The organism is Oricola indica (assembly GCF_019966595.1).
In the GTDB taxonomy this organism is placed as follows: Bacteria; Pseudomonadota; Alphaproteobacteria; order Rhizobiales; family Rhizobiaceae; genus Oricola; species Oricola indica.
In genome coordinates this window covers 625349-681541 of the sequence record NZ_JAINFJ010000001.1, presented here as the reverse complement: position 1 = coordinate 681541, position 56193 = coordinate 625349, and the positions used below count along the sequence as shown (strand labels likewise).

General features: G+C 63.2%; 55 protein-coding genes, 1 other RNA gene and 1 pseudogene (2 of these 57 only partly in view). 36 read left to right on the top strand and 21 right to left on the bottom strand.

Annotated elements, in window-relative coordinates:
• Nucleotides 1–2360, top strand: the 3' portion of a protein-coding gene (locus tag LC343_RS03220; protein WP_223476100.1) for an AsmA family protein. It extends 1345 nt beyond the left edge of the window; only the last 2360 of its 3705 coding nucleotides appear in the window; its start codon lies off the left edge, out of view; its stop codon occupies nt 2358–2360.
• A gap of 253 nt (nt 2361–2613) precedes the next feature.
• Here LC343_RS03220 and LC343_RS03215 read toward each other — a convergent pair whose 3' ends face one another.
• The gene (locus tag LC343_RS03215) at nt 2614–3528 is read right to left on the bottom strand and encodes a LysR family transcriptional regulator (RefSeq protein WP_223475648.1); all 915 of its coding nucleotides are present in this window, start codon (nt 3526–3528) and stop codon (nt 2614–2616) included.
• A 121-nt stretch (nt 3529–3649) separates the two neighbouring features.
• On the opposite strand from LC343_RS03215, the gene LC343_RS03210 reads away from it, so the two are divergent.
• A complete protein-coding gene (locus tag LC343_RS03210; protein WP_223475647.1) occupies nt 3650–3922 on the top strand; it encodes a hypothetical protein in 273 nt (90 codons plus the stop codon).
• A gap of 573 nt (nt 3923–4495) precedes the next feature.
• On the opposite strand, the gene LC343_RS03205 is transcribed toward LC343_RS03210, so the two are convergent.
• Nucleotides 4496–5269, bottom strand: a complete 774-nt coding sequence (locus LC343_RS03205) for a DeoR/GlpR family DNA-binding transcription regulator (RefSeq protein ID WP_223475646.1) — start codon at nt 5267–5269, stop codon at nt 4496–4498.
• A 233-nt stretch (nt 5270–5502) separates the two neighbouring features.
• On the opposite strand from LC343_RS03205, the gene LC343_RS03200 reads away from it, so the two are divergent.
• The 8 genes and pseudogenes from LC343_RS03200 (at nt 5503) to LC343_RS03170 (ending at nt 16260) form a co-directional block, all read left to right on the top strand.
• Nucleotides 5503–6477 (top strand): ABC transporter substrate-binding protein, encoded by a 975-nt coding sequence (locus LC343_RS03200; protein WP_223475645.1) that lies wholly within the window; start codon nt 5503–5505, stop codon nt 6475–6477.
• Nucleotides 6478–6566: 89 nt separating this feature from the next.
• Complete coding sequence (locus tag LC343_RS03195) at nt 6567–7586, top strand: quaternary amine ABC transporter ATP-binding protein (protein WP_223475644.1); 1020 nt, start codon at nt 6567–6569, stop codon at nt 7584–7586.
• Nucleotides 7587–7589: 3 nt separating this feature from the next.
• Nucleotides 7590–8612 (top strand): annotated as a pseudogene (locus LC343_RS25295) (ABC transporter permease); the annotation flags it as partial.
• Nucleotides 8613–9020: 408 nt separating this feature from the next.
• Entirely contained in the window at nt 9021–9614 is a 594-nt protein-coding gene (locus LC343_RS25290; RefSeq protein WP_428982506.1) for an ABC transporter permease, read from the top strand.
• Nucleotides 9611–10498 (top strand): phosphotransferase, encoded by an 888-nt coding sequence (locus LC343_RS03185; RefSeq protein WP_223475642.1) that lies wholly within the window; start codon nt 9611–9613, stop codon nt 10496–10498. The genes LC343_RS25290 and LC343_RS03185 overlap by 4 nt, the downstream gene beginning before the upstream one ends.
• Nucleotides 10495–12936, top strand: coding sequence for a GcvT family protein (locus tag LC343_RS03180; RefSeq protein WP_223475641.1), 2442 nt, complete (start codon nt 10495–10497; stop codon nt 12934–12936). The genes LC343_RS03185 and LC343_RS03180 overlap by 4 nt, the downstream gene beginning before the upstream one ends.
• Nucleotides 12937–12940: 4 nt before the next feature.
• Nucleotides 12941–15361 (top strand): GcvT family protein, encoded by a 2421-nt coding sequence (locus LC343_RS03175; RefSeq protein ID WP_223475640.1) that lies wholly within the window; start codon nt 12941–12943, stop codon nt 15359–15361.
• Nucleotides 15358–16260, top strand: a complete 903-nt coding sequence (locus tag LC343_RS03170) for a phosphotransferase family protein (protein ID WP_223475639.1) — start codon at nt 15358–15360, stop codon at nt 16258–16260. Before LC343_RS03175 ends, LC343_RS03170 begins: the two co-directional genes overlap by 4 nt.
• Here the strand turns inward: LC343_RS03170 and LC343_RS03165 are convergent.
• The 3 genes from LC343_RS03165 to ssrA all read right to left on the bottom strand — a co-directional run bounded on the left by LC343_RS03165 (nt 16250) and on the right by ssrA (nt 17474).
• A complete protein-coding gene (locus LC343_RS03165; protein ID WP_223475638.1) occupies nt 16250–16474 on the bottom strand; it encodes a ribbon-helix-helix domain-containing protein in 225 nt (74 codons plus the stop codon). The two genes, LC343_RS03170 and LC343_RS03165, sit on opposite strands and share 11 nt — an antisense overlap.
• Nucleotides 16475–16489: 15 nt before the next feature.
• Nucleotides 16490–17011 carry an SspB family protein gene (locus LC343_RS03160; protein WP_223475637.1) on the bottom strand — a complete coding sequence of 174 codons (522 nt, stop codon included), beginning with the start codon at nt 17009–17011 and terminating at the stop codon, nt 16490–16492.
• Nucleotides 17012–17117: 106 nt separating this feature from the next.
• Nucleotides 17118–17474: a transfer-messenger RNA gene (gene ssrA, locus LC343_RS03155) on the bottom strand.
• A gap of 119 nt (nt 17475–17593) precedes the next feature.
• On the opposite strand from ssrA, the gene LC343_RS03150 reads away from it, so the two are divergent.
• The 4 genes from LC343_RS03150 (at nt 17594) to LC343_RS03135 (ending at nt 20361) form a co-directional block, all read left to right on the top strand.
• Entirely contained in the window at nt 17594–17905 is a 312-nt protein-coding gene (locus LC343_RS03150; RefSeq protein WP_223475636.1) for a DUF2853 family protein, read from the top strand.
• Between the two features lie 115 nt (nt 17906–18020).
• A complete protein-coding gene (locus LC343_RS03145) occupies nt 18021–18815 on the top strand; it encodes a thymidylate synthase (RefSeq protein ID WP_223475635.1) in 795 nt (264 codons plus the stop codon).
• The gene (locus tag LC343_RS03140) at nt 18812–19810 is read left to right on the top strand and encodes a DUF4424 domain-containing protein (protein ID WP_223475634.1); all 999 of its coding nucleotides are present in this window, start codon (nt 18812–18814) and stop codon (nt 19808–19810) included. Before LC343_RS03145 ends, LC343_RS03140 begins: the two co-directional genes overlap by 4 nt.
• On the top strand, nt 19807–20361 hold the full coding sequence (locus LC343_RS03135) for a dihydrofolate reductase (RefSeq protein ID WP_223475633.1): 555 nt from the start codon (nt 19807–19809) through the stop codon (nt 20359–20361). Before LC343_RS03140 ends, LC343_RS03135 begins: the two co-directional genes overlap by 4 nt.
• A 101-nt stretch (nt 20362–20462) precedes the next feature.
• On the opposite strand, the gene LC343_RS03130 is transcribed toward LC343_RS03135, so the two are convergent.
• The 4 genes from LC343_RS03130 to LC343_RS03115 all read right to left on the bottom strand — a co-directional run bounded on the left by LC343_RS03130 (nt 20463) and on the right by LC343_RS03115 (nt 23406).
• Nucleotides 20463–20774 carry a P-II family nitrogen regulator gene (locus LC343_RS03130; RefSeq protein ID WP_223475632.1) on the bottom strand — a complete coding sequence of 104 codons (312 nt, stop codon included), beginning with the start codon at nt 20772–20774 and terminating at the stop codon, nt 20463–20465.
• 15 nt (nt 20775–20789) lie between these two features.
• Nucleotides 20790–21782, bottom strand: a complete 993-nt coding sequence (locus LC343_RS03125; RefSeq protein ID WP_223475631.1) for a sodium-dependent bicarbonate transport family permease — start codon at nt 21780–21782, stop codon at nt 20790–20792.
• A gap of 237 nt (nt 21783–22019) precedes the next feature.
• Nucleotides 22020–22310 carry an ATPase inhibitor subunit zeta gene (locus LC343_RS03120; protein WP_223475630.1) on the bottom strand — a complete coding sequence of 97 codons (291 nt, stop codon included), beginning with the start codon at nt 22308–22310 and terminating at the stop codon, nt 22020–22022.
• A gap of 175 nt (nt 22311–22485) precedes the next feature.
• The gene (locus LC343_RS03115) at nt 22486–23406 is read right to left on the bottom strand and encodes a hydrogen peroxide-inducible genes activator (protein WP_223475629.1); all 921 of its coding nucleotides are present in this window, start codon (nt 23404–23406) and stop codon (nt 22486–22488) included.
• 175 nt (nt 23407–23581) lie between these two features.
• Here LC343_RS03115 and LC343_RS03110 point away from each other — a divergent pair, with 175 nt between their 5' ends.
• From LC343_RS03110 to LC343_RS03100, 3 genes are all read left to right on the top strand, one after another.
• Nucleotides 23582–24307, top strand: coding sequence for a tellurite resistance TerB family protein (locus tag LC343_RS03110; protein ID WP_223475628.1), 726 nt, complete (start codon nt 23582–23584; stop codon nt 24305–24307).
• A gap of 109 nt (nt 24308–24416) precedes the next feature.
• A complete protein-coding gene (locus tag LC343_RS03105) occupies nt 24417–24641 on the top strand; it encodes a DUF465 domain-containing protein (RefSeq protein WP_223475627.1) in 225 nt (74 codons plus the stop codon).
• Nucleotides 24642–24700: 59 nt separating this feature from the next.
• Complete coding sequence (locus LC343_RS03100; RefSeq protein ID WP_223475626.1) at nt 24701–24895, top strand: hypothetical protein; 195 nt, start codon at nt 24701–24703, stop codon at nt 24893–24895.
• Between the two features lie 274 nt (nt 24896–25169).
• Here the strand turns inward: LC343_RS03100 and LC343_RS03095 are convergent, their stop codons facing one another.
• The gene (locus LC343_RS03095) at nt 25170–25727 is read right to left on the bottom strand and encodes a TetR/AcrR family transcriptional regulator (RefSeq protein WP_338018563.1); all 558 of its coding nucleotides are present in this window, start codon (nt 25725–25727) and stop codon (nt 25170–25172) included.
• Between the two features lie 171 nt (nt 25728–25898).
• On the opposite strand from LC343_RS03095, the gene LC343_RS03090 reads away from it, so the two are divergent.
• The 3 genes from LC343_RS03090 (at nt 25899) to LC343_RS03080 (ending at nt 28687) form a co-directional block, all read left to right on the top strand.
• Entirely contained in the window at nt 25899–27017 is a 1119-nt protein-coding gene (locus tag LC343_RS03090; RefSeq protein ID WP_223475624.1) for a zinc-binding alcohol dehydrogenase family protein, read from the top strand.
• Between the two features lie 429 nt (nt 27018–27446).
• Nucleotides 27447–27839: a protocatechuate 4,5-dioxygenase subunit alpha gene (gene ligA, locus LC343_RS03085; protein WP_223475623.1), complete on the top strand. Its 393-nt coding sequence runs from the start codon at nt 27447–27449 to the stop codon at nt 27837–27839.
• On the top strand, nt 27839–28687 hold the full coding sequence (locus LC343_RS03080) for a class III extradiol dioxygenase subunit beta (RefSeq protein ID WP_223475622.1): 849 nt from the start codon (nt 27839–27841) through the stop codon (nt 28685–28687). The genes ligA and LC343_RS03080 overlap by 1 nt, the downstream gene beginning before the upstream one ends.
• A gap of 55 nt (nt 28688–28742) precedes the next feature.
• Here the strand turns inward: LC343_RS03080 and LC343_RS03075 are convergent, their stop codons facing one another.
• Complete coding sequence (locus LC343_RS03075; RefSeq protein ID WP_223475621.1) at nt 28743–28958, bottom strand: hypothetical protein; 216 nt, start codon at nt 28956–28958, stop codon at nt 28743–28745.
• 127 nt (nt 28959–29085) lie between these two features.
• On the opposite strand from LC343_RS03075, the gene LC343_RS03070 reads away from it, so the two are divergent.
• The gene (locus LC343_RS03070) at nt 29086–30723 is read left to right on the top strand and encodes a winged helix-turn-helix domain-containing protein (protein ID WP_223475620.1); all 1638 of its coding nucleotides are present in this window, start codon (nt 29086–29088) and stop codon (nt 30721–30723) included.
• A 12-nt stretch (nt 30724–30735) separates the two neighbouring features.
• On the opposite strand, the gene LC343_RS03065 is transcribed toward LC343_RS03070, so the two are convergent.
• The 4 genes from LC343_RS03065 to LC343_RS03050 form a co-directional block, all read right to left on the bottom strand.
• Nucleotides 30736–32841 carry a TRAP transporter permease gene (locus LC343_RS03065; protein WP_223475619.1) on the bottom strand — a complete coding sequence of 702 codons (2106 nt, stop codon included), beginning with the start codon at nt 32839–32841 and terminating at the stop codon, nt 30736–30738.
• A 73-nt stretch (nt 32842–32914) separates the two neighbouring features.
• Nucleotides 32915–33937 (bottom strand): TAXI family TRAP transporter solute-binding subunit, encoded by a 1023-nt coding sequence (locus LC343_RS03060; RefSeq protein WP_223475618.1) that lies wholly within the window; start codon nt 33935–33937, stop codon nt 32915–32917.
• Nucleotides 33938–34134: 197 nt separating this feature from the next.
• A complete protein-coding gene (locus LC343_RS03055; protein ID WP_223475617.1) occupies nt 34135–35475 on the bottom strand; it encodes a sigma-54-dependent transcriptional regulator in 1341 nt (446 codons plus the stop codon).
• On the bottom strand, nt 35472–37274 hold the full coding sequence (locus LC343_RS03050) for a sensor histidine kinase (RefSeq protein ID WP_223475616.1): 1803 nt from the start codon (nt 37272–37274) through the stop codon (nt 35472–35474). Before LC343_RS03050 ends, LC343_RS03055 begins: the two co-directional genes overlap by 4 nt.
• Nucleotides 37275–37491: 217 nt before the next feature.
• Here LC343_RS03050 and hflK point away from each other — a divergent pair, with 217 nt between their 5' ends.
• The 5 genes from hflK to LC343_RS03025 all read left to right on the top strand — a co-directional run bounded on the left by hflK (nt 37492) and on the right by LC343_RS03025 (nt 42137).
• Nucleotides 37492–38619 carry an FtsH protease activity modulator HflK gene (hflK, locus tag LC343_RS03045; RefSeq protein WP_223475615.1) on the top strand — a complete coding sequence of 376 codons (1128 nt, stop codon included), beginning with the start codon at nt 37492–37494 and terminating at the stop codon, nt 38617–38619.
• On the top strand, nt 38619–39545 hold the full coding sequence (gene hflC, locus LC343_RS03040) for a protease modulator HflC (RefSeq protein WP_223475614.1): 927 nt from the start codon (nt 38619–38621) through the stop codon (nt 39543–39545). Before hflK ends, hflC begins: the two co-directional genes overlap by 1 nt.
• Nucleotides 39546–39557: 12 nt before the next feature.
• Nucleotides 39558–39746 (top strand): DUF2065 domain-containing protein, encoded by a 189-nt coding sequence (locus LC343_RS03035; protein WP_223475613.1) that lies wholly within the window; start codon nt 39558–39560, stop codon nt 39744–39746.
• 142 nt (nt 39747–39888) lie between these two features.
• On the top strand, nt 39889–41400 hold the full coding sequence (locus LC343_RS03030; protein WP_223475612.1) for a Do family serine endopeptidase: 1512 nt from the start codon (nt 39889–39891) through the stop codon (nt 41398–41400).
• 32 nt (nt 41401–41432) lie between these two features.
• Nucleotides 41433–42137, top strand: a complete 705-nt coding sequence (locus LC343_RS03025) for an SDR family oxidoreductase (protein ID WP_223475611.1) — start codon at nt 41433–41435, stop codon at nt 42135–42137.
• On the opposite strand, the gene LC343_RS03020 is transcribed toward LC343_RS03025, so the two are convergent.
• Nucleotides 42134–42688 carry a GNAT family N-acetyltransferase gene (locus tag LC343_RS03020; RefSeq protein ID WP_223475610.1) on the bottom strand — a complete coding sequence of 185 codons (555 nt, stop codon included), beginning with the start codon at nt 42686–42688 and terminating at the stop codon, nt 42134–42136. The two genes, LC343_RS03025 and LC343_RS03020, sit on opposite strands and share 4 nt — an antisense overlap.
• On the bottom strand, nt 42685–43587 hold the full coding sequence (gene serB / locus LC343_RS03015) for a phosphoserine phosphatase SerB (RefSeq protein WP_223475609.1): 903 nt from the start codon (nt 43585–43587) through the stop codon (nt 42685–42687). Before serB ends, LC343_RS03020 begins: the two co-directional genes overlap by 4 nt.
• A 35-nt stretch (nt 43588–43622) precedes the next feature.
• On the opposite strand from serB, the gene miaA reads away from it, so the two are divergent.
• Together miaA and LC343_RS03005 are read left to right on the top strand one after the other, a co-directional pair.
• Complete coding sequence (gene miaA / locus LC343_RS03010; RefSeq protein ID WP_223475608.1) at nt 43623–44519, top strand: tRNA (adenosine(37)-N6)-dimethylallyltransferase MiaA; 897 nt, start codon at nt 43623–43625, stop codon at nt 44517–44519.
• 144 nt (nt 44520–44663) lie between these two features.
• On the top strand, nt 44664–45416 hold the full coding sequence (locus LC343_RS03005; RefSeq protein ID WP_223475607.1) for a GGDEF domain-containing protein: 753 nt from the start codon (nt 44664–44666) through the stop codon (nt 45414–45416).
• An 85-nt stretch (nt 45417–45501) separates the two neighbouring features.
• Here the strand turns inward: LC343_RS03005 and LC343_RS03000 are convergent, their stop codons facing one another.
• Nucleotides 45502–47484, bottom strand: coding sequence for an ATP-binding protein (locus LC343_RS03000; RefSeq protein ID WP_223475606.1), 1983 nt, complete (start codon nt 47482–47484; stop codon nt 45502–45504).
• Nucleotides 47485–47782: 298 nt separating this feature from the next.
• On the opposite strand from LC343_RS03000, the gene LC343_RS02995 reads away from it, so the two are divergent.
• Genes LC343_RS02995 through LC343_RS02980 form a run of 4 tightly spaced genes read left to right on the top strand, consistent with a single transcriptional unit; the run spans nt 47783 to nt 51395 of the window.
• Nucleotides 47783–49582 carry an acetolactate synthase 3 large subunit gene (locus LC343_RS02995; protein WP_223475605.1) on the top strand — a complete coding sequence of 600 codons (1800 nt, stop codon included), beginning with the start codon at nt 47783–47785 and terminating at the stop codon, nt 49580–49582.
• 16 nt (nt 49583–49598) lie between these two features.
• The gene (locus LC343_RS02990; protein WP_223475604.1) at nt 49599–50516 is read left to right on the top strand and encodes a DMT family transporter; all 918 of its coding nucleotides are present in this window, start codon (nt 49599–49601) and stop codon (nt 50514–50516) included.
• Nucleotides 50513–51085: an acetolactate synthase small subunit gene (gene ilvN / locus LC343_RS02985; RefSeq protein ID WP_223475603.1), complete on the top strand. Its 573-nt coding sequence runs from the start codon at nt 50513–50515 to the stop codon at nt 51083–51085. Before LC343_RS02990 ends, ilvN begins: the two co-directional genes overlap by 4 nt.
• A gap of 7 nt (nt 51086–51092) precedes the next feature.
• Nucleotides 51093–51395, top strand: coding sequence for a putative quinol monooxygenase (locus tag LC343_RS02980; RefSeq protein WP_223475602.1), 303 nt, complete (start codon nt 51093–51095; stop codon nt 51393–51395).
• Nucleotides 51396–51449: 54 nt separating this feature from the next.
• Here the strand turns inward: LC343_RS02980 and LC343_RS02975 are convergent, their stop codons facing one another.
• Entirely contained in the window at nt 51450–52193 is a 744-nt protein-coding gene (locus LC343_RS02975; protein ID WP_223475601.1) for a class I SAM-dependent methyltransferase, read from the bottom strand.
• Nucleotides 52194–52351: 158 nt separating this feature from the next.
• Here LC343_RS02975 and LC343_RS02970 point away from each other — a divergent pair, with 158 nt between their 5' ends.
• Together LC343_RS02970 and LC343_RS02965 are read left to right on the top strand one after the other, a co-directional pair.
• Entirely contained in the window at nt 52352–53479 is a 1128-nt protein-coding gene (locus LC343_RS02970) for an ATP-dependent DNA helicase (RefSeq protein ID WP_223476099.1), read from the top strand.
• A gap of 61 nt (nt 53480–53540) precedes the next feature.
• Nucleotides 53541–53807 (top strand): hypothetical protein, encoded by a 267-nt coding sequence (locus LC343_RS02965; RefSeq protein WP_223475600.1) that lies wholly within the window; start codon nt 53541–53543, stop codon nt 53805–53807.
• 9 nt (nt 53808–53816) lie between these two features.
• Here the strand turns inward: LC343_RS02965 and LC343_RS02960 are convergent, their stop codons facing one another.
• Nucleotides 53817–54764, bottom strand: a complete 948-nt coding sequence (locus tag LC343_RS02960; protein ID WP_223475599.1) for a hypothetical protein — start codon at nt 54762–54764, stop codon at nt 53817–53819.
• An 85-nt stretch (nt 54765–54849) separates the two neighbouring features.
• Here LC343_RS02960 and LC343_RS02955 point away from each other — a divergent pair, with 85 nt between their 5' ends.
• Nucleotides 54850–55014 (top strand): DUF1328 domain-containing protein, encoded by a 165-nt coding sequence (locus LC343_RS02955; RefSeq protein WP_223475598.1) that lies wholly within the window; start codon nt 54850–54852, stop codon nt 55012–55014.
• Between the two features lie 113 nt (nt 55015–55127).
• On the top strand, nt 55128–55874 hold the full coding sequence (locus LC343_RS02950) for a pyridoxine 5'-phosphate synthase (RefSeq protein WP_223475597.1): 747 nt from the start codon (nt 55128–55130) through the stop codon (nt 55872–55874).
• 1 nt (nt 55875) lies between these two features.
• Here the strand turns inward: LC343_RS02950 and LC343_RS02945 are convergent, their stop codons facing one another.
• On the bottom strand, nt 55876–56193 hold the 3' portion of the coding sequence (locus LC343_RS02945; RefSeq protein ID WP_223475596.1) for a potassium channel family protein. 114 nt of this gene lie beyond the right edge of the window; 318 of the gene's 432 nt are visible here — the last part of the coding sequence; its start codon lies beyond the right edge, outside the window; the stop codon is at nt 55876–55878.

Genomic DNA, 56193 nt, shown 5'->3' with positions numbered 1-56193 from the left:
GCTTCGCGGCCGATGTCTCCTTCGAGCCCAACCGCCAGACGGTGGACAATCTCGAGGTGATCCTCGGACCGGCACGGCTCGGAGGGCGGCTCGAACGCATCTCGGACCCGTCGCGGCGGGCGACGCTGGACCTCTCGCTGCGGGGCGAGGAGCTGGACTTCGATGCGCTGGAAGCCCTGTCGGCGATGTTCGTCGGCGGCGACGGCGCGGCACGCTATGCCGACCACGACCTCGACATCTCGCTCAACCTCGTCGCCCCGGACATTCGCGGCATCAAGCTGGATACGCTCGACGCGTCGATCCGGTCGCGCGATTTGAAGACGGAAATCGACCGCCTGTCCGTGACCGGGCTTTTCGGCGCGTCGATCTCCGCGACGGCGAGCCTCGACCGGCGCAACGAGGCGCTCGGGTCGGGCGTCGATGCGACCATCGTCGCGCCGGACGGCAACCGGCTGATCGAGGGATTGGCCGAACGCTTCCCCGATATCGATGCGCTTGCCCGGCTGCGCGAGATCGCGGCGGGGGACGCTCGCGCCTTTGCGGATACGCGGCTCGATATCGTCGGCACGGTGGCGCGACAGGCCTCGCTCGTCGGAGAAGCGAGCCTGTCCGTTTCGGGTTCGACCGGCGGAACCGAACTCTCGGTGACCAGCACGGCCAAGGGCGACATGCGCGATCCCGAAAAGGCTTCGGTTTTCCTCAACGCCTCGCTGGAAAACGAGGCGGCGGAGCGGTTGTTCGCGCAGGCCGGGCTGACGACGCACACGGTCGAGAGCCCCGGGCCGCTCGCCGTTTCGGCGCGGATCGACGGCAGCCTGTTCGACGGGATGAAATCGGCGTTCACGCTGACCAGCGGCGACATGGTGGCGGATCTCGACGGCGTTTTGACGACCGACATCCTGTCGAGCGGGTTCACGGGCCAGCTGCAAATCGAGGCGAACGATATCGAACCTTGGCTGCTGACGCTCGGCTATGCCTTTCCCGGGACCGGGCTCGGCACGACGGCGGACATTTCCGCCGCGATCTCGCAGCGCAGCGGCAAGACGGTGCTGCGCGAGATCGATGCGGTGCTCAATGCAAGCCGGATCACCGGCGACCTGACATTATCCATGCCGGACGAGATCCCCGTCGTGCGCGGGGATCTGGCGCTGGAATTCGTCGATGCCGGTCCGTTCTTCGCCATCATTACGGGCGACCCGGCCGCCGCGATCCGTGTCGCGGACCCGGAGGATGCGCTGGAGCGTGAATTCGGGCCGCCGATCCTGCCGCGCCACGATATCGAGGTCGGGCTGGCCGCCGGCGAGGTGACCTTCCCGACCAGCGAGGCGACCGTGAAGGCCGTGTCCGGCACCTTCGTCTATCGCGACAACGAGATGGCCTTCAGGGACGTCACGGCGAGTTATGGCGGCGGCACGTTTGGCGGGTTGATCTCGCTGCGCAACGATGGCGGGCTGACCTTGCTCAACGCGCAATTGACGGCGGGCGACCTGTCGGTTGCGCAGCTCGCGCCGGAAGTCGGCCGGGTGATGGCCGGGACGACCGGCCTGGCGCTGCAACTGACCGGAACCGGCCGCAGCAATTCCGCGCTGCTCGACTCGCTGACCGGCTCGGGCGTTCTGTCGACCGGGCAATTGACGGTCGGAGGGGTCAATGCGGACGGTTTCGCGGACCTGATCGCGGAGGCCGACATGGTCGGCTACGACATGACCGTGGAGCAGATGCGCGGAGTTGCCCGCGAAACGCTCCTGACCGGCGAAACGGTGCTGCCGCCGGCCGATTATGCGGTCTCGGTTTCGGGCGGTGAAATCCGCCTGTCGAATGCGAGCGCGCGGGTCGGGGATTTTTCCGTCAACCTCAATGCCGCGATGGATATCGTCGCCGGCACGATCGCGGGCGATGCGCGGCTGAGCTTCGATCCCGGAGAGGAGGCCGCCGCCGGGCCGCAGCCGGAAATCGCGCTGGCCTTCTCGTCGGCGGAGGAGGGCGGTTTCGACGTCACGCGCGATTTCGACCCGCTGACCGGTTATCTGACGCAACGCGCGCTGGAGCGCGAGCAGGCGCGGGTCGAGGCGCTGCAGGCGCGGCTGCTGGAAAAGCAGAGGCTTCGGCGCGAGGTCCTGCTGCTCGATTATCTCGCGAAGCTGCGGGAAGAGAAGGCCAAAGAGGCGGCGGAGGACGGGCAGGACGACGCACGCATGCATCCCGTCGATGCGGGCGAACCGCTGCGCGTGGTGCTCGATCCGGCCACCATGCGCACGCAGGCGGCCGAGGAGGCTGCGAGACGGCTCGCTCGAGGCGGTTTCACGCGATCAAGCGCGCGGCGCGGCAATGGCTCCCCCGAACCCGGCGCAGACAACTAGGGTATTTCCGGTCGTAACAGAATCCGAATGCGCCGCCTTTCGCCTGTGGCCCGAACGCGCCTTTTGATGCAGAGGTTTCGATCTAGACCTGAATTGCACCGGGAAGTGTACTCATAAATGGACGAATGCCGATGACCGCTTTCGGCAGAACCACTGAAACCAATCAATCGACCGCGTAAGTCAGCAATGCGGGCAAAGCCGCCTCTCAGCCTGGCGGTTTGAATGGCGGCTTTCGTTGTTCGGCCCGGATCGATCACCTGACGCCGAAACCGTGTTCTATGGTCCATGACTGATCCATCATGAAATCGACAAACAGATGAGCAAGCCCATTCTTGGGGCTATTGGCCGGGTAGATCGCGTAAGCGTCGATGGGGCGCAACTTGACCCGAGGCACCAGTTGCACGAGACGTCCGGCGCGGAAATCATCGGCAACGAGCGGATAGGTTTCGATCATAAACCCAAGTCCCTCATCGACGAATTTCCGAGCCATTGAGAAATTGTTGCAGGTCACCACGATCCGAGGGGACCGTTCGGGAACCTTGCCATCAGCCAGGGTTGCGTAGGCGGTCCACGATATCGGAAGACTTTGTATCCAGTCCCAGTCGGCCAAGTCCTCCATGGATTGCGGCGTCGAGCGCCCGGCTACATAGGATGGCGCAGCAAAGACACAGAACTGGACATTGCCGAGCTTGCGCGCCTTGTAGCTGCTGTCGTCAAGGTCGTGAGTGCGCCCCCGAATGGCGACGTCGATATTGGATCCCTCCAACTGGACCGGCTTGTCTTCGAGCTGCACTGACAAATGTACGCCGGGATAGGCCTGCGAAAATCGTGTGAACGCCTCGACGTAGGGGCTGTGCGCGAACGGCGTCGGGGCTGCGATTGTCAGTGTTCCGGTTGGCTGGGATGCGCGCCGCTCGACGGCTGAAAGACCATCTATGGCAGCAGCGGTCATGCGCTGGCTGGCCGCCAACAGTTCGGCCCCCGCGTCGGTCAGCGACATGCGCCGCGTTGAGCGATACAGCAGCGGCACACCCAGTGTTTCTTCGAGTTTGGACACATGATGGCTGATGACTGACGGCGACAGATGCAGTTGTTTTGCGGCCTGTCGAAACGATCCATGTTCGGCAACCGTCTGAAAGATCGCCATGGTTCTGAGTTGGTCAATCATTGTTCGATCTCATAAAACTATAAAACGCATAATGCATATATATTCACATAAACCCGGGGCATGCCAACCTGCAGTAAGCCCAGCAAGGGGCCGGTAAATCTGACGATTGATAGGACAAATCATGACACTGCTCGTATCCGTAACCCGAGTCTCCCACATTCCTGTCGGAGCTGAGCTCGAAGAATTCCACGTTGCTCACAAAGAGCTCTTCGGCAGCGCCACTGGCAAATTGAGATTTCTGCGCGACCCGCAAAATGCCAATCAGGCCGCTGTCGTCGGCGAAGTGCATGACCTCGAAAAGATGCGCGAGATCAGCCGCACGCCAGAAGGTGATGCAATGATGCGCAAGTTTGGTTTCCTGGAACAGCTCAGTTACTTTCTGGAGGACGCGTAAGACATTTGGTTCCAGTTGCCCAAACTTCAGTTCGGGAACACACAATCTCTGATGCGCAAATATCGATGTATGATCGGTTCGATCCATGGCTTCTGGGACTGATCGCGGCGCAGAAGCATTGCGGGCTATTCCCGGCCATCCGTCCCGGAACCAGTTTCAAGACGGCTTCTTACCCACCGCAGATCTTGCGCTTACTCAGGAACAAGCTCGCCGCTGCCACACCAGTCGGAGGGCATATCTTTCAGGTTCGGTAGCCCGTGGTTTATGGGAACGCTGCGTTTTCGTAGTCGATGGCAATTGCCGGTTTGGAATTCAGGTCTGACAAGAGACCTGGGAAGATATCAAAAAGCCCCGCTTCGGCTGAATACACCCCGACCAGTCCATTGCTGTCATCGCAGGAAAAGACGCCTCCCTCCGGGTGTCTGTTTTTTAGTAGCGCCTCAGTTTGTTTTCGCCCGAAGCGAAACGCACCTTCGGTCCGTGCCGCAATACAGGCGCATTTTCCGGACTACGGGTTTGGCTGCGACAGCTGGTGCAGTGACAATTGCACTGCATCAATAATGAGCCCCGACCCTAGCTCTTCTGGCTGGAGGCGCCTGCGACCGTGAGGGTCGTGCCGGCGGCTTCGAGCGCGTCGGCGATCTCTTCCGGTGGATCGCGGTCGGTGATCAGTTCGCTGACCGCGTCGAACCGGCAGACGGAGACGAGGCCCCTGCGGCCGAATTTGGAGCCGTCGGAGACGACGACCTTGCGCTCGCCGCAGGCCAGAACGCGCCGGGCGAATTCGGATTCCTCGAGATCGAAATCCATCACGCCGCCGGCATCGAGCGCGCCAGCGGAGATGACGGCGTGGGCGACCGTGAAGCGGGTGATGAAGTCGATGGCGGAATTGCCGAAGGCGGCGCCGGAATCGCTGCGCAACTCGCCGCCGGCCATGTAGACGCGATTGCCGTTTACCGTCGCCAGCGTGCGGGCGATGTCCGAGGAATTGGTGACCACGGTGAGGCGGCGGTGGCCGGTCAGTTCGCGGGCGACAAAGCTCGTCGTCGTGCCGGTGTCGAGCATGACGGATTCGCCATTGTGGATGGTCGAGGCCAGATGGCGGGCGATCGTTTGCTTGGCGACGGCGTTTTCGCGCATGCGGCGCTCAAAGGGGGCCTCGCCGATCTGGCCGGCAAGGCCGACCGCGCCATGGATCTTGAGGACGGAGCCGTTCTCGGTCAGCGGCTTGACGTCACGGCGGACCGTTTCGAGCGAGACGTCGAGACGCGCCGCGAGGGAGGAGATCGTGACCGTTCCCTCCTCGTTGAGGATGCGCAGGATTTGCTGGTGGCGCTTGGAAAGCATGGCTTTCAACTCCGATTCCTGCCCACGGCTTGGGCATGTCTCGCCGATTTTACAGGCATTTCCACAAAACCGGGCATAAAAATCACAAAATACCACACAACGCGATTGACAGAACCCGAAATCTCACGCGTAATTTTGGTCAGGACTAGGGTGTGCTGCAATCGCCGACATCGTTCGGCCTGCCAATTGCGATCATCACGGGTCCCGGAAACAGGGTGAACAGGGAGCTCGACATGAAAGCAACTCAACGCAAGACGAAGACGGTACTGGCCGGCCTCGCGGTCTCGGCCTTTGCGCTGACGGCGGCGGCTTTTCCCGCATCGGCGCAGGAATCCTCCGATCCGATCAAGCTGACGCTGCATGACTGGACAGGCCAGCTGATCACGACCCAGCTGATGGGCGAGGTGCTGCAGAAGGCCGGCTACAATGTCGAATATGTCCAGGCCGACTACCTGGCCCAGTTCGCGGGACTGGAAACCGGCGACCTGCATGTCGCCATGGAAATGTGGGAAACCACCGGTCGCGAGGCGATGGACGCCGCGACGGCTACCGGCAAGGTCGAGAATTTCGGCCCGACCGGCATGAAGGCCAAGGAAGAGTGGTGGTACCCGATCTACATGAAGGAAAAGTGCCCCGGTCTTCCCAACTGGGAAGCGCTGAAGACCGAGGAATGCGCCGAGGCCTTCTCGACGGCCGAAACCGCGCCGAAGGGCCGTTATCTCGGCGGTCCGGTGACTTGGGGCGGCTTTGACGACGAGCGCGTCGAAGCGCTGGACCTGCCCTTCGAGGTGATCCATGCCGGCACCGACGCCGCGCTGTTCGCGGAACTGGAAAGCGCCTATCAGCGCGAGGCTCCGGTGCTGCTCTGGGTCTATGCACCGCACTGGGCTCCGGCGAAGTACGAAGGCGAGTGGGTGGAGTTTCCCGAATACACCGCCGATTGCTACAACGACCCGGCCTGGGGCTCCAATCCCGACATGGCCTATGACTGCGGCAAGCCGTTCGGCGAGATCTGGAAGGTCGGCTGGGCCGGCGTGAAGGACAAATGGCCCGGCGCCTATGAGGCGATCAAGGCATTCACGATCGACAATGACGAGATGGGCGCGATGATTACCGACGTCGATCTCGACGGCGAGTCCATCGACGATGTCGTCGACAGCTGGATGGCGGACAACGAAGACCGCTGGAAAGGCTGGATCGGCCAGTAAGGGCCCGTATCCGACCGTACACCGAAGGCCGCCGCCCGAAAGGGCGGTGGCTTCTCATCCGCAATTCCTTCGATCTGCCGAGGCCTTGAATGTCGCCGCCGGAAGCCAAACTGGTATGCCGCAATATCTGGAAACTTTTCGGGCAGGGCGCCCATGAGTTCCTGGAAAAAACCGGCGGCAACCCGACGCTGGAACAAATCTCCACCGAGGGGCTGGTCAGCGCGGCGCGCAATGTCAGCCTGAGCGTCAACGAGGGCGAAATCTTCGTCATCATGGGGCTTTCGGGCTCCGGCAAGTCGACGCTGGTGCGCTGTCTCTCGCGCCTCGTCGAGCCAACCGCCGGGGAAATCCTCTTTCACGGCGAGAACCTGCTGGCGGCCGACGAAAAGCGGATGATTGAAATCCGCCGCCACAAGATGGGCATGGTGTTCCAGCATTTCGCGCTGCTGCCGCACATGACGGTGCTCGCCAATGTCGCCTTCCCGCTGGAAGTGCAGGGGGTCGACCGCGCGACGCGCGAGGACCGCGCCCGAAAGATGATTTCGCTGGTCGGGCTGACCGGCCGCGAGGATTCCTATCCCCGGCAATTGTCCGGCGGCCAGCAACAGCGCGTCGGTATCGCCCGTTCGCTCGCCGTCGAGCCGGAACTGTGGTTCCTGGACGAGCCGTTCTCGGCGCTCGACCCGCTGATCCGCCGCGAGATGCAGGACGAATTCATCCGCCTGCAATCGGTGCTCAGGAAGACCATTGTTTTCATCACGCATGATTTCGACGAGGCCATCCGCCTGGCGGACCGGATCGCGATCATGAAGGACGGCGAGATCGTCCAGGCCGGGACGCCGGAGGATATCGTGCTCAACCCGGCGACCGAGTATGTCGAGGAGTTCACCCGCGCCGTGCCGCGGGCCAAGGTGGTGCGCGCCGGATCCGTCATGACCCGGGACGACGGCGATGCGCCCGAGGCCGCGGTTTCCGCCCGGGCGACGATCGCCGAGGCGGCGCCCCTTTTCCTCCAGGGGGCGGAACGGCTGCGGGTGACCGGCGAGAGCGGCGAGACGATCGGCGTCCTGCGGCGCGACGACGTTATCGAGCTGATGATGCGGGGCTGACCGATGGCGGATGTGGCGGCAACCCGGTCGGGCAGCGTGACGACGACCACGGCGTGGCGAGGCCTCGTTGTCTTCGTGCTGGCGCTCGCCGCCTTCATCCTCTTCTGGAAGTTCGGCGAGGATATCGCGCCCTGGGCGTTCGAGTATCCCAAGAAGCAGATTATCCCGGCGGCGCGCTGGATCAGCGATTTCACCAAGTGGCTGCTCAATGACGCGACATTCGGCCTGTTCACCTTCACCGACCTGACGCGCTTCATCGCGGCGGTCATCGACTTCCCCTACAAGGTGGCGCTGAGCCTTCTCGCCTCGGGCCTGATGAGCGGACCTGGCTCCAGCGCCGTGCAACTGCTGCCGCCGATTTCGTGGATCGCGGTGACGGCGATCGTGACGCTGATGGGGCTTTATGCGGGCGGACGCCGGCTCGCGCTGATCGTCGCGCTGTGCTTCCTGTTCATCGCCGTGTTCGGACAGTGGACGAGCGCCATGGTGACGCTTGCCTCGATCCTCGTCGCGGTGCCGCTCGGCGTCGTCGGCGGATTGCTGCTCGGCATCGCCGCCTATCGCTGGCGCTGGCTGGAGCGGGCGCTGCTGCCGATCCTCGACCTGATGCAGACGATCCCGGTCTTCGCCTATCTCGTGCCGATCCTGTTCCTGTTCGGCTTCGGCGCGACGGCGGCGGTGGTCGCGACCCTGATCTACGCCATGCCGCCGATGACGCGCGTGACCATGCTGGCGCTGCGCCAGGTGCCTTCCGAAGTGCGCGATCTCGGCAACATGATCGGATGCACGCGCCGCCAGATGACATGGCGGGTGCTGGTGCCGACTGCCAAGGAAAGCCTGATGGTTGGCGTCAACCAGGTGATCATGCTGTCGCTGAACATGGTGATCATCGCCTCGATGATCGGCGCGGGCGGGCTCGGTTATGACGTGCTGGCGGCGTTGCGGCGGCTGGATTTCGGCGCGGGACTGGAGGCGGGGCTGGCCATCGTGGCGCTGGCGATCGCGCTCGACCGGCTGAGCCAGGCCTTTGCCAACCGCAATGCGGCGACCGATGAAACGCAGGCGCGCGGTTTCATGGCGCGTCATCCCTATTTGCTGGCGGCGCTCGGTTTCGTGGTCCTTACGGGCGTCGCCGGCCTTTTTGTTCCCGCCATCCAGGCCTATCCGGAAGCGCTGCAGGTTTCGACCGGGACCTTCTGGTCGCGCGTCGTGGAATGGATCAACGTCAATTTCTTCGACACGCTGGAAGCGATCAAGAACACGCTGCTGATCCAGTTGCTGGTGCCGTTCAAACGGTTCCTCTTAAGCCTGCCCTGGGCCGGCGTCGTGGCGCTGCTGGCGTTTGCCGGTTTCCTGTTGCGCGGGCCGAAGCTGGCGCTGCTCGTCGCTGCGCTCGCCGCGCTGATCGCCGCGACCGGCCAGTGGGAAAAGGCGATGATCACGGTCTATCTGTGCGGGATTTCCGTGATGTTCGCCGGGCTGATCGGCATTCCGGTGGGAATTCTCTCCGCCGAGCGCGACCGGTTGTGGCGCTGGGTGAAGCTTGCGATCGACACGCTGCAGACGCTGCCGTCCTTCGTCTACCTGATGCCGGCGGTGATGCTGTTTCGCGTCGGCGACTTCACGGCGATGATCGCGGTCGTCGCCTATGCGGTCGCGCCGGCGATCCGCTACACGGTGCTCGGCATCAATCGGGTCGATCCGCGCCTCGTCGAGGCCGGCAAGGCGATGGGCTGCACCGAGTGGCAATTGCTCACGCGCATCAAGCTGAAGCTCGCGCTGCCGGAGATCATGCTGGGCGTGAACCAGACGATCATGTTCGCGCTCTCGATGCTTGTGATCACCGCGCTGGTCGGCACGCGCGATCTCGGACAGGAGGTCTATATCGCGCTGACCAAGGCCGATCCGGGACGCGGTCTCGTCGCCGGCCTGGCGGTTGCCTTTATCGCGATCATCGCGGACCGGCTGATCTCGGCGGGCGCGGCGCGGGCGCGGGCGCGGCTCGGGATTGCGGAGGAGCCTTCATGAGCGTGTCAGACCGCGTGGCCGCGCTGCCGTGCTGGACCGGCAGCGTCGAGATGGAACCGCTGACGGGCGGATTGTCGAACGAGAGCTGGCTGGTGACGGACGGCGCGGGCCGGCATGTCGTGCGGTTCGGCAAGGATTACATCTTCCACCATGTCATCCGCGAGCGCGAGATCGCCTGTGCGCGGGCGGCGCATGCGGCCGGTTTCGCGCCGAAGGTGGAATATGCCGCGCCGGGCGTGATGGTTTCGCAATTCCTCGACGCGCGGACATGGACGGAAGCCGACATGCGCGCCCAGCCCGAGCGGATCGCGCGGCTGCTGCATGATTTCCACACCAAGATGCCGGCCGAAATCACCGGGCCGGGCTTCATGTTCTGGGCGTTCCACGTGATCCGCGACTATGCCCGCACGATCGAGGCGGGCGGCAGTGCGTTCACGCCGGAGCTTCCGGGATATCTGGAGCTGGCCGCCGAACTGGAAGCCGCACAGGCGCCGCTGCCGATCGTCTTCGGACATAACGACCTGCTGCCGGGGAATTTTCTCGATGACGGCGAGAGGCTGTGGCTGATCGATTTCGAATATGCCGGCTTCTCGACGGCGATGTTCGATCTTGCCGGCGCTGCGTCCAATTCCGGCATGGACGAGGACGCCGCTGCCGCATTGCTCACGACCTATTTCGGCCACGCGCCGGACAGTGCGCTGATGCGCTCCTTCGACGCCATGCAATGCGCCTCGCTTCTGCGCGAGGCGATGTGGGCCATGGTGTCCCATCTTCATCTCAGCGCGCCCGGCGCAAACTATGCCGACTATGCGCGCGAAAACCTCGACCGGCTCTCCGCCGCGCTCGACCGCTATCGCTCCAAACACGGAAAGACCGGATCATGACGCTACCCCAGCACGCGCAGATCGTCGTCATTGGCGGCGGCATCATCGGCTGCTCCACCGCCTATCACCTGGCGAAAGACCACAAGGCCGAAGTCGTGCTTCTGGAGCAGGGGGCGCTGACCTCCGGCTCGACGTGGCATGCGGCAGGTCTCGTCGGCCAGTTGCGCTCGTCCGCCTCGATCACGCGGGTGCTGAAATATTCGGTCGACCTCTACAAGCGCCTCGATGCGGAGACGGGTCTCGCCACGGGCTGGAAGATGAGCGGCTGCCTGCGGCTCGCCACTAATGAGGACCGCTGGACGGAATACCGGCGGCTGGCGACGACGGCGCGCTCCTTCGACATGGAGATGCATTTGCTTTCGCCCGACGAGGTCAAGGCGATGTGGCCGCTGATGGACACGTCCGATCTCGTCGGTGCCAGCTGGCTGCCGACCGACGGGCAGGCGAGCCCGTCCGACATCACCCAGTCGCTCGCCAAGGGCGCGCGCATGCATGGCGCGAAGATCCACGAGAATGTCCGCGTGACGGGTTTCGGGATGGAGGGCGACCGGATCGTCTCCGTGAAGACGGACAAGGGCGAGATCGCCTGCGAGAAGGTGGTCAATTGCGCCGGCCAGTGGGCGCGGCAGGTCGGCGAGATGGCCGGCATCAATGTTCCGCTGCAGCCGGTGAAGCACCAATACATCATCACCGAGCCGATCCCGGGGCTTGCCACCGATGCGCCGACGATCCGCGATCCCGACCGGCGCACCTATTTCAAGGAGGAAGTCGGCGGGCTGGTGATGGGCGGCTACGAACCGAACCCGCAACCCTGGACGACCGGCGACGTGCCGAACGATTGGGAATTCCGGCTGTTCGACGACGATTTCGACCATTTCGAACAGCATATGGAACAGGCGATGGCCCGGATTCCGGCGCTGGCGGAAAGCGGCGTCAAGCAGATGATCAACGGCCCGGAGAGCTTCACGCCGGACGGCAATTTCATCCTCGGCACCGCGCCGGAATGCGCCAACATGTATGTCGGCGCGGGCTTCAACGCCTTCGGCATCGCGGCGGGCGGCGGCGCGGGCTGGGTGCTCGCCGAATGGACGATGACCGACGAGGCGCCGCTCGATCTCTGGGTCGTGGACATCAGGCGGTTTTCGGAGATGCACCGCGACCGGCAGTGGGTCTGCGACCGGACGCTCGAAGCCTATGGCAAGCATTACGAAATCGGTTTTCCGCATGCCGAATACGAGAGCGGGCGACCGCGCATCGTTTCGCCGCTCTACGACCGCCTCAAGGGGTATCGCGCGGTGTTCGGTTCCAAGCTCGGCTGGGAACGGCCGAACTGGTTCGCGCCGGAGGGCATGGAGGCGGAAGACGTCTATTCGATGGGCCGGCAGAACTGGTTCGGCCCGGTTGGCGACGAACACGCGCATGTGCGCGAGCATGTCGGCATCTTCGACCAGTCGTCCTTCGCCAAATACGAACTCACCGGCCCGGACGCACAGAAGGCGCTCGACTGGATCTGCGCCAACGACGTGTCGAAGCCGGTCGGCCGGCTGACCTACACGCAGCTGCTGAACAGCCGGGGCGGCATCGAGGCCGACCTGACCGTGGCGCGACTGGCCGAAGACAGGTTCTACATCGTCACTGGCACGGGCTTCCGCACCCATGACGCCGCCTGGATCGCCGACCATATCCCGGCCGATTGCGACGCGACGCTCACGGATATCACGGAGGAATGGGGCACGCTGTCGCTGATGGGTCCGAAGGCGCGCGACGTGCTGGCCAAGGTGACCGACGCCGACGTGTCCCATGCGGCGTTTCCCTTCGCGCATGTGCGCGAGATCGACATCGCCGGCTACACGGTGCGGGCGCTTCGCGTGACCTATGTCGGCGAACTCGGCTGGGAACTGCATGTGCCGATTGGCGCGACCGGCGAGATTTTCGACGCGCTGATGGCGGCCGGCGAAGCGGACAATATCCGGCCCATCGGCTACCGGGCGCTGGAAAGCCTGCGGCTGGAGAAGGGCTACCGCGCGTGGTCATCGGACATCACGCCGAATGACACGCCCTTCGAGGCGGGGCTCGGCTGGGCGGTGAAGCTGCGCAAGAACACCGATTTCATGGGCCGCAAGGCGCTGGAGGCGAAGGCCGGTCAGGCGCTGACGAAGCGGCTCGCCGGGTTCACGCTGGACGATCCGGATGTCGTGCTGGTCGGACGCGAGACGATCCTGCGCGACGGCGAGACGGTCGGCTACCTGACTTCGGGCGGCTACGGCTACACGATCGGCAAGAGCGTCGGCTACGGCTATGTGCGCAATGCCGACGGCGTCAGCGACGATTTCCTCGAATCGGGCTCCTACGAACTCGTGGTGGCCAATGAACGCTTCCCTGCGACCATCGGCATGGACCCGTTCTTCGATCCTTCAAACTCCCGTGTGAAAGCCTGACATCATGTCGTTCAATCCGGATCGCCATGCGCGCATCGTCATCATTGGCGGTGGCGCTATCGGCTGCTCGCTTGCCTATCATCTCGCCCGCGCCGGGGAAAAGGACGTGCTCGTCCTCGAAAAGGCGCAGATCACCCATGGCTGCACATGGCATGCAGCAGGACTTGTCGGGCAGTTGCGCGGCAAGAAATCGCTGACGCAGCTGATGCAGAATTCCGTGGCCGTGTTCGACCGGCTCGAAGCGGAGACCGGCCAGGCGACCGACTGGAAGAAGGTCGGATCGTTGCGATTGGCGTCGAGCCAGCCGCGCTGGAGCGAAATCCGGCGCTCGATGCAGCTCGCCAAGAGCTTCGGCTTCGAGTGCCACAGCCTGAGCGCGTCGGAAGCGCGCGACAAGTTCCCCTATGTCGACCCGGACGGCGTTGTGGGCGCGGCCTTCATTCCGTCGGACGGCTATATCGATCCCTATGCGCTGACGCAGGCGATGGCATATGCCGCCCGGCAAAACGGCGCGCGCATCGAGGAAGGCGTGCAGGTCGAGGACATCGTGATCGAGAACCGGCGCGCGGTGGGCGTGGTCACCGATCATGGCACGATCGGCTGCGACGTGCTGGTGAATTGCGCCGGACTGTGGGCCAAGCGGATTGGCGAGATGGCTGGCGTCGCGCTTGCGGCGGGCGTGGTGGAACACCAGTATTTCGTCACCGAGAAGGGTCTCGACTATGGCGACGACCTGCCGACGCTGCGCGACCCGGACAAGAATTTTTACCTGAAACCGGATGTGGGCGGCGCGTTTGCGATCGGCGGCTGGGAGGACGGAACGCCCGGCTGCTGGGGCCAGCGCGCGCCGTTCGATTTCGGCCGCCAACTGTTTCCCGCCAATATGGACCGGCTGGAACTGTTCGCGCTGCCGGCGGCCGAACGGCTTCCAGTGCTCAACGAGATCGGTATCCGCACGATCATCAACGGGCCCATTCCCGTTTCCGCCGACGGCGAGCCGATCATGGGGCTGGCGCCGGAACTCGATAACTTCTACGTCGCCTGCGGGTTCACCGCCGGTATCGCCGCATCCGGCGGGGCGGGCGAGGCCATGTGCAACTGGATCATGCATGGCGATCCAGGCCTCGACCTCTGGGCCTTCGATGTTCGCCGCTTCGGCGCGCCTCACGCCCAGGCGAAATATCTCGAGGAACGCGCCGTCGAGGCCTACGGCTCCTATTACAAGATCCACTGGCCGGGCGAGGAAAGCCACGCCGGCCGGGGGCTGCGGCGGTCAGCGCTGCATGCCAACCTTGCGGCTTCGGGCGCGCAGTTCGGCTCGAAATTCGGCTGGGAGCGGCCGAACTGGTTCGCGCTGCCGGGCACGACATCAACCGAGACGCCGAGTTTCGAAGGCAAGCCGGGCTGGTTCGATGCCGTCGGTGAGGAAGCCAAAGCGATCCGCGAGCGGGTGGCGCTGATCGACCAGTCGTCCTTCTCGAAATTCGAGATCACCGGAGCGGGCGCGCAGGCGGCGTTGAACGCCATCGCCGCCGGCGATCTTGCGGGTGAACCGGGCAAGGCCTTCTACACGCAGCTCTGCAACGAGACAGGCGGTGTCGAGGCGGATCTGACCTTCGTTCACGCCGGTCCGGGCCGGTTCCTGATGGTGACGGGCGCGGGCTTCGGCGTGCGCGACAGCGCCTGGATGCGCCGCCATTTGCCCGACGGCGTCGCGATGCGCGACGTAACGAACGCCTATTCGGTGATCAACATTTGCGGGCCGAAAGCGCGGGACGTGCTGCAGTCGGTCTGCGAGGACGATCTGTCGAACGAGGCTTTTCCGTTCCTCGCCGCGCGCGAGATCGAGATCGGGCTGGCGCGCGCGCTTGCGGTACGGGTCGGCTATGTCGGCGAACTGGGCTGGGAGCTCTACGTGCCGCAGGACTATGCGGCGCATGTCTATGAGACGCTGAAGGCCGCCGGCGAGCCGCACGGCATCGCCGATGCCGGTTACCGCGCCATCGAAAGCTGCCGGCTCGAGAAGGGGTATCTGTACTGGTCGGCCGACATCACGCCAGAGACCACGCCCTTCGAGGCGGGGCTCGGATTTGCCGTCGCGCTGGACAAAGGCGACTTCATCGGCAGGGAAGCGCTTGCCAAGGCGAAGCAAGCCGGTGTAACGCGACGCCTCGTAACATTCGCACTACAGGGTTTCGCACCGTTTCTCGGCGGCGAAACCGTGCTACTTGAGGGGAAGGCAGTCGGTTCGCTTTCGAGCGCGGGCTACGGTCATCACCTGGGCAAGACGATCGGCTTCGGCTATCTGCCCGTGGAACTGGCCGGCGAGGGGGCGTTTCAGATCGAGGCGTTCGGCAAGGCATATGAGGCGGTGCGCGGTCCACGCTGCCTCTATGATGCGAGAATGGAGCGTTTGAAGGCATGACGGCAGAAATCGACGAGGCGCGCACAATCATCGCTGGTATTCCGCTGCTCGCGGACGCCGGTGAACCACAGCGTCTCGGCGGTTTGACCAATCTCGTCTATCGCGTCGGCGATTACTGCCTGCGCATTCCCGGCAAGGGCACCGAAGAATATATCGACCGGGGCAACGAGGCCGCCGCCGCGCGCGCCGCGGCGCTGGCCGGCGTCAGCCCCCGGATGCATTATTTCGACGAAAAGACCGGGGTCATGGTGACCCGTTTCGTCGAGGGCGCGGTGACCATGACGCCGGAATGGTTCCAAACCCGGGACGGCGCGCCGGCGCGCGCTGGCGAGGTGTTTCGCGCGCTGCATCTCTCGACGGCGGTGTTTCCCTTTCGATTCGAACTGTTCTCGATGATCGACGAGTATCTCGGCATTCTCTCGACCAAGGACGTGGCGCTGCCGGACGGCTATCACGATGTCGTCCGCGAGGCCGAAGCGGTGCGCGAGGCGCTGGCCGTCAATCCGGCTCCGCTCGCGCCATGCCATTGCGACCCGCTGTGCGAGAACTTTCTCGACACCAACGACCGCATGTGGATCGTCGACTGGGAGTATTCCGGCATGAACGATCCGATGTGGGATCTCGGCGACCTGTCGGTGGAGGGCGGCTTTAGCGATGTGCAGGACGAGGAAATGCTCGTCGCCTATTTCGAGGGCGAAGTGCCGCCGCGCGAACATGGCCGCATGGTGATCTACAAGGCGATGTGCGACCTGCTGTGGACGCTTTGGGGGCTGATCCAGCTTGCCAACAACAATCCGGCCGAGGATTTCCGCGCCTATGCCGACGGTCGCTTCGCGCGGTGCAAGGCGCTGATGGCGACGCCGGAATTCGCCAGACACCTCGCCGCCATCAACTCGTAAACCGTCCCTGAAGCGCCAGGTCGAGCGCATGGACGCGCAGGGCCGACGACAGGTTCGAATCGCGCGGCCTTTCCTCGTCGATTTCGGCGATGAGCGCGGCAAGCGAACGTCCGTCCTGTTCGGCGGCGCGCTTGAGAAGTGCCAGGAACTCCTCCTCGATCGAGAAGCTCGTGCGGTGTCCTGAAATGCTGACGGAGTGTTTGCGGACGGGCATGAAGCGCCCTTCGCGCTATTTGTTCTTCCTGAAGGAATCGAGCGAGACCACATCGGCGCCGCCCGCGGGCGTTGCCTCTTCCTGGTCGCCTTCGCCTTCCGCCGCATGGGCTTCGGGCGTTATCTCCGCGACCTGATCCTCCGGATTGGCGGCCGGCAGGACGTCGATCGGCGCATCGGCGTTTTCGACATCGAATTCGAGCTCGAAATTCACCGATGGATCGTAGAAGCCGCGAATGGCGGAATAGGGCACATGCAGCTTTTCCGGCACGTCGGAGAAGGACAGGCCGACGCTGAAGGCCGTTTCGGTCACTTCAAGGTCCCAGAACTGGTGCTGGAGCACGATCGTCATCTGCTCGGGATACTGCTCGCGCATCCGGTTGGAGACTTTCACGCCCGGCGCGGTGGTGACGAAGGTGATGAAGAAGTGGTGATTCCCGGGCAAACCGGTCTTGCCGACTTCGGTCAGAACCTTGCGGATCACGCCACGCAGGGCATTCTGCACCAGAATGTCATAGCGGATCATGTCTTCGGTCATTGCTCGTCGTCCGGCCCTCGGGGAAGCGTGGAAGTCATGATGTGCTTTTTTCGCGGCGGCAGGTCAAGAGGCAGACGCCGCTGGAAAGCCGAGAGAAGGGTATGGAAGTGGAGGCTTCTGTTGCCAGGTGCCTCCGGACCCCGCCTAGAGGTGCTAGCCCCTAGGACTTAATTCGAAGCTGTCGAACCGCCATTAGGCAGCGAGACGTGCCTCAGCATAGTTGTCGTTTGCAACTACTAGATTGACCCGATAACGGTGGTATCATGCCGAACAAAAGAACGATCTTTACACCCTCGTCGATCCTGTTTCGCCCCCATCAAAAACGGTTCGCGTGAACCGCTTGTGGTGGAGGCGCCGGGTACCGCCCCCGGGTCCGAATGGCTTATTGCATCGCCAGTTTATTGTCATAGCCGGTTGCCCGGCACCCATGCATATAGCTGTTCCCGAAGCGATTTCAAAGGGTCGGCTTGACTTTACAAGACGCGTCGCGAACATGATCGCGCCGAAGTATCGCAAGGTCCGATCGGGGCGTTGGACCTTCGTTCGAAGTCAAACAGCGTGTGGCAGGGAAGGAAATACCGGATGAGCGAATATCTCGATGATGTCAGGCGCTATGACGCCGGGGCCGACGAGGAAAAGGTGTCCAGGATCGTCAAGCATCTCGGCATTGCCCTGCGCAGCCGCGATGCCTCTCTCGTCTCCTGTTCGGACCCGAGCGAACTCGCGCGGGTGCGCGAGAAATGGTGCGAAAAGAAACTGGGCGCCAGCAACGCGGCCGGCGCGGACGAGATCATCGCGAAGGTTTGCGAGGAAATGAGCGGCGACCGGAACAAGAACCGCGTCACCTTCTACTATCTGGTCGCAAAACACATGGGCAAGCTCAGCGATCTCTGAGCGCTGGCGGCAATATCTGCACGGGCTTTGCCGAAACCGGCAAGGCCCGATCTTATTTGTGAGCCTCGTTTCGCCGCGATGGACGCAAATGGTGGAATCGTGCGAAATTGAACGCATGAAACAGTATCTCGATCTTCTTGAACATGTGATGGGCAGCGGCACCGACCGGGGCGACCGGACCGGCACCGGCACACGCTCCGTCTTCGGCTACCAGATGCGTTTCGACCTGTCGGAAGGCTTTCCGCTGCTGACGACGAAGAAACTGCATATCCGCTCCATCGTCTATGAATTGCTGTGGTTCCTGAAAGGCGACACCAATATCGGCTGGCTGAAGGAGAACGGCGTTTCGATCTGGGACGAATGGGCCGACGAAAACGGTGATCTGGGGCCGGTTTACGGTTATCAGTGGCGGTCATGGCCGAAGCCGGATGGCGGGCATGTCGACCAGATCAAGAATCTGGTGGAGGGGATCCGGACCAATCCCTATTCGCGCCGGCATATCGTCTCGGCGTGGAACCCCGCGCTGGTCGACGATATGGCGCTGCCGCCATGCCACTGCCTGTTCCAGTTCTATGTCGCCGACGGCAAGCTTTCCTGCCAGCTCTACCAGCGGTCTGCGGACATCTTCCTCGGCGTGCCGTTCAACATCGCTTCCTATGCGCTGCTGACGCACATGCTGGCCGAGGTGACCGGTTACGAGGTGGGCGATTTCGTTCACACGCTTGGCGACGCGCATATCTACTCCAACCATTTCGAACAGGCCGAGACGCAGCTTTCGCGCGCGCCGCGGCCGCTCCCCTTCCTCAAGATCGGGCGCAAGGTGAATGAACTGACCGATTTCACCTTCGAGGATTTCGAGATCGTCGGTTACGAGCCGCATCCGCATATCAAGGCGCCGGTGGCGGTGTGACGATTCGTTCGGCGATCCTGTCGGTTGCATTCCTCGCGGCGGCGATCGTTCCGGGCATGGCGAACGACTCAACCGCGGAAATCGGCGCGGGCGGACTCGTGCTCGCGCAGACCCGCGACATCGCGATGGAAAGCGAAATCCTCTATATTTCCATGGACGAGGTGCGGGTCGACTACGTCTTTCGCAACCGCAGCGACCACGATGTCGAGACCGTCGTTGCCTTTCCGATGCCCGATCTCGAGGTGAGCCCCTATTGGGAGGTCGCGATCCCGAATTTCGAGGACAATTTCCTCGGCTTCACCGTGACCGTGGACGGGACGGCGATCAGGCCCGAATTGCAGCAGCGCGCCATGGTGGCGGGCGTGGACGTGACGGACAGGGTTATCGAAGCCGGCCTGCCGGTCGCGCCGATCGGTGCTTACCAGGGGCTGGATGTCGGGCATCTGTCGGATGACGCGCTCAGGGATCTCGAAGCCTGGGGGATCGTGACCATCGAGGGCGATCTCGGCGGCGCCGAGCGTCCGATGGTGGTTGCCGCGTGGACCCTGAAATCCGCCTATTGGTGGCGGATGACGTTTCCGGTGGGGCGTGAGGTCGCGGTGGAACACCGCTACACGCCGGCCGTTGGCGGCGCGGCGGGGACGTATGTGCTCGGCGACGGGACGCGCACCGAGCCGCATCCCTATTACGCGAACAAATACTGCGTCGATTCCGGTTTCATGTCGGCGGTGCGCAAGCGCGCGGCGACGGAAACCGACGATGGCGGCCACTATTCGGAGCGGTGGCTGTCCTATGTGCTGTCGACGGGGGCCAACTGGCTCGGGCCGATCGGCACTTTCCGGCTGATCGTCGACAAGGGCTCGACCGACAATCTCGTCTCGTTCTGCGGCGAGGGCGTGACCAAGACGGGCCCGACCACTTTCGAGATGGATCTCGACGGTTTCGTGCCGGAACGCGATCTCGATCTGTTGTTCATCGTGGCTCCGGAAGGATGAGCGTTCTGCATCCGATCCTGTCGGTCATCGTCGCCGTTTCCAGGAACGGGGTGATCGGTCGTGACGGGGACATGCCGTGGCACCTGTCGTCGGATCTCAAGCGGTTCAAGCAGCTGACCATGGGCGCGCCGGTCATCATGGGACGCAAGACCCAGGAGAGCATCGGCAAGCCGCTGCCGGGACGCCTGAACATCGCGGTCACGCGCAATTTCGACTGGTCGGCGGACGGGGTCATGCGGGTCGGATCGCTCGATGCGGCGATCGAACTCGCCACGGCGCATCTCGAAAGCGCCGAACCGGACCCGAACGATCCCGAAGCGCCGCTCGCGGATGAAATCTTCGTGATTGGCGGCGGCGAAATCTACGCCCAGGCGCTTGCCATCGCCGACCTGCTCTACGTGACCCATGTGGAGGCCGAGGTGGAGGGCGACACGCATTTTCCCGAGATCGATCCCGCTGTCTGGGAAATCGTGGAAGAAGAGGCGTGTCCGGCCGGCGAAAGAGACACCCACGCCATGCGGTTCGTCACCTATGAGCGGCGGTCCGAATAGGACCGGAAACCGCGCCGCAGGTCGAATGCCTGCGCTCTGCCCGAACGGTTCCCGATCGATAGGCCAGCGAATTTCAGGAGCGTCAAGCTCCTGGCTGCCGGTCAAAAGTGATCCGCCCGCAAGACCTGGACATCGGAAACATAGACGATTCCGGCGGTATCCCTGAGCATTCCGTCAGCGACACGGAGCAACTCCTCGGCGACCGGTTCGGAAACGATGGCCACGATCATCACATTGCCGAAGACATCGGGGAGCGGACCTCCCCGGCGAATGCCCCGGTTGCCTTTTCCCGACACTTTCCGGACGATGCTGTAGCCTTTGGCTCCGGCTTTCTCGAGCGTCTCGATGACCTTGTCGGCCATGATCTGTTCGATGATGATTTCGATCTTCTTTTTCGCATGGAGCTGTTTCATGTCGCGCACCGGTGTTCAGTTTCCGAGAAAAGTCTGAGCGATTGAGAAATAGAGAGGAATACCGACGACGAGGTTGAACGGAAACGTGACCGCGAGCGACAGGGTGACATAGATCGCCGGATTTGCCTGCGGCAGGGATAGTCTCATCGCCGCCGGCACGACGATGTAGGAAGCGCTCGCCGCCAACACCATCAGAAGCATGGCGTCTCCGCTCTCCATCCCGATCGCCAATGCGGACAGGAAGCCGAGAAACGCGCCGACGATCGGCATGAGAATGCCGAATGCGATCAGCGAAGCGCCGACCGACGCGAAGTCGCCGATCCTTCTTCCGACAAGCAAACCCATGTCCAGCAGGAAGACGGCCAGGACTGCCTTGAAGGGATCATCGATCACCGGAGCCATGATTTCCATGCCGTCGTGGCCGGTGATCCATCCAATCGCGAAGCTGCCCATCAGCAGGACGATGCTGCCGCTCAGGAAAATCTCATGCGCGACCTTGCGCGTCATCAGGGGCGTTTTTTGCGCTCCGGGCTCCGAATGGCCGAGCCTTGCCAGCGCCAGACCCGAGACGATCGCCGGTGTTTCCATCAGCGCCATCAGCGCAACCATGAAGCCGCCATAGGCTACGCCCTCGTAGGTCAGGAACCCGGCCGCGGCAACAAATGTGACAACGCTGATCGATCCGTAATGAGCCGAGATGGCGGCACGATCGACCGTGCCGAGACGGGTCATCATGCGCAACAGGAAGAAGGCGATCGCCGGCATGACGAAGCTCAGCATGACCGCTGCAAACATGGCGGTGAGTATGCTGCCGGTCAGCCCGCTGGAGCCGAGTTCCGCGCCGCCTTTGAAGCCGATTGCCAGCATCAGATAGAGCGAAATGCCCTTGCTGACAGCTTCCGGCAGCGTGAGGTCCGATCGCAATGCTCCCGCCAGCAAACCGAGTCCGAAGAACAGAACCATCGGCGTCAGCAGGTTGGCGATGGCAAGGCTGAAGATGCTATCCATGAGTCATGTGTCCGCGCCGACAGGTGTGTCGGGAGTTGCATTGGGAAAGGCTGGGCATTCGGCCGCGCATCCATCGAGTTCGACCGAACACGTCTCTTCGAAGACGCATCAAATCGCCGAGCTCGCAGAAGAATGAACCTGTGCGCGTGCGAGATATGCCGCGCGCCGGTCAGGGCCGATTGTTTATAAAGGGGCTTTGCCGCAGCCTCGGGCAATCGTTTCGACTGCCACGACGGGCTAGTCGGTCGAAAGCAACTCTCGTCGGACGTTTTGCTCTATGTTCTTGAAGCGGTTCAGCAAATCGCCACTCTCGAGATCGATGCCGGCGTTTGCGAGATCGGCTTGGACCTTTCCGAGGATGTCGAAGGGGCCAGGCTCTTCGAAATCGGACAACATCACTTCCTCGATATACTCGTCGAGTTCGCGATGCTGGAGACCGAGCTGGGTTCCTGCCCAAACCCCGAGAAAGTAATTGCGCCGCGCGTTCAATTGATCGCGTGTCCGGATTTCCAGTTCGTCTCTGTGCATTTCGAAACCTCTGCTTCACACCCGGCGATAGATCGGCTTTGTCAGGCTGGAATACCAATCGAAAATGCACAGCCTACCAATAGTTTTTCTCTATCGCTCCCGGCTGTTCCAATCGTGTGCGTCAGCTTCTGGCGGAAATCGGATTGACCGGTTGGCGTCGTCCCGGACGCGGCACCTAACGAATGACGGTGACCTCGGGCAGCCGGTCTTCAGCAGTGGCGCGAATGAGTTCGGCGAATTCCTTGAACAAGGGCGCATGCACGGATCGCCTACGCCAGGTCAGACCGATCTGCCGATAGAGATTGGGCACACCGATGTCCAAAACCGTGAGGCCGCGACGGCTTGCGATTTCCGAGCGAACATACATCGCCGGCAAGAACGCGATACCGACACCCATCCCGGCCATCAGTCTGATCGTGTCGAGGCTCGTTCCCTCGTAGTCTCGCAACAGGACGGCATCCAGATCGTCGCATAGCTGACTGACCTGTTCGTGAAGATGATGACCCCTCTCGATCGCCAACACATGCTGGCCCACGAGATCGGAGCGCTGAATCTTTCCCTTCCGGGCGAGAGGATGGTCATCCGCCACAGCCAACTGCAGCGGTTCGCGAAAAAGACGCTCGACTTCGAAATCGGCGTGCTGGATCGGCAGCGGCGAAATGACGAGATCGAACGCGCCCGTGTGAAGCTCTTCCTGAAGCTCCGCAGGCTTTCCTTCGCGGACATAGAGCTTCAATCGCGGATATTTCGAATGAAGGTCCGACACGATGTGCGGCAAGAGATAGGGGCCGAGCGTCGGCGGCACACCAAGTCTGATCGTGCCATCGAAACCATGCTGCGACGATGCTGCAAGATCAACGATGTCCTGCACCTCGGCGATAATCCGACGCGCACGATCCGCTATCTCGCGACCAAGCGGGGTCAGCATGACACGGGACGTTCCCCTTTCGACCAGAGGGGCGTTCAAATGGCGTTCCAGTTCCTGGATTTGCGCGCTGAGGGTCGGCTGGGTGACGTGCATGCGTTCGGCCGCACGCCGAAAGTGCAACTCCTGCGACAGGGCGACGAGATAGTTCAATTGCCTCAGCGTTGTCATCGTCGTTCTCCCTTCCTGCGAAGCCCAATGGCCGTGATCGTCCATATGGGGCCGGATCCGGCAATTTCGATAGAGAGTTTCTATCGGAAATTCGCTGATCGTCTATTCGAACATTCCGATGCGAGATCCCAAATCAGTTCACGTAGACAACGCGAACGTGAAGGAGAGCGTCGCCATGAACCTCAATCAAGTGCTCGACCAGTTTCTCGGAGGCCATTCCGCGGGGAACGATGCGCCGGCGGGTCCCGCCGTTGCGTCCAAAGGCATTCCCGGCGGCCTTGTCGGCGGGCTTGCGGCCGGCGGTCTTGTCGGACTGGTTGCGGGCAACAAAAAGCTGCGAAAGAGCGCCGGCAAGGTCGCGACAGGCGCAGCCGCAGTCGGTGGAGCCGCGGCGCTCGGAGCGGTCGCCTACAGCGCCTACCAGCGATGGCAGGGGCAATCCGGCGCAACCAACGACGCCCATGGCAGCGGCAACCGCCATGCACCCGCGCTCCCGCCGGAAAGCTTCGATCCGTCGGGCAAGGAAGCCCGCAACGGGAAGCCTTTCCAGCTCGTTCTTATCGAGGCGATGATTTCGGCGGCGCATGCGGACGGTCATGTCGACCAAAGCGAGCAGAAGAAAATCTTCGACGCGGTCGGGAAACTGCCGCTGGACGCGGCCGACAAGGCTGCGATCTTCGAAGCGCTTCAGAACCCGCCGGACGCCCTGACCATCGCCAGCCATGCGAATGGGATCGAACAGGCGAGCGAGATCTATATCGTGTCGCGTTCCGCGATCGATCCCGATCATCCGCTTGAGAGGGCGCACCTGGAGAGACTGTCCAGGGCTCTCGCCCTGCCGGACCGGCTGGTCGCGGAGATCGAGCTCGAGATAGCCGGCGCGACAATGATGGCGGCGTGAGCCGCGTTCGACCAACAGGCATGCGAAGGCACGTTCGGGGACGGAGCGATTTCGAAAGCCGAAATCCCGTCCCCGACATCAGTGAAACAGATTGGAAGGAGTTACGATCATGACCAACAAACGTCTCAGTCGTTCCGCGATCGCGGCGCGCATTGCAGCTCTGAGGACCCGCCATCGCCAAATCGATGAACAGGTTTCGGCGGAGCAGAAGCAGTCCTGGCGCGACAGCTTGATACTCAAGAAGCTCAAGCGCCGCCGGCTGCGCCTGAAGGATGAAATCAAACGCTACGAAGGCCTGATGATTACGCTTTCTCGCCGGCGGGTGCCGGGCTGAACGCGCGACACTCCGAACGCCGGTTTCATCATCCCTGATTCAAACGGAAAGGACCCGCAATGTTCTTCTTGCCCGCCCTGAACGCACTATCCAGCTGCCGCGTGTTTCATAGCGCGAATATCGCGGAGCTGGAGGAAGCGTTCTCCTCCAGGCCCGGCCGAAAAGATGTCGATCGGGATGCTCATGGCGATGAAAAGCGCTTCATCAAGGCGCCATCACACAAGAGCAATCCGGCTCCACGCGCCCAGAGCTGAGGTCGATTCAGGCACGCAACAATTCCCGCTCGATATGGAGACCCGGCAAGCGCGATCCGGCTTGTCGGGTCCAGTGAATCGGCAAGGACAAAAGACCCCAGCCGGCGAGCGTGACGTCCACGCGATGCGGTTCGTCACCTGACAAGGTCAATTTTGTTTGGGGGTGTACGCACAAATGGGCGAAAGCCGATGACCGCTGGCGGCAGTCGCTCTGTTGCACCGGGTCATGAACTCATGAATCGCAGGCTACTCGCGGCAGCAACCAATCCATCGTTCAATCAAAAACCATGTTGAAGGCCAGCCGAGCTTGCTCTTTCAGCAACGCGTCCTGCTTCACCCATGGAAAAAGAGGGCGGGCGAGGATCAGCGCGACAAGACCGTGAAGTGCTGCCCAAAGGCACTGTGATCTGGTCTGGACAGCCTGCTCGGACAAGTCTGGACGATTAAGGGCGACAATGCGCGCCAGATGTCCGAATGCACGTGGCCCGGGATGACTCTCAAGCGCGAACGCTTCGGCAATTCCCTGACCCGCTTTCTGGGTCGTCGCGCCATGCTCCAACATGAAAGCGATCCTGTAGGCCTCCGGGTTGGCCATTCCAAAATCAAGATAGCCGCGAATGGCGTTGCGCAATTGCGCCTCGGGGCTGTCGTCCATCGATGACGTAATCGCCTGCTCCAGGAGCGCGAAAGCCCGCGCGCCGACTTCCTCCTGTATCATCTGAATAGACGGGAAATGTGCATAAATCGAAGGCTGCGAAATACCAACCTCCTGCGCGATCTGGCGGGTGGTCACAGCCTGCACGCCATGCTGGCCGAACAGCGCACTTGCCACGCGCAGAATCTCCTCCCGACGGGACGGGCTGTCGGTGCTTGAAACTTTTGGTGGCATGCCTGGGGACTCATGTCTGCGATTGCTGGAGTGACCTTATAGCAGCCTGGAAACCTCTTGCAAAAAGAGCCTATCAACGATAGGCATTTAGCCTATCACTGATAGGAAAACCCCATGTCATCGAACTCTGCCGCTTGGCTCAATGCCGCGTTCGCCCCGCTGGCCGTCGCGGACGCACCCATTGTCCCGCCCGAACCCGGCCAGATCCAAGTGCGCAACCGGGTTGTCGCAATCAATCCCATCGACCGCTTCAAGCAAAAGATGGGCGACGCACTCTACGGATGGCTAAAATACCCGATGATATTGGGGTTCGATCTGGCGGGAGAGGTCGTCGCCGTCGGACCGGATGTGACCCGGTTCCACGTCGGCGACCGGGTGGTCGGGCACGCAACCGGGATGGAGAAGGTGCGCAACAAGGCCTCTGAGTCCGCGTTTCAGCTTTATACAAACGTGATGGCGCACATGGCTTCGCCGATCCCGACCGCAATGTCATTCGAGACGGCAGCGGTGCTTCCTCTTGCCCTTTCCACCGCGGCCTGCGGCCTGTTCGGGACGGATCAACTGGGACTGGATCTGCCGACATCCGATCCGTCTGACAAAGACCAGACAGTGCTGGTCTGGGGCGGATCGACGAGCGTGGGTTGTAACGCGATCCAACTCGCGAAGGCCGCAGGATACCGGGTCGTGACCACGGCGTCGCCACACAACTTCGCGTATCTGAAGGAGCTGGGGGCCGCCGAGGTCCATGATTACCACGGCGATGACGCATCAGAACGCGTGACGCGCGCGCTTCAGGGGCATGAGATGGCAGGTGCCGTGGCGATCGGCGCTGGGTCGACCCAGGCTTGCATTGCTGTTTTGGGTGCGACCGAGGGCAATTCCAGGATGGCGATCGCAACCTTTCCGATCGACATAGACGCGATGCCCGACCGCCCGAATGTCTGGACGATGATGACCAAGATGGTGCCGAAAATGGTCGTTGGCATTGGCGGCATGTGGATAGCGGCAAAGCGAAACGGTGTGCGTACGAGCACGATCTGGGGTTCGGCCCTGATGGATACCGACCTCGGCCCGGCGATCTATGAGCGGTTTCTGCCCGAAGCCCTGGAGACCGGTCGCCTCGTCGCCGCACCGCCTCCTCTGGTCGTGGGCCACGGCCTGGGCGCTATTCAGTCAGCGTTTGAACGCCAAAAAAACGGTGTGTCGGCGGCGAAGATCGTGGTGACACTGTGATGCCTGTCGGAAGTATCGTCTGACCCAGATAACATAAGATTTGTCACTGAAACGGACCTTCGTAAACAGTGAAGCGATCGTCACTTTGGGCTCGAAGCGACCAAGCGCCCCTGTGCGCCAGTTGCCCAACTCGGGACGCAATGCAGACATTGAAGTCGGGCGTACGGGCTTTATTCAAGCTCCAACAAAGAGCCGTGAACATGAGGCACGCTCGCTTCGACGAAGTTTGACGGCAAATTAGCCGGTTCGCTGACCGAAGCCGCCGAAACCCGGGGGCTTTCGTGCCTTCTTCTATGGCATCTATAGCGCAATATTATCGCAGGGTGAGAGTTTGAATGGGCGGGTGCTCTTGTATCGCCCGTTTTCGCTTTAGATTGATAATATGATCGGATAGCAACGCGCCGGACAACAGGGAGATATCCGCCGACCATGGACAAGGATTACGAGGACATTCCAGGGACCTTCGTGTTCGATGCGGACCGCTCGCGCGAAGGGTATCACCTGAACCAGTTCTGCATCTCGCTCGGCAAGCAGAAGGGCCGCGACGCCTACACGGCGGATCCGGAGGCCCATCTCGCCAAGTTCCCGATGACGGAGGAACAGAAACAGGCCGTGCGCGACCAGGACTGGAACCGCATGCTCGAACTGGGCGGGAACATCTACTACACGGCGAAGCTCGCCGCCTATCACGGCATCAACTTCCAGAACCTCGCCGGGCTTATGACCGGCATGGGCGTCGAGGCCTATCGCGACATGATGCTGCATGGCGGCCGCCCGATCGAGGGCAACCGCTACAAGAAGGAATGGGGAGAAGAAGAATAATGGCCCGTATTACCGCAGGCGTCGGTTGTTCGCACGTGCCCGCCATCGGCGTGGCGATGGACACCCACATCACCGACCAGCCCTACTGGCAGCCCGTTTTCGCCGGTTTCGAGAAGTCGCGCGAGTGGATGAAGGAAAACACGCCCGACGTGATCTTCCTTGTCTACAACGACCATTGCACGGCCTTCGACGCCTCCTGCATTCCGACCTTCGCGCTCGGCTGCGCGGCGGAGTTCCAGCCGGCCGACGAAGGATGGGGCCCGCGTCCGGTGCCGGTGGTCAAGAACCATCAGAAGCTGGCCAGCCACATCGCGCAGTCGCTGATCCTCGACGAATTCGACCTGACCATCATGAACGAGATGGATGTCGACCACGGCCTGACCGTGCCGTTGTCGGTCATGTTCGGCGAGCACGGCCCCGACGACGAATGGCCGTCGCTTGTCATCCCGCTCGCCGTCAACGTGGTCCAGTACCCCGCGCCGACCGGAAATCGCTGCTTCAACCTCGGCAAGGCGGTGCGCAAGGCGATCGAGAGCTTCGACGAAGACCTGAACGTGATGATCTTCGGCACGGGCGGCATGAGCCACCAACTGCAGTACAAGCGCGCCGGCCTGATCAATCCGGAATGGGACAAGGCCTTTCTCGACCGGTTGACCGCCGATCCGGTGGGGCTGAGCAAGACGCCGCATGTGGAATATCTGCGCGAGGCGGGCTCGGAAGGCGTCGAGATGGTGATGTGGCACGTTATGCGCGGTGCGCTGAACGACGAGGTGAAGGAAGTTCACCGCCACTACCACGTGCCGGCATCGAACACGGCCGTCGGGCACATCATTCTCGAAAACGTCTAGGTCTCCCTCCCGAGACATGATGCCCGCCGGGAAACCGGCGGGCATTTTCACTGGCTCAATCTTCCCAGGACCAGTCCGGTTTCGCGCATTCGAGCCGGGCCAGTTCCGCAGCCCTCGAAAAGCGGTCCGGCCGGGTGCTTTCGGACTGTGGCGCCGCTTCACAGGAATTCGCAAGGACAAGCGTTCCGTCCTGCGGCGCGGGTTCGTCGCTCGCATGCGCCATGCCCGTCAGTGCGATGCAGATTGCCAATGAATTGATAAGGCTTTTCATTTCCAGTTCTCCTCTCTGCCAATTCGCCGTCCGCCGAGCTGTTCCGATTTCGGTTTGTGAACCGCCGAGGCGCGGGTAAGATCGAGCGGGAAATGCATGCCGAAAGTCACGAAAGCGGCCCGAAAGAATGACGAATTCGCGTCCGGTGGCGGGTATCGGGCCGTTCCGGTTCGACAGGGACGCCAACGAATTGACCGACGAAAACGGCCAGACGACCGTGCTTCGGCCGCAGACGGCGACCGTGCTTTCGGTCCTCTTGGAGAATGCCGGTGGCGTCGTCACCAAGGACCACCTGATGAAGACGGTCTGGCACGATACGTTCGTGACAGACGATAGCCTGGTCCAGTGCATTTCCGAGATACGGCGCGCGCTCGGCCCGCAGACGTCGAAGCTTCTGAAGACCATTCCCAAGAAGGGCTATCGGCTGGATCTTGCCGGCGCGGATGACAAGCCTGGCGAGACGCCGATGGCGCCGCGTCGCAGCCCCCGGATCGTTGCCGCGTTGGCCGGCACCATGTCATTGCTGGTCGTCGCGATCGCCACATGGTGGGTGATGCGCCCGGTGCCCGAAAGCGTCGTGCGGACCATCGCGGTGCTGCCGTTCGCCAATGCAAGTGGAGACGAGGCGCAAGCCTATTTCGCAACTGGCGTGGCGGAAGATCTCATTGTCGGCTTGTCAAAGGTCTCCGATCTCAGGGTCGTTTCGCGTGGCGCGTCCTTTTCTCTGGACGCTGACGCGATGGATATCCGCGAAGTCGCCGACATTCTCGACGCCGACTACGTGCTGGAGGGCAGCGTGCGGCGTAATGGCGCGGCATTGCGGGTCTCCGCGGCCCTGGTCGATGGAGAGACGGGCGAGAACGCCTGGGCGGAACGCTATGACGGATCGACTGAGGACATCTTCGCGTTCCAGGAAAAGCTGCTCAACAGCCTGATGACCGTCCTGACGGTCCGGCTCTCCAAGGCGGAGCGCGAAAGGCTCGGCATATACGGGACCCGGAACGCCGCGGCATACGATGCCTATCTGCGCGGCAGGGAACTTGAGAACCTCTATACGCGGGAAACGAACCGGGACGCGGAAGCGGCGTTGCAGGAAGCGGTGCGGCTCGATCCGGAATTCGCGCTGCCGTATGCCCATCTTTCCCAAGTCTACAGTTTCCGAGCGGAGAACCGCTGGGTCGATCCAATCGGACCCGCAGTCGACAAGGCGCTGGATTACGCCCGCCGCGCGGTCAGCATGGACGACAGCCTCCCATTCGCGCATTTCGCGCTCGGTCGGCTCCATACGCGCAGCTTTTCACCGGATTTCGAAACGGCGATTTCGGAGTTCCGGCGGGCTATCGAGCTCGATCCGAACTATGTCGACGCCTATATGTTCCTCGCCAACACCTATATCTTCGATGGGCGCGCGGACGAGGCGTTGCCGCTGATCGCGGAAGGGTTTCAGCGCAATCCGCTCGCGCCCTACTGGTACTATCTGGCGGAAGGCATGGCCGCCTATTTCCTTGGCGACTACAAGAAGGCGGAGACGGCATTGACGGTGGCGCGCGATCGCAACCCGACCGCGCCCTATCCCTACCGGTTCCTGATCGCCACCTACGGCCAGATGGATATGGTCGACGACGCGGAGTGGATGGCAATGGAATACGAGGCGCTCGGGCGGTCGGCGACAGTCACGGCTCTGCTCGAGACGGCCTCGATCCAGGATCCGGACTATCGGGAGCTGTTCGCCGACGGGTTTCGCAAGGCCGGACTGCCCGACTAGGACTTTCCGGGATCAGGCCCGCGCTGCCTGACGGCGTCCCTTCGCGATGTTCCACCCGAACACCACGGCAAATCCGGCCAGTGCGGTGAAATTCACCCAGTGCGGTGCAGGCCACATCAGGGCCGCGCCGACGGCCAGCGTGACGATACGCTCGGCGATGTTCATGCGGTTTTCCCAGTAGCCCTCGATGGCGGCCGCCACTGCCCACAGCCCGAAGACGGCGAAGCCGAAGATGTAGAGCATCTGCGACCAGTCGCCGGACAGAAACGGCGTGTAGGCGAACAGGAGCGGCACGAAGTAGAGCCCCTTGGCGATCTTCCAGGCCGCGAAACCCGTCTTCATCGGCGGGCTTCCGGCAATCGCCGCACCCGTGAAGGCGGCGAGGCAAACCGGCGGCGTGACGTTGGAGTCCTGGCTCAGCCAGAAGATGATCATGTGCGCCGAGAGGAGCGCCCCCGCGAGGACGGCGGCCGGGAAGGCCTGGTCGTAGAGCATCGACAGGCTTTCGACGGGCAAGGCCTCAATCATTGCCCGGGCTTCGGCCATCGGCATAGGCCCGGCGAGGGCGGCCATCTTTTCCGGCGCAGCCAGCATGAAGATCGCCTTGGCGGTTTCCGGCAATTGGCCGGACGCCAGGATGTCGGCGAGCTGTGACTGCAGGATCAACTGGTAGAGCGCCGGAGCAGACAGGGTTCCGAGTACGATATAGGCGGCCGTGACGGGCAGGCCCATGCCGAGAACCAGCGAGGCGAGCGCCACGAGGACAAGCGCGAGCAGGAGGTTGCCCTGCGACCATGACGAGATCATCAGCGAGAAGGTGTTGCCGATGCCGGCGGTGGTGATGACGTTGACGATGAGGCCGACGCCAACCAGCAGGATTGCGGTCATGATCATGTTGCGCGCGCCAAGTTCCAGCGCCTCGATGATTCGAACCGGACCCATGCGGTTCGGCGTCAGCCAGGAGGCGACGATACAGGCGAGAATGGCGTAGCCGGCCGCATAGGTGGGCGTGAAGCCGCGTACCAGGAGGAAGATCAGCAGGGCGACCGGAATGACGAAGGACGGACCGCCATTGCGGAAGACGGTCCATAGACCCGGCCCGTCCTCGTCGGCGAGCGCCGTCGCCTCGGACCGTTTCGCCTCGATGCGCACGAAGAAGCCAACGGTCAGGAAATAGAGGATCGCCGGCAGGATAGAGACCGTGACGATGGTCGTGTAGGGAATCTGGGTGAAGTTCGCCATCACGAAGGCGCCGGCGCCCATGATCGGCGGCATCAGCTGGCCTCCGGTCGAGGAGGCCGCCTCGACGCCGCCCGCGAATGTGGCGGGAAAGCCGGCACGTTTCATCAGCGGGATCGTGATCACGCCCGTCGAGGCGGTGTTGGCGACGGCGGAGCCGGAGATCGTGCCGGTCAGGCCGCTCGACAGCACTGCAACGAAGCCCGGGCCGCCGGTCATCCTGCCGGCGACCGCGCGCGAGATATCGACAATGAATTCGCCCGCGCCGGATTTCAGCAGGAAGGCGCCGAACAGGATGAACATGAAGACATAGGTCGAGGAGATGCGGGCGATCGAGCCGAACATGGCGTCGTCGCCATAGAGCGAGCGGAACAGGACGGTTTCCGCATGCAGGCCGCGGAAGCGGAAGACGCCGGGCACATACTGGCCCCACCAGGTGACATAGGTGATGGCGAGGAGGATCAGGACGGGGATGATCCAGCCCGTCGTGCGGCGGGTGAATTCCAGCACGCCGAGAATGCACAGGATCCCGGCCAGCCAGTCGCTCCAGATCAGCCGCACGCCGCGATCATAGATGGCGCTCTCGGCATTGATGACATAGATCGCCGCTGCCGCGACGGCGGCACCGAAGGCGATGTCCAGAATGCGTATGGCGGGCCGTTTGGCCCAGGCTGCCGGCGCGATCGGCGAGACGAGCACGCACAGCAGGACGAAACCGGCGAAATGGAAGCCGTTCTGGGTGAGGACGGCGACGCTGCCGAAAGAGTTCATCCAGATATGAACGACAGAGATGACGACCGCGACGACAAGCGTCACGAGAGATAATCCGTGGCGGTTCAGTCCCGGCGAGCCGGTCTGCGTCAAGGTTTCGGCGCGCATGGACATCCTCCCGGCGCGGAGAAGGAAAGGGGTGAAAAGGGGCCGCGCGCGGCGGCCCCGAAGTCAGTCGCGGTTACGGCCGCAGACGGTCCGGAATGTCGAGGCCGGCTTCCTCGTAGTAGCGCAGCGCGCCCGGATGCAGCGGCAGCGGCAGACCGGCAATCGCCTTTTCGAGCGCCATGGCCTTGGTGGCCGGGTGGATCGCCTGGAGGAAGGCGAGGTTCTCGTACATCGTCTTGGTGATCTCGTAGACGTCCTCTTCGGGCAGGTCTGCCGATGTCGCGAGGAAGTTCGGCTGGGCGATCGTGGTCACGTCCTCATCGAGGCCCGGATAGGTGCCGCCGGGGATGAGGTATTCCGTCCACAGGTCGCGGTCGCCATTGGCGGTGACGATCTGCTCGGGCGAGAAGGAGAGCAGGGTGACGTCGTCTCCGGCGGTCGAAAAGAGCTGCGTGACCGCGCTGACCGGAACGCCGGCGGGTGTGCCCATGCCGGCTGCCTGGCCATTCTGCACGGCTTCCGCCGCCGGCCCGTAACCGCCGTAGAGAAGGTCGTAATCATTATCGATGTCGATGCCGAAACCGGACAGGATCGTGCGGTTGGAGCCGATCGTTCCGGAATTCTGCGAGCCGAGCGCCATGGTCTTGCCCTTGAGCGCGGCCATGTCCTCGATGGAGCCGGTTTCCGCGAATTCCGAGCGGATCACGAAGTGCTCGACATTCTGCCAGAGCATTGAGACCGAGCGCAGGTTTTCCTGCGGGCCTTCGGACTCGATCGGACCCGTGCCGGTGCGCGCATAGTAGCCGTAGAGACCCTGCATAATGGCGAACTGGGCCTCGCCGTCGCGCAGCAGCTTGACGTTTTCGCCCGAGCCGGCGGAGGAAATCGCCGACATGCCGAGTTTCTGCTTCGGCTCGAGCTTGACCTTGGTGAGCGTCGAGATGGCGACGCCGACGGGATAATAGGTGCCGCCGGTCGAGGCGGTGGCGAGGATGTAATTGCGCGGCTCCTGCGCCTGGGCATTGAAGCCTACCGTCGTGGCGAGGGCCAGGGCGGCAGCGGCGGACAGAATCGTGCGTCTGGTGGTCGTTGTCATGGTTTCCTCCCAAAATGACATCGTTTCGGCGGTAGCCGTGCGCAACCAAATGCAAACCATGTGCCAGATCTTCCCGACCTGTCCACATGCAAGGATTTCAAAGGCTTGCGGGACACCGCTTTGTTGCGGCGCGAAGGAAAGCGGCGGTTTTCCGCCACCCGGCAGTGGCGCAGCGGCAAAAAACCGCCGCAATCGCCTCAGGTTTCGCCGTCTTCGCGAATGCCCAGCCGGTCTATCTTTTCGCCGAGCGTGCGGCGGGGAATCTGCAGGCGGCGGGCCGCCTCGGCCTGGTTGCCGCCGGCCTCCCTGAGCGCGCGGCGGATGATGCCACTTTCGATCCGCGCCATGGTTTCGGCGAGGCCTGGCGCGCCGCCCTCGGGCACTTCGGTGCGGCCGGGTATGCCGTCGGAGAGGCCGAGGGCGAAGCGGGTCGCGAGGGACTTCAATTCGCGCACATTGCCCGGCCAGTCATGGGCGAGCAGGGCGCTCAGCACGGCATCCGGCAAGGGTCTCGGGGAAAGGCCGCTGCGCGCAGCTTCCTCGGCAGTAAAATGGCCGAACAGGGCTATGACGTCGTCACCGCGGTCGCGCAGCGGCGGCAGGCTCAGTTCGGAGGCGGCAAGGCGGTAGTAGAGGTCGGAGCGGAATTCGCCTTTCTCGCCCAGCGCCTTGAGGTCGGATTTCGTCGCGGCGACGAAACGCACGTCGAGCGGGCGCGGCGCGTTGTGGCCGAGCACCTCGACCTCGCGTTCCTGGATGACGCGCAGCAGCCGGGTCTGAAGGGCGAGCGGCATGGATTCGATCTCGTCGAGAAAGACGGTGCCGCCATTGGCGTAGACGAGGCGGCCCTCGCGGGCGCTGTCGGCGCCGGTGAAGGCGCCCTTGGCGTGGCCGAAAAGTTCGCTCTCGAAGATCGATTCCGGGATCGCCGCGCAGTTGATGGCTACGAAGGGTTTCGCGGCGCGCGGCCCCAAATCGTGCAGCAGGTGCGCGGCCACCTCCTTGCCGGTGCCGGTCTCTCCGTGGATCAGGACGTCGATATCGTGACCGGCAAGTTGCATCAGACGGTCTTTCATGCGCCGCATCGCGTCGCTTTCGCCGATCATGCGATTGTCGAGGCCGGACGCGCCGGCCAACTGTGCGCGCAGGCGGGCGAGTTCGCGCGACAGGCGGCTTTTCTCGCCGGCATTGCGCAGGACGGCTACGAGATGATCCGCGTCATAGGGCTTTTCGAGAAAATCATAGGCGCCGTCGCGCATGGCGGAGACCGCCATGGAGACATCGCCGTGGCCGGTCAGCAGGATGACCGGGATGCCGGCATGGCTTTCCGTCACATGGTGAAGGAGGGATATTCCGTCCTCGCCGGGCATGCGGATGTCGGTGACGACGATGTCGGCGCTTTCGCGGGAGAGTTTCGCCCTGGCCTCGGCGACGTCGGCCGCCGTTTCGACCGAAAAGCCGGAGAGCGTCAGCCATTCGGTGGCCGAGCGGCGGACCTCGGCCTCGTCGTCCACGAAGAGGATGCGCGTGTCGCTCATGCCGGGACAGCTTCCGTTTCGACCGGAGCCCCGGTCCGGGCGGCCGGCGTTGCGGGAAGGCGGATCAGCACCGCCGTGCCCTTGTCAGGCTCGCTCTCAATGCGCAGCGTGCCGCCGAAATCCTCGATGATCGAGGTCGAGATCGACAGGCCGAGGCCAAGGCCTTCCCCGGTTTCCTTGGTGGAGAAAAACGGTTCCGCTATGCGGGCGAGATCGTCCGACGCGATTCCGACGCCCGTGTCGGCAATGCGTATGGTCACCGTGCCGTCACCGGTCTCGGTGTTGACCGTGACGCGTCTCTCGGTGCGGCCGTCCACGGCGTCGAACGCGTTGATCAGGACATTGAGGAAGACCTGTTCCAGGCGGACCGGTCCGGCGCGCACGAAAATATCCTCCGCCCGCGCGCCGATTTCGATTTCGGCGTCGACGGCCCTGCGGCGCGGTTCGGCGAGGGCGATCGCGCCCTCGATGCAGGACTGGATATCGACATCGGAGAGTTGGCCGGCGTCGCGCCTTGCGAAGGTCTTCAGGTGTTTGACCATGCGTTGCATGCGGCGAACGGTCTCGCGGGCGTGATCGAGGGCGGACGCGGTGCGGGCGGTGTCGCCGGACTTCGTATGCACGCCTGCCGTCGCGAGCGTCATGTCCATGGCGGCAAGCGGTTGTGAAACCTCGTGGACGATCGCCGCCGACATGCGGCCAAGCGCGGCGAGCTTGGCGGATTGGACGAGGCTTTCCTGTGCGTCGCGCAGTTCCTCCTCGGTGCGTTTGCGCTCCTCGATTTCCTGGGCAAGTTCGGCCGTCCGGTCGGCAACCTTGGCTTCCAGCTCGGCGTTGCGGTCGAGCTTCATGCGCAGGATCGACTGGCGTTGGCGCATAATAACGAGAATGCCGGCAAGCAGAAGCGCGGCGGCGCCGGCCAGAACCGCGCCGGTCAGCGCGGAGCGAGTGACCGGCGCGAGTTGCGCGCGCCCGATCAGGGTCCAGCCGTTTTCTCCGACGGGCAGGAGCGACAGCATCGTGTCGCCGGCGACAACACGGCCCTTGTCGAGCGCTTCGCGGCCGAGATCCGGCGAATAGAGCGGCTTTGCGGCCTGCAGCTCGATGCCGGTATATTTGCGGCTGGCCTCGATGCGTCCGCGCGCCTCGCCGGAAAGGGCGGTTAAGGGGCGGTACTGCCAGTCCGGATCGCCGGACAGAAAGACGACGCCGTCGCGGTCCATCAGAGCGGTGCCGGGCGCGTTGTCGTGCCACGAGGCGGCGAAGGTCGTCATGTCGACCTTGACGACGATGACGCCGGTCTCGCTCTCGCCATCGATGCGAGAGGACAGGAAATAGCCGGGGCGACCTGTTGTCGCGCCGACGGCGTAGAACTGGCCCCTGCCGGTCTCCATCGCATCGCGGAAATACGGGCGGAAGCGGTAGTTCTGGCCGACAAAGGTCAGCGGCGTGTCATGGTTGGAGGCGGCAATGGTCAGGCCGGTGTCGTCGAGCAGGAACAGTTCGTCGGCATTCGTCTGGTCGCGAATGGTGGCGAGGAAGGTGTTGACCAGCGCGGCGCGGCCGGACGCGCCGGGGTCGTCGACGAGGGCGCGCAGGCGTTCGTCATGGCGCAAGACACGCGGCAGATTTCGGAAACGCTCGATTTCGCTGCCCAGCGACTGGCGGGCCAGCACGAGGTCGGCACGCTGGACATCCGCCAGTTCCCTGAACGCCGAACGATAGACCATCTGCCAGGTCATGAAACCGGCAAGAAGCGCCGCAAGGGCGATGGCGATGACGAACTGAAACTGGCGCACGCGGCACTACCGAACGATTTTGACAAAACCTAGATCTATCTTGTCCGAGAGACAACACGGCTGCGGTTTCAACCGCTTCGGTGCGCCAAAGCGTTTGAAAGCAAAGCAAAAAGCCACAATGCGCGTTGAAAGCACCTTTGCGCATTCCTATAACAGGTCAATGAGTACGCCGTCGGATGCGTCATCCGGCGGTTGTTTGCCATTTGAGAGGATATGAATGCCCTGGAGCAATCAGAACGGCGGAGGCGGCGGCCCTTGGGGCGGCGGTGGCAATAATGGCGGCAATGGCGGTGGCCCTTGGGGCCAGGGACCGCAAGGCCCGCGTGGACCGCAGCGTCCCGGCGGACAGCCGCCGGATCTCGAGGAAATCATCAAGAAGGGCCAGGATCGGCTGAAACGGGCGCTGCCCGGCGGGGGCGGCGCGAGCCCGGCTCTCTTCGGCCTGATCGCTATCGGCCTCCTGATCCTCTATGGCGTTCAGTCATTCTACCAGGTCGACACCGACGAACGCGCGGTCGAACTGTTGTTCGGCAAGCCGAAGACGGAATTGTCCGGACCTGGACTTCACTTCCATTGGTGGCCGATCGAAACCGTCGAGAAGGTTCAGATCGTCGAGAAGCAGATCGCCATCGGCGCCGGCGGCGCGCGGCAGGATTCCGGCCTGATGCTGTCCGGCGACCAGAACATCGTCGATGTGCAGTTCGCCGTTCTCTACTCGGTGATCGACCCGGCGGCCTATCTGTTCAACGTGGCTTCGCCCGACGAGATGGTCCGCCAGGTGTCCGAAAGCGCAATGCGCGAAATCGTCGGCCGCCGTCCGGCGCAGGACGTCTTCCGCGACAACCGTGCGGCGATCGCCGACGAGGTTCGATCCTCGATGCAGGCGACGCTCGACGAATACGGCGCGGGCATCCAGGTGAACACGGTGTCCATCGAGGATGCGGCACCGCCGCGTGAAGTGGCCGACGCCTTCGAGGAAGTTCAGCGCGCCGAGCAGAACGAGGACCAGTTCCGCGAAGAAGCGAACCAGTACTCGAACCAGAAACTCGGTCAGGCCCGAGGCGAGGCGGCGCAGATCCGAGAGGACGCATCCGCTTATGCAACGCGTGTCGTGCAGGAAGCCGAAGGTGAGGCGCAGCGCTTCATCTCGATCCACGAACAGTACCAGGCCGCGCCCGACGTGACGCGCAAGCGCCTCTATCTGGAAACGATGGAACGCGTTCTCGCCGATTCCAACAAGGTCATTCTCGACGAAGACGGCGAAAACCAGGGCGTCGTGCCCTATCTGCCGCTGCCTGAAGTCCAGAGCCGTCGAACGACCACCACGACCGGAGACGCACAGTAATGAACAGCAACCGTCTCACATTGCTCGGCATCCTGATCGCGATCGTGCTGATCGGGGTCTACGCCTCAATTTTCGTGGTCAATGAACGCCAGCAGGCGATCGTGCTGCGTTTCGGTGAAATCCAGGACGTGAAGACCGAGCCGGGCCTCTACTTCAAGGCGCCCTTCGCCTTTGCCGGTTTCGACACGGTGCAGATCATCGAGGACCGCGTGTTGCGGCTCGATCTCAGCGACCAGCCCCCGGTGCAGGTTTCCGGCGGCCGTTTCTACGAGGTCGATGCCTTCCTGACCTTCAAGATCACGGATGCGCGCAGGTTCCGCGAAACCGTCTCGGGCGATCTCAACTCGGCCGCCGCGCGTCTTCGCACGCGTTTCGACGCGGCGCTGCGCCGGACCTACGGCCTGCGCTCCTTCGAAGCGGCGCTTTCGGACGAACGGACCGAGATGATGCGCGAAGTGCGCGACCTGATCCGTCCCGACGCGCAGTCGCTCGGCCTGACGGTCGAGGATGTGCGTATCGTGCGGACCGACCTGACGGCGGAAGTCTCGCAGCAGACCTTCGACCGCATGAAGGCGGAGCGCCTTGCCGAAGCCGAGCGCATCCGTGCGCGCGGTCGTGAAACGGCCAGCCGCATTCGCGCCGTGGCGGATCGCCAGGTCATCGAGATCGTCGCCGAAGCGCAACGCGAGTCGGAGATCCTTCGAGGCGAGGGCGATGCGGAACGTAACCGCGTCTTCGCCGAGGCCTTCAACCGCGATCCGGAGTTCTTCGAATTCTATCGCTCGATGGCTGCCTATCAGCGGGCGATGGAGAATTCGGACACGACCATGGTCCTGTCGCCGAATTCGGAGTTCTTCCGCTACTTCAAGAATGCGACGGGAACGCCGCCCGCGGTCGCTCCCGCTCCGTCCGCGCCCGCACAATAGTGCCGACGTGACATGACGATATTTCTGACAGCCCTCGGTCTCATGCTTGTGATCGAGGGCTTTCTTTATGGCGGCGTGCCCGGTTTCGCCAAGCGCATGGCCGCGATCCTGCTGGAAACGCCGGACGAAATCCTGCGTCGCGCCGGGGTGACCGCGGCCCTTCTCGGGCTTGTGGTGATATGGCTCGCGCATTTCCTGTGAGATCACGATTTTCACAAAGCGGCCACGCTTGTCACTTATGCGTGACTGTCCTGTTGTGCGGGACGCGGCGGGCTTTATGTTTCGCCGCAGACAAGGCGGCAATCGCGCTGCCGCACAAGCGGTATTCCATGGAGGCAACCCGATGGCATTCGATACTATGGTCCTGAAGCCGGCGCGCATGGCCGGCGTTTTCGCCCTGTCGCTGGCGATCACGGCGGGCGCCGCCGTTCTGCCCGGCGGCATGGCGATGAACGCCCGTGCGCAGGAAGGCCCGGCTTCCGTGGCGGACCTGTCGGCGCGGCTCATCGATTCCGTCGTCAATATCTCGACCTCGCAGACCGTCGGCGGCGATGACCGCAACGTCCCGCGCCCGCAATTGCCGGAGGGGTCGCCTTTCCAGGAGTTCTTCGACGAATTCTTCGACCAGCAGCCGGAAGGAGGGCCGCCGCGTTCGCGCCAGGTGCAGTCGCTCGGCTCGGGCTTTGTGATCGATGCCGAGGGCATCATCATCACCAACAATCACGTCATCGAGGATGCCGACGAGGTCAGCGTCAACTTCAATGACGGGACCAAGATCGAGGCCGAGATTATCGGCCGCGACCAGAAGACCGACATCGCCGTTCTGCGGATCGATCCGGGCGACAAGGAGCTGAAGGCCGTTTCGTTCGGCGATTCGGAAACTGCGCGGGTCGGCGACTGGGTGCTGGCGATTGGCAACCCGTTCGGCCTCGGCGGGACGGTGACGCTGGGTATTGTGTCGGCCATCGGCCGCGACATCAATTCCGGGCCTTACGACAACTTCATCCAGACCGACGCCGCGATCAACCGCGGCAATTCCGGCGGCCCTCTGTTCAACATGCAGGGCGAGGTCATCGGCATCAACACGGCGATCATTTCGCCGTCGGGCGGGTCGATCGGCATCGGTTTCTCGGTGCCGGCCGAACTGGCGCGGAACGTCATCGACCAGCTGATCGAGTTCGGCGAGACGCGGCGCGGCTGGCTGGGCGTGCGCATCCAGACCGTGACGGACGAGATCGCCGAAAGCCTCGGCATGGACCGCGCGGATGGCGCGCTGGTGGCGGGCGTCATCAAGGGCGGACCTGTCGATGACGGCTCGATCGAACCGGGCGACGTCATCATCGAATTCAATGGCCGGCCGATTGCGACGACACGCGAATTGCCGCGCATCGTCGCCGATACGCCGGTGGGCCAGGAAGTCGATGTCGTGGTGATCCGCAAGGGCGAGCGCAAGACCGTCAAGGTAACGCTCGGCCGGCTGGAAGACAGCGAAGAACTCGCCATGGCGCCGGACGCGACGGATGACGAGGATCAGGCGGCCGACATGCCGGCGACGATCGAGATGTTCGGCATGACGCTTGCCGAACTGGACGAAACGGTGCGCGAGGCGCAGGACATCGACGAAAGCGTCGAGCGCGGCGTGGTGGTGATGGAGGTCGCACAGGATTCGGCAGCGGCGGAGAAAGGCATCCAGCCCGGTGAAACGATCGTGGAAATTGCCCAGGAAGTGGTGTCCACGCCGCAGGAGGTGGTCGAGGCCATCGACAAGCTCAAGGCGGACGACCGGCGCAATGCGCTTCTGATGCTGGCGGCGAAGACCGGCGAGTTGCGCTTCGTCACGATCCGGATCGACTGAGGTCCGGGCAAGATACGACAAGGGGGCAGGCCATGAACACGCAGAAAGTCGCGCTCGTCACGGCGGGCGGCAGCGGAATGGGCGCGGACGCGGCACGTCGTCTCGCCTCGGACGGCTTCAAGGTCGCGATCCTGTCGTCGTCGGGCAAGGGCGAGGCGCTCGCCGAAAGCCTCGACGGATTTGGCGTTACCGGATCGAACCAGTCGCTCGATGATCTCAAGGCCCTTGTCGATGGCGCGATGGAGCGCTGGGGCCGTATCGACGTGCTGGTGAATTCGGCCGGTCACGGGCCGAAGGGACCGGTGCTCGAACTGACGGACGAGGACTGGCACAAGGGCCTCGATGTCTACCTGCTCAACGTCATTCGGCCGACGCGGCTGGTTACGCCGCTGATGCAGGCGCAGGGCGGCGGATCGATCATCAATATCTCGACTTTCGCGGTCTTCGAGCCCGATCCGCTGTTCCCGACCTCCGGCGTCTTCAGGGCGGGGCTCGCATCGTTTACGAAGCTCTTTGCCGACAAATATGCCGGCGACAATATCCGCATGAACAATGTCCTGCCGGGCTTTATCGACAGCCTGCCGGAAACCGACGAGCGGCGTGCGCGTATTCCGCTTGGCCGTTACGGCCGGGCCGGTGAGGTGTCGTCGCTTGTTTCGTGGCTTGCGTCCGAGGATGGCGGCTACATGACCGGCCAGAACCTGCGCATCGATGGCGGCCTGACCCGCTCGGTCTAGCGCTTCTGCCAGTCCCGCGCAGTGATGCGATAGCAGACGTGGCGCTTGAGATCGGGATGGGTGTCGGGGATCTTCACATAGTCGAAATCGCTGGCCGCATCGCGCTTCAAGCCGATTCGCTCCATCACGGCGGTCGAGCGGTGGTTGTCATGCACGGCGAAGGAGACGATCTCCGGCAGGTCCAACTCTGAAAATCCGTATTCGAGCGCGGCGAGCGCCGCTTCGGTCACATAGCCCCGGCCCCAGAAGGGCTTGGCCAGCCGCCAGCCGATTTCCACCGTTCCCGGCGGGAAATGCGGTTCGACGTCGCCGACATGCAGGCCGCAGAAGCCGATGCACTGGCCGGTTTCCCGCAATTCCAGGGCCGGAAAGACGATCCCTTCCTCCTGGTCCTTCAACAGCTTGTCGAGGAACGCGTCCGCCTCCTCGCGCGTGCGGCGGAAGGGGAAGTACTCCATCACCTCGGGATCGGAATTGATCTCGAAAAAGAGGTCACGGTCGCGCTCCTCCCACGGACGCATGACGAGCCGCTGCGTCTCGATCGGTCTCACCGCGCGAACTCGTCGCGGCGATAGCCCTGGATATAGAGGAGGGCGGTCAGGTCGTTGTGGTCGATGCGGATATCCGCCTGGGCGGCGACCGCGGGCTTGGCGTGCAGCGCGACGCCGGTGCCAGCGAGGCCGAGCATGGACAGGTCGTTCGCGCCGTCGCCGACCGCGATGGCGTCCGCCGGTTCGAGCCCGAGCCGACCGGATATTTCCATCAGGGCATCGGCCTTGGCCTGACGGCCGAGGATGGGTTCGACGACCTCGCCGGTGAGCTTTCCGTCGGCCTGCGCGAGCCGATTGGCGCGGTTTTCCTGAAAGCCGATCTGTTCCGCGATGCGGCTGGTGAAATCGACGAAGCCGCCGGAGACGAGCGCGCACCAGGCGCCATTCGCCTTCATGGTGGCGACGAGTTCGCGTCCGCCCGGCATCAGCCTGATACGCGTCGCGATGACATGGTCGATGACGGAAACCGGCAGGTCCTTGAGAAGGCCGACGCGCTCGCGCAGCGCGCCCTCGAAACCGATCTCACCGTTCATGGCGCGGGCGGTGATCGAGGCGACATAATCTCCGACACCGGCCTCGTCCGCCAGTTCGTCGACGCATTCCTGCTGGATCATGGTGGAGTCCATGTCGGCGATCAGGATCTTCTTGCGGCGCGCATCGGGCGCGATGACCTGTATGGCGGCATCGACGGGCGTTTCTTCGAACATGCCGGCGATATTCGCGGCAAGCGCGGTCCTGTCGGCATCGGCGAGCGGCACGGGAGAGCGGATGTCGGCGACATGCGCTTCCGCCAGCCAGACGATTTCGGTTTCGGGCAGCAGCGCGGCGACGGCGGCGACCGCATCGTCGTCGAGCGTGCCTTTGTCGGGATTGGCAATCAGGGTGACGATGGTGTTCATGGGGGCAGAGGCGCAATCGCGATGGAGTGAAGGAATTGGCGAGCGAGGACCGGTATCCGCGCGCGGTGTTGATAGCCGGGCCGACGGCGAGCGGCAAGTCGGCGCTCGCGCTGCAAAAAGCGGCGGAAACCGGCGGGGTGATCGTCAACACGGACTCCATGCAGGTCTATGATGTGCTGCGGGTTCTGACCGCGCGGCCATCGGATGAAGACCTCGCGCGTGCGCCGCATCGCCTCTACGGGCATGTCGCGCCGAATGAGGCCTATTCGACCGGACGCTGGCTTGAGGATGTGCGGGCCGTGATCGCCGATCCGGAGGTCGCTGGTCGGACGCTCGTCTTTGCCGGCGGGACGGGCCTCTATTTCCGCGCGCTGACGCAGGGGCTTTCGCCGATGCCCGACATACCGGACCCGGTCAGGGCGCGCTGGCGCGACCGGCTGGCGGAGGAAGGCGCGGAGAAACTGCACAGCATGTTGCGGCAGGAGGACCCAAAGGCCGCGATGTCGATCGGTCCCGGAGACGGTCAGCGTATCGTGCGGGCACTGGAAGTACGCGAAGCGTCGGGCCGGTCGATACTCGACTGGCAGGCGGAAGCCGGCGAACCCCTTATCGATGTTAGCCGCGCGGAACGGATCGTGGTGATGCCGGCGCGTGAAATCCTCTACCGGAACATCGAGCGCAGGCTCGACCGGATGGTCGGGGAAGGCGCGCTGGAGGAGGCGCGGGCCTTGCTGGAATTGGGCCTCGATCCGGCCATGCCGGCCATGAAAGCAATCGGCGTGCGAGAATTTTCAGGCGTTCAGGAGGGCCGAATCCCGATTGAGGACGCCCTCGTTCTGGCGAAAACCGCGACGCGCCAATATGCCAAACGGCAAATGACATGGTTTCGCAATCAGTTAGGCGACGGATGGAAGACGGTGACGGAGCCGTGACCGGTCGGCGGATAAAGTATTCCGTGTATATGTAAGACTTACTAAACCGACGCGTTTAACGGGCATGCAACCCGCGCCAAGTATTTCTTCGCCAGAAACACTTGGCTGGGTGCAATGCGCTTCCATCGTTCCGAAATGTCCTTCATGGGGTATTTGCTGCTGCTGATCGGTGCGGCGGCCTGTGCCTTCTGGGCGAACGATGTGGTGTTTGGCGCGGTAGGCGGCGCTGAAGACAGCGACATGGCTCTCGGCATGGTGGCGCTGCGCGTGCAGCTTGGATTGCTGTGCGCGGCGATCGTCGTCGGCCTTTTTCACTTCTACCCGCTGATCCGCAAACAGGCGCGCGAACACGTCCACTGGCGGCAGATCGCCGAGTCGCTGACCATGAAGACCCACACCTTCCAGCGTGCGGCGCTCACGGATCCGATGACCGGGCTTCAGAACCGTCGCTATTTCGACGACGCGCTCGCCCAGTACATGGAGGAGTTCTCCCGGATCGGACGCCCGCTGGGCATCATGATCCTCGATATCGACCACTTCAAATCGATCAACGACACGCATGGTCACGATGTCGGGGACGAGGTGATCAAGGGGCTGGCGAACACCATCAGGGACTATACGCGCCATCACGATATCGCCGCGCGAATCGGCGGCGAGGAGTTCGCGGTGGTCGCGCCGAATGTCGGGATCGCCGAACTCGACAAGATGGCGAACCGGCTGCGGCTGGCGGTCTCGAACCTGGTGTTCAATCTCGGCGGCAATGTCCGGCTGAAGATCACGATCAGCGTAGGTATCGCGCTGTGGGACGGCGAGGAGACCGGCTCCGCGCTCTACAAGCGCGCCGACGAAAACCTTTACGAAGCCAAGCGCGGCGGCCGCAACCGCGTCTGCGCCTGATTTATCCCGCCCGAAATACTTACGCCGGATAGAAGCGGCCTCGAACAAAGGTGCGGTGGTGTGCAGGCCCGTTGCGGGCGTGTCGCTACTTGCGGAAGCGGTTGACGAGATCGCGGGCCGATCCGCCACCCGATGACGATGGAGCGGGCTTCGGTGCCTCGGCAGGCACGGGCCTTGTGAACCGGTCGCGGCCGCCATGCAGCGACCCTTCCTCGGTGAACAGGCGCGCGAGTTCTTCGCGATCCGGAATTGTCCTGCGGTTCGTCGGGTCGTGCGGTTCCGGTTCCGTCGCGCCCGAGGGCGCCACGCCGGGCGCGTGGAGCGTCGGCCGCTGTTCCGATGCGGGCGCATCGCCGAGCGGCTGGTTGACGGCGGCGAAGTTGTCGTAGATCTCGTCCGGCCCGCCATGCATGCCACGCGGGAAACGCATCTTCTGGATCACGTCGCCGACATCGACCGTTGCCTCGCCGTTTTGAACGGCGACCTGTTCATCCATGAGATGGTTGCCCGGCAACTGCGCCGCGGTGACCTTCTCGAAGGTCATGCGCATCGGCGTCGAGACGCCCTGACCGAATGCGATGGCCTCGCGGTTTGCCAAAGAGGGCAGGAAATTGATCGCGGAGCGGGACGAACCGGCGATGGCCTTGCGCATGATTTCCTGGTCGCGCTCGTTGCCGAGACGCATGGAAAAGAAGGTGTTGCACTGGGACAGGATGGTTTCGTCCAGTTCGCCGGGGCGTTGCGAGACGATGCCGAGATAGACGCCGTATTTACGGCCTTCCTTGGCGATGCGGGCGATTGCCGCACGGGTCGGCGCGAAGCCGGCGGACTTGTCGGTCGGGATATAGCGGTGGGCTTCCTCGCAGACGACGAGCGTCTGGATCTGCGATTTCGACCAGATGGCGAGATCGAAGGCGAGGCGGCACAGAACCGACGCGACCGAGTTGACGATTTCCGACGGCATGCCGCTCATCTGGAAGGCCGTGATCGGCCTGCCGTTGGCGGGTACGCGGAAGATCGTCGAGATCACCTCGGTGATGTTGTCCTCGATCGTCTTGTTGGCGAACATGAAGCGGTAGCGCGGATCGTTGACGGCGGCGTCGATGCGGCTCTTCAGCGCCTTGAGGAACGGGCGTTCGACACGGCCGTCGAGCATGCCTATGCGATCCTCGATCAGGTTCATCAGGTCGGAAATACGATAGGGAACAGGCGTATCGGAGGTCACGGCCGTGGAATCATGGGTCTTGCGCAGGCTCGGCTGACCGTTGCCCTTGAACTGCATCTTGGCGAGCGGGATCAGCTCGCGCAGCGCATCGACCTCTTCCGGGATGGGCGGCCTGCCGCGGAACAGGACCTCCGCGAACTCCTCCAGCCGGAACAGCCAGAACGGCAGGTCGAGCGCCGTGTCGTTGATGGTGATCGCGAGGTCGGGGAAGGCGGAGGAGAATTCGTTGTGCGGATCGAGGATCAGGATGCGCACATCGGGACGGGTCTCGACGATCTTGCGCAGAAGCAGGGTCACGGCGGTCGATTTGCCGACGCCGGTGGTGCCGACAACGGCGAAGTGGCGGGAAATCAGGCTGTCGATGGAGATCAGCGCCGGAATCTCGTTGTTCTGGGACAGGAACCCGATCGGGATCGCGCGTTCGTCGCTGTTCTCGTAGATCGCCGCGAGGTCGCCGATGCGAATGCGGTGCGCGACCGCGCCGAGATGCGGATAGGAGGAGATGCCGCCGGTGAAACGCGCCCGGCCACGGTCATCCTCGACGATTTCGCCGACAAGCTCCACGTGAATGTGGATCATGTTGGGATCGTCCTTGTTCCAGGTGCCGGAACTGGTGTCGACCTTGAAGAGCATGCCGACAGTGCGGTTGTCGCCGACGCGGATGGTGATCAGCTGGCCGACCGCCCAGTAGTCCTCACTGGCGCTGTCGCCCTTGCCGGCGAGGGCCGCGATGACCGCATGCGTGCCGTCGCAGGACACGACGAAACCCTCGGTGCGATTGCGCTTCGCAACGTGGGTATTTTCGGTGAGCCCTAATCCGGCTTCGACCGGCGTGTTTTCCATGATGGTTGGTCCCGCCTCCTGGAGGGCGCATAGTCGCGGATCGAAGTTAAGGAATGGCTACGCAGGAAGGTGTACTTGACTGCAATTGGCGGCGGACATATTGTCCGCGCGATGACGAAGATCATTCTCGTAGTACGACCGCGTATGGGCAGGGCGATGTAATCGCCCGGCGAATGCACCCATGCGCGGAAGACACAAGGCTCCTGAGGGGGCCTTTTTTATTGCACCCCCTCTCCAAAAACATCATTAGGTCTCCAAAGCGACAAGGTGGCGAGACGCCGAAGACGGGAACAGGAACATGAATGCGAATGCCAAGGCGGGCGAACAACGGGAAATGACCGGCGCCGAGATGGTGATCCAGGCGCTGAAGGATAACGGGGTCGAGCATATTTTCGGCTATCCGGGCGGCGCCGTCCTTCCGATCTATGACGAGATTTTCCAGCAGGACGACGTGCGGCACATCCTGGTGCGCCATGAGCAGGGCGCGGGCCACGCAGCCGAAGGCTATGCACGCTCGACCGGCAAGCCGGGCGTCATGCTCGTGACCTCCGGCCCCGGCGCGACCAATGCGGTGACGCCGCTGCAGGATGCGCTGATGGATTCCATCCCGCTTGTCTGCATCACCGGCCAGGTTCCGACGACTCTGATCGGCTCCGACGCCTTCCAGGAATGCGACACGGTCGGCATTACGCGGCCCTGTACGAAGCACAACTGGCTGGTCAAGGATGTTAACGATCTGGCGCGCGTGCTGCACGAGGCGTTTCGCGTCGCGACGACCGGCCGGCCCGGCCCCGTCGTCGTCGACATTCCGAAGGACGTGCAGTTCGCGACAGGTATCTACCAGTCGCCGGAAGTCGCCGAGATGCGGCTGAGCTACCAGCCGAAACTCTCCGGCGACGAGCAGATGATCGAGGCGGCGGTCGAGATGCTGGCATCCGCGAAACGGCCGATCATCTATTCGGGCGGCGGGGTGGTCAATTCCGGCCCGGAGGCGAGCCGGCTGCTGCGCGAACTGGTCGATTTGACCGGATTTCCCATTACCTCGACGCTGATGGGTCTCGGCTCCTACCCGGCGAGCGGGGAGAACTGGCTCGGCATGCTGGGCATGCACGGCACTTACGAAGCCAATATGGCGATGCATGACTGCGATGTCATGATCAATATCGGCGCGCGTTTCGACGACCGCATCACCGGCCGGATCGACAAGTTCGCGCCGAACGCCCGGAAAATCCACATCGACATCGATCCCTCCTCGATCAACAAGGTGATCCATGTCGATATCGGCATCATCGGCGATGTCGCGCGGGTGCTCGAGGACATGGTCCGCATCTGGCGCGCCTCGTCTGGCGCTGGCGACAAGGCTGCGCTCGACAGCTGGTGGGCGCAGATTTCCAAGTGGAGGGCGCGCAACTCGCTGGCCTATTCGCCGAACAAGGACGTGATCATGCCGCAATATGCGATCCAGCGGCTCTACGAAGCATCGCAGCGGGCGGGCAAGGAGACCTTCATCACCACGGAGGTCGGCCAGCACCAGATGTGGGCGGCGCAGTTCTTCGGCTTCGAGGAGCCGAACCACTGGATGACCTCGGGCGGGCTCGGCACGATGGGGTACGGGCTGCCGGCGGCGCTCGGCGTCCAGATCGCGCATCCCGACGCCCTGGTCGTGGATATCGCCGGGGACGCCTCGGTGCTGATGACGATCCAGGAAATGTCGGCGGCGGTGCAGCACAATGCGCCGATCAAGATCTTCATCCTGAACAACCAGTATATGGGCATGGTGCGCCAGTGGCAGCAATTGCTGCATGGCAACCGGCTGTCGAACTCCTACACGGAAGCGCTGCCGGACTTCGTCAAGCTGGCAGAGGCCTATGGCTGCGTGGGCATGCGCGCGGAGAAGCCGGACGAGCTGGACGATGCGATCGACGCGATGATCGCGTCCGACAAGCCGGTGATCTTCGATTGCCGCGTGGCCAATCTCGCCAACTGCTTCCCGATGATTCCGTCGGGCAAGGCGCATAACGAGATGCTGCTGCCGGACGAGGCGACCGACGAAGCCGTGGCGAACGCCATCGACGCGGAAGGAAAGGCGCTCGTCTGAGCGCCTTTCGGAGCCCATGCAGAAATCCCCGCCCGGCCTTTTCGACTACACGCTGCTCATCGCGCTCGCGCTGATGTGGGGCGCGGCGTTCCTGTGGTCGAAAATCGCGGTCGCCGAAGTCGCGCCGGTCACGATCACGCTGGCGCGCCAGTCGATCGCGGCGGTGCTGCTGGTCGGGTTCGCGATCGGTGCGCGGCGCTGGTTCGTGCCCACGGCGCGGGATCATCTGTTCATGATCATCTGCGCGCTGGCGGGCACCGTCGTGCCGTTCACGCTGATCAATTGGGGCGTCGAGGTGATCGACAGCGGCCTGGCCTCGATCCTGATGGGCTCGATGCCGCTGACCGTGCTGGTCATGGCGCATTTCCTGACCCCTGACGAGAAGATGAGCCTGCCGAAGGTCGGCGGCGTCATCCTTGGCCTGATCGGCCTCGGGATCCTGTTCTGGCCGCAATTGCAGGCCGGGTTCGGCGAGGACCTGATCCGGCAGCTGGCCGTTCTCGGCGCGGCGTTCGCCTATGCCGTCAACGCGCTTTCGACCAAGCAGCTCGTGCGCCATCCGCCGATGGCGCTGATCGCCTATATCTCGCTGTGGACGCTCGCGATCCTGGTGCCGATGGTGTTCCTGTTCGATGCGCCGATCCCGACGAGCCTTTCGGCGCATGTCGTGTTCGCCCTTGCTGGGCTGGGTGTCATCTCGTCTGCCGCCGGCGCGCTTGTCATGGTCACGATCATTCGCCGGCAGGGCGCGACCTTCTTCGGCCAGATCAACCTGCTGATCCCGATTGCCGGCGTCATGCTCGCCGTCATCTTTCTCGGCGAACGTCCGGGCCTCAATGCGCTCGCGGCACTCGCCGTCATTTTCTGCGCCCTTTTGGTGGCGCGTATCAAACCGTCTGCGAAGACACCCATGCCTCAGGAGAGCCATCCATGAATGCACGCCACCAGGCCACCGGATCGGCCTATTTCATCGCCAAGGAAACCGAGCGCCCCGAAACGCATACGCTGTCGGTCGTTGTTGACAACGAGCCGGGTGTGCTGGCCCGCGTGATCGGTCTGTTTTCGGGCCGCGGCTACAATATCGAAAGCCTGACGGTCTCCGAGACCGAGCACGAGAAGCACATTTCGCGTATCACCATCGTGACGCGGGGCACGCCGCATGTCCTCGAGCAGATCAAGGCGCAGCTCGAGCGTATCGTTCCGGTGCACCGCGTTGTCGACCTGACCGTCGTGGCGCATGAGCTCGGCCACGAAAAGCCGCTCGAGCGCGAGCTGGCGCTGGTCAAGGTGGCCGGTTCCGGCGAACACCGCGTCGAGGCGCTGCGGCTTGCCGACGCCTTCAAGGCCACCGTCATCGACGCCAATATCGAGCATTTCATCTTCGAGGTGCGCGGGCGGACATCGACGATCGAGCAGTTCATCGCGATCATGGCGCCGCTCGGTCTCGTCGAGGTCTGCCGCACGGGCGTCGCCGCGATGACGCGCGGCCCGGAAGGGATGTAGAGTGGACGTGTCCGTTCGCCCGGAGCCGAACCCCGGCGAGATTCTGCTCGACGGTCATATCGATGTGCCGGAAGAGCGCCTCGCGGCGGTTTCGGCGGCGTTGCCGGACCATATCGAACTGACCCGCGAGGAGCCGGGCTGCCGCTATTTCAGCGTCACGGCCTGCCCGGATGTGACGGGGCGGTTCCTGGTCTCCGAGATCTTTGCCGACCAGACCGCATTCGAGGCGCACCAGACGCGGATGAAGGTCTCGGCCTGGGCGGACGTGACAAGGGACATTCCCCGCCAATACAAAATCCGCACGGCCTGACAGGCCGTGCCGGGCTTCACCGGTCTTACCTTTCTTTAATGGCGCCTAAATCGGTCACTCGTCAGCGCCGGCTTTCCGATAGACCGAGACATGCATCGTGCTGGATGCATCGAAGGGGCGGCGGTCCCATCCGCCCCAGCGGTGGTCGAGCGTCATGCCGGCCAGCCGCGCCATCAGATCGATCTCGCTCGGCCATGCGTAGCGCATCGGCAAGGGGATCAGTTGCATGCCTTCCTCAGTAATCCTGATCCGCTGCATTTCGAGAAGCTGACGGACCGGATCGTGCAATGCCGCCTCGATCCAGACCGATGACATGTCGAGCCTTCTCGTCGTCGTCCGCTGGCCGTCCCTGAACCAGGAAAGATCCGGTACGAAGGTTTCAACCAGAAATGTACCACCCGGTGCCAAGCATTTGGCCGTGTTGTGAAAACAGCGGATCTGGTCTTCCTGCGTCTGCAGGTTGAACAGGGTGTTGAACACCAGAAAGGCATGGTCGAACGGGCCATCGATATCGACGTCGGCAATATCGCCAATGGCAACATCGATCGCGTCGCCGCCGGGCTTGCCGCGCATGATCTCGACCATCTCGGGCGAACCCTCGATTCCGGAGACCTTGTGGCCTTTTGCAGCCAGCGGCAGGGCGATGCGACCTGTGCCGATGGCGAGTTCCAGGATCGCGCCTTCGCCGGCAAGCTCCGAGATCAGCGCGACCGTTTCCGCGGTCGTGCCGGGATCGTGCAATTGGTCGTAGTCGGCAGCGTTCAACTCGCCGAATGTCGATGCGGTAAAGCCTTCCATTTCACCTGTCCGGGTCCCGTTTTCGCGGCTGCATTTGATGCGGCCGCCAAACTGGCAGGGGGCGATGAAGATCACAAGTCAGCGGCTTTGGAATGTAAATGCCGCTGCCCGACGGAACGCTATGGCGGCGCCGGAACGAATCCGGTACAGCCAACGCCATGAAATTCTCCCCGCAGCAAGACGACGCGCTCAACGCGGTGGCGCAGTGGCTCAAGAACGGCGACCGGCAATTGTTCCGGCTGTTCGGCTATGCCGGCACCGGCAAGACCACGCTGGCGCGCCATTTCGCCGAACATGTCGACGGGCATGTGCAGTTCGCGGCGTTCACCGGCAAGGCGGCGCAGGTGCTGCGCTCGAAAGGCGCGTCGAACGCCAAGACGATCCACTCTCTGATCTACCGGCCGCGCGGCGAAGAGGCGATCTCGGACGAGACCACCGGCAAGACCTCTATGTCGCCGACATTCTCGCTCAATCGCCAAAGCGACATCGCCAAGGCGAAGCTGGTGATCGTCGACGAATGCTCGATGGTGGACGAGAACCTCGGGCGCGACCTGATGAGCTTCGGCACGCCGATCCTGGTTCTGGGCGATCCGGGGCAGTTGCCGCCAATCTCGGGCGGCGGTTTCTTCACGGAGGCGGAGCCCGATTTCCTGCTTACCGAAATCCACAGGCAAGCGGCGGAAAACCCGATCATCCGGCTGGCCATGGATGTGCGCGCCGGCAAGGAGATCATGCATGGCGATTACGGGACGACGCAGATCATCGCGAAGGGCGATGTCGATGCGGACCTGGTTCTCGCCGCCGACCAGGTGCTTGTCGGCATCAACCGGACGCGCCGGCGCTACAATCAGCGGCTTCGCCAACTGAAGGATTTTACCGCGACCTATCCGCAGGCCGGCGACAAGCGGGTCTGCCTGCGCAACGACCCGGCGAAGGGGCTGCTCAACGGTTCGCTCTGGAAGGTGATGACGGCGTCGAAGGAAACGGTGAAGCCGGGCATCAACCTGCTGGTCTCGCCCGACGACGGCGACACGGATCGCGGAGTCGCCAAGATCAAGCTGCTCAAGGCGTCATTCGACGCGCCGGAGGACGATATCCCCTGGCAGACCAAGAAGCGCTACGACGATTTCGACTATGGTTACGCGCTTACCGTGCACAAGGCGCAGGGCTCGCAGTGGGACGACATCGTGCTGTTCGACGAGAGCTTTGCGTTTCGGGACATGAGAAGCCGCTGGCTCTACACGGGCATCACACGTGCTGCAAATTCACTGACCATCGTTAAGTGATTTACAATTCTTTCATCATATAGGTCCGCCAGCGCAGATCTACTTAGAGTTGAAGGTACCCGTGTCCGCGTTCGCAACCTTTTCCGGCCTCCTGTTGCAGGCGACTGGCCCTTCGGCCGTCGTGCAGACACCTGACGCCTCGACACCGGTTGCGGGTTCCTTCGGCCTCCAGTTCCTGGTGCACGCGGCATTCATCTGGGTGGCGCTGATCATCATCTGCCTGATCGTATTCGCGTACAGGAAGATGCGCGGAAGCGAAAAGGCCACTTCCCCGCAGATGTACCAGAAGGACCTGGACGAGATGCGCAGGGGCGGCAGGGGACACTGAGCCCTTTTTTTACGTGCCAAGCGGCGCGGAAATCTCGAACAGCACCGCCGTCGCGTCATCGCTCGGCTTCATGCGCGGGTGAAGCCGCCCGTCGGGGTCCTCGCGGCGCTCGATATTGCGGAGACGCGAACCGAGCACCGACAGGCCATCGCGTTTCGCGGCCCTGATGAACTCGTCCGGTTCGAATATCCCGTAATTCGATGCCAGAGCGGCGAAGCCGTCGGTGCACAGAAGGCCGGTCATGGGCAGGCGATCCGGCAGGGGCGCGGAGACCAGGTGATCGGCGGCTTGCGGCACGGAGCCGAGCGTCCAGACGGGGCCTGAGGGCGTGTTGAAGGTGCCGCGCAGCGACCTCTCGCGGGCGAGGAGGGCCGGATCGTCGATGAGCCGGGGGAGGTTCGACAGGCCTCCGCACCTTTCGATGACCGCGCGGGCGGCCTCGCGTTCCAGATCGGCATTGCCGGGCAGGGCGCTGTGGGCAACGGTAACGCCGTCACCGTCGGTGAGAAAGAGTGTGCAATCGCCCAGCCCGTGGGTGACGATCCTGTTTTCCTCGATCCGGATCATCTGGAACCCCGCGATCGGAAGGTTCCAGGCCGGCATGTCGCGCCCCTTGGCCGCGAAAGCGACGATCCTGCGGGCGAGCGCATTGGTGGAGCGGACGATATCCGCCATGGCGCGGCCCGGCATGATCATTTCCTCGAAATGGACCTTCGCGAAGGTGGCGAGCCAGGCGGCATCGCTGTCGTGGCGACCAACGACGAAATCCGGGCCGAGGCCGGTCGCCCCGTCGATGACGAAGGCGCATTGCGCCGTCCATCCCAACTGGTCCTCGTTGGGGCGGCTTTCGGAGCCCGGAAGGCTTAGCGAATCGAGGATCGACAGCGTCAGCATGGGGGGCGATAGAGCGCGGGATTGTTGCAGCGGTTTGACAGGCTTCCATGCGCGGTGGCGCATTCCTCCAATTTTTCTCGTAGCGTGCGAATGCAACGAATACCGAGCAGCGGCGTTCCATATCGCGACAGAAACGGAGACGTCGATCATGCTCAAATGGATTCTGATCCTTCTCATCGTCGCGGCCATTGCCAGCCTGCTCGGTTTTCACGGCGTTGCCGGTGTTGCCGGGACCCTGGCGCGAGTCCTGATCTTCATCGTCCTGGTCGTTCTGGCTCTGGCGCTGCTGTTCGGACTGATCGCGGTCGCCTGACGCGATCGCTCTGCCGGGATTGAACCGGAGACAATTTAGCGGGCGCGTATGTCTTCCAAATCCTGAACGGATGACATACGCCTCGCCTGTTCGACCGATCGGGTGAGAATGCCATGCCTGCCAAATTGTCCGTCAATCTGAACGCCATCGCGATGCTGCGGAACCGGCGCGACCTGCCATGGCCGAGCGTGACCGGCCTCGGACGCATTGCGCTTGAAGCCGGCGCGCATGGTCTCACCGTGCATCCGCGGCCGGACCAACGCCATATCCGCTTCACCGACCTGCCGGACATCCGGGCGCTGATCGATGACGAGTTTCCGGATGCGGAGTTCAACATCGAAGGCTATCCGAGCGGCGATTTCCTCGCGCTTGTCGAGAGGACGGAACCGGAGCAGGTGACCCTCGTGCCTGACGATCCGGAGCAGCCGACCTCCGATCACGGATGGGATTTCGTCGCCAATCTCGACATGCTGAAAGCGATCGTCGCTCGGCTCAAGAAATCAGGCGCGCGCGTGTCGCTGTTTTGCGACCCGGACGCGGATGCCGAACAACTCGGCGCGGCGAAAGCCACCGGCGCCGATCGCATCGAACTCTATACCGGGCCTTACGGCGCCTGCCATGAGGACCCCAAAAAGGCCGCTGCGCTTGTCGAAGTTCTCGGCCGGACGGCGGATGCGGCGCATGATCTGGGCCTCGGCGTCAATGCCGGCCACGACCTGACGGTCGAGAATTTGCCGGCGCTGGCGAAAAGGCTGCCGGCGCTTGCCGAAGTTTCCATCGGTCACGGGCTGACGGCTGACGCGCTCGAATACGGGATGGCCGGCGCCGTGACGCGGTTTCTCGGCGCGCTGGGCCGATAGCTCAAAAGTGTTCACCGGCCTTGAACGGGCCGACGCGCATGCTCGCCGCGATGAGATAGGCGGTCGACCAGCCGATCAGCAGGAAACCATTGACGCTCTCGAGCGCCGCCAGCATGCGCCATTCCTGGCTCGTGATGACATCGCCATAGCCGACCGTGGAGAAGGTTGCCGTGGAGAAGTAAAGCGCGGTTTCGAAGTCGCCGAAAACGCCGAGCGCGAAATAGCAAACCGCCCATAGCCACACTTCGACCGTGAGAACGGCGAAGATTCCGATGACGACCGTGTTCATGGCGAGCAGGCGGCTGCGGCGCCCATCGAT

Excerpts from the sequence above, each read along its gene's own strand:
- LC343_RS03215 (WP_223475648.1), bottom strand. The coding sequence starts at position 3,528 with ATGATTGACCAACTCAGAACCATGGCGATCTTTCAGACGGTTGCCGAA.
- LC343_RS03210 (WP_223475647.1), top strand. The coding sequence starts at position 3,650 with ATGACACTGCTCGTATCCGTAACCCGAGTCTCCCACATTCCTGTCGGA.
- LC343_RS03205 (WP_223475646.1), bottom strand. The coding sequence starts at position 5,269 with ATGCTTTCCAAGCGCCACCAGCAAATCCTGCGCATCCTCAACGAGGAG.
- LC343_RS03200 (WP_223475645.1), top strand. The coding sequence starts at position 5,503 with ATGAAAGCAACTCAACGCAAGACGAAGACGGTACTGGCCGGCCTCGCG.
- LC343_RS03195 (WP_223475644.1), top strand. The coding sequence starts at position 6,567 with ATGTCGCCGCCGGAAGCCAAACTGGTATGCCGCAATATCTGGAAACTT.
- LC343_RS25290 (WP_428982506.1), top strand. The coding sequence starts at position 9,021 with ATGATCACGGTCTATCTGTGCGGGATTTCCGTGATGTTCGCCGGGCTG.
- LC343_RS03185 (WP_223475642.1), top strand. The coding sequence starts at position 9,611 with ATGAGCGTGTCAGACCGCGTGGCCGCGCTGCCGTGCTGGACCGGCAGC.
- LC343_RS03180 (WP_223475641.1), top strand. The coding sequence starts at position 10,495 with ATGACGCTACCCCAGCACGCGCAGATCGTCGTCATTGGCGGCGGCATC.
- LC343_RS03175 (WP_223475640.1), top strand. The coding sequence starts at position 12,941 with ATGTCGTTCAATCCGGATCGCCATGCGCGCATCGTCATCATTGGCGGT.
- LC343_RS03170 (WP_223475639.1), top strand. The coding sequence starts at position 15,358 with ATGACGGCAGAAATCGACGAGGCGCGCACAATCATCGCTGGTATTCCG.
- LC343_RS03165 (WP_223475638.1), bottom strand. The coding sequence starts at position 16,474 with ATGCCCGTCCGCAAACACTCCGTCAGCATTTCAGGACACCGCACGAGC.
- LC343_RS03160 (WP_223475637.1), bottom strand. The coding sequence starts at position 17,011 with ATGACCGAAGACATGATCCGCTATGACATTCTGGTGCAGAATGCCCTG.
- LC343_RS03150 (WP_223475636.1), top strand. The coding sequence starts at position 17,594 with ATGAGCGAATATCTCGATGATGTCAGGCGCTATGACGCCGGGGCCGAC.
- LC343_RS03145 (WP_223475635.1), top strand. The coding sequence starts at position 18,021 with ATGAAACAGTATCTCGATCTTCTTGAACATGTGATGGGCAGCGGCACC.
- LC343_RS03135 (WP_223475633.1), top strand. The coding sequence starts at position 19,807 with ATGAGCGTTCTGCATCCGATCCTGTCGGTCATCGTCGCCGTTTCCAGG.
- LC343_RS03130 (WP_223475632.1), bottom strand. The coding sequence starts at position 20,774 with ATGAAACAGCTCCATGCGAAAAAGAAGATCGAAATCATCATCGAACAG.
- LC343_RS03125 (WP_223475631.1), bottom strand. The coding sequence starts at position 21,782 with ATGGATAGCATCTTCAGCCTTGCCATCGCCAACCTGCTGACGCCGATG.
- LC343_RS03120 (WP_223475630.1), bottom strand. The coding sequence starts at position 22,310 with ATGCACAGAGACGAACTGGAAATCCGGACACGCGATCAATTGAACGCG.
- LC343_RS03115 (WP_223475629.1), bottom strand. The coding sequence starts at position 23,406 with ATGACAACGCTGAGGCAATTGAACTATCTCGTCGCCCTGTCGCAGGAG.
- LC343_RS03110 (WP_223475628.1), top strand. The coding sequence starts at position 23,582 with ATGAACCTCAATCAAGTGCTCGACCAGTTTCTCGGAGGCCATTCCGCG.
- LC343_RS03105 (WP_223475627.1), top strand. The coding sequence starts at position 24,417 with ATGACCAACAAACGTCTCAGTCGTTCCGCGATCGCGGCGCGCATTGCA.
- LC343_RS03100 (WP_223475626.1), top strand. The coding sequence starts at position 24,701 with ATGTTCTTCTTGCCCGCCCTGAACGCACTATCCAGCTGCCGCGTGTTT.
- LC343_RS03090 (WP_223475624.1), top strand. The coding sequence starts at position 25,899 with ATGTCATCGAACTCTGCCGCTTGGCTCAATGCCGCGTTCGCCCCGCTG.
- ligA (WP_223475623.1), top strand. The coding sequence starts at position 27,447 with ATGGACAAGGATTACGAGGACATTCCAGGGACCTTCGTGTTCGATGCG.
- LC343_RS03080 (WP_223475622.1), top strand. The coding sequence starts at position 27,839 with ATGGCCCGTATTACCGCAGGCGTCGGTTGTTCGCACGTGCCCGCCATC.
- LC343_RS03075 (WP_223475621.1), bottom strand. The coding sequence starts at position 28,958 with ATGAAAAGCCTTATCAATTCATTGGCAATCTGCATCGCACTGACGGGC.
- LC343_RS03070 (WP_223475620.1), top strand. The coding sequence starts at position 29,086 with ATGACGAATTCGCGTCCGGTGGCGGGTATCGGGCCGTTCCGGTTCGAC.
- LC343_RS03065 (WP_223475619.1), bottom strand. The coding sequence starts at position 32,841 with ATGCGCGCCGAAACCTTGACGCAGACCGGCTCGCCGGGACTGAACCGC.
- LC343_RS03060 (WP_223475618.1), bottom strand. The coding sequence starts at position 33,937 with ATGACAACGACCACCAGACGCACGATTCTGTCCGCCGCTGCCGCCCTG.
- LC343_RS03055 (WP_223475617.1), bottom strand. The coding sequence starts at position 35,475 with ATGAGCGACACGCGCATCCTCTTCGTGGACGACGAGGCCGAGGTCCGC.
- hflK (WP_223475615.1), top strand. The coding sequence starts at position 37,492 with ATGCCCTGGAGCAATCAGAACGGCGGAGGCGGCGGCCCTTGGGGCGGC.
- hflC (WP_223475614.1), top strand. The coding sequence starts at position 38,619 with ATGAACAGCAACCGTCTCACATTGCTCGGCATCCTGATCGCGATCGTG.
- LC343_RS03035 (WP_223475613.1), top strand. The coding sequence starts at position 39,558 with ATGACGATATTTCTGACAGCCCTCGGTCTCATGCTTGTGATCGAGGGC.
- LC343_RS03030 (WP_223475612.1), top strand. The coding sequence starts at position 39,889 with ATGGCATTCGATACTATGGTCCTGAAGCCGGCGCGCATGGCCGGCGTT.
- LC343_RS03025 (WP_223475611.1), top strand. The coding sequence starts at position 41,433 with ATGAACACGCAGAAAGTCGCGCTCGTCACGGCGGGCGGCAGCGGAATG.
- serB (WP_223475609.1), bottom strand. The coding sequence starts at position 43,587 with ATGAACACCATCGTCACCCTGATTGCCAATCCCGACAAAGGCACGCTC.
- LC343_RS03005 (WP_223475607.1), top strand. The coding sequence starts at position 44,664 with ATGGGGTATTTGCTGCTGCTGATCGGTGCGGCGGCCTGTGCCTTCTGG.
- LC343_RS03000 (WP_223475606.1), bottom strand. The coding sequence starts at position 47,484 with ATGGAAAACACGCCGGTCGAAGCCGGATTAGGGCTCACCGAAAATACC.
- LC343_RS02995 (WP_223475605.1), top strand. The coding sequence starts at position 47,783 with ATGAATGCGAATGCCAAGGCGGGCGAACAACGGGAAATGACCGGCGCC.
- LC343_RS02990 (WP_223475604.1), top strand. The coding sequence starts at position 49,599 with ATGCAGAAATCCCCGCCCGGCCTTTTCGACTACACGCTGCTCATCGCG.
- ilvN (WP_223475603.1), top strand. The coding sequence starts at position 50,513 with ATGAATGCACGCCACCAGGCCACCGGATCGGCCTATTTCATCGCCAAG.
- LC343_RS02975 (WP_223475601.1), bottom strand. The coding sequence starts at position 52,193 with ATGGAAGGCTTTACCGCATCGACATTCGGCGAGTTGAACGCTGCCGAC.
- LC343_RS02970 (WP_223476099.1), top strand. The coding sequence starts at position 52,352 with ATGAAATTCTCCCCGCAGCAAGACGACGCGCTCAACGCGGTGGCGCAG.
- LC343_RS02960 (WP_223475599.1), bottom strand. The coding sequence starts at position 54,764 with ATGCGCCACCGCGCATGGAAGCCTGTCAAACCGCTGCAACAATCCCGC.
- LC343_RS02955 (WP_223475598.1), top strand. The coding sequence starts at position 54,850 with ATGCTCAAATGGATTCTGATCCTTCTCATCGTCGCGGCCATTGCCAGC.
- LC343_RS02950 (WP_223475597.1), top strand. The coding sequence starts at position 55,128 with ATGCCTGCCAAATTGTCCGTCAATCTGAACGCCATCGCGATGCTGCGG.